51 protein-coding genes, 1 tRNA gene and 1 rRNA gene (1 of these 53 only partly in view) are annotated in these 56,856 nt (G+C 71.3%); 34 read left to right on the forward strand and 19 right to left on the reverse strand.

What is annotated here, in order from left to right:
• The 3 genes from rrf to ACFW48_RS35495 form a co-directional block, all read left to right on the forward strand.
• A 5S ribosomal RNA gene (gene rrf, locus ACFW48_RS35485) occupies positions 1–88 on the forward strand; the annotation flags it as partial.
• A gap of 115 nt (positions 89–203) precedes the next feature.
• On the forward strand, positions 204–866 hold the full coding sequence (locus tag ACFW48_RS35490) for a DegT/DnrJ/EryC1/StrS family aminotransferase (RefSeq protein ID WP_386322412.1): 663 nt from the start codon (positions 204–206) through the stop codon (positions 864–866).
• Positions 867–944: 78 nt separating this feature from the next.
• Positions 945–1,020 (forward strand) — tRNA-Thr (locus tag ACFW48_RS35495).
• A 56-nt stretch (positions 1,021–1,076) separates the two neighbouring features.
• Here the strand turns inward: ACFW48_RS35495 and ACFW48_RS35500 are convergent.
• Positions 1,077–3,827, reverse strand: a complete 2,751-nt coding sequence (locus ACFW48_RS35500) for a SpoIIE family protein phosphatase (RefSeq protein ID WP_386322315.1) — start codon at positions 3,825–3,827, stop codon at positions 1,077–1,079.
• 393 nt (positions 3,828–4,220) lie between these two features.
• Here ACFW48_RS35500 and ACFW48_RS35505 point away from each other — a divergent pair, with 393 nt between their 5' ends.
• The 12 genes from ACFW48_RS35505 to ACFW48_RS35560 all read left to right on the forward strand — a co-directional run bounded on the left by ACFW48_RS35505 (position 4,221) and on the right by ACFW48_RS35560 (position 20,141).
• Positions 4,221–9,695, forward strand: a complete 5,475-nt coding sequence (locus ACFW48_RS35505) for a HAMP domain-containing protein (RefSeq protein ID WP_386322317.1) — start codon at positions 4,221–4,223, stop codon at positions 9,693–9,695.
• A gap of 417 nt (positions 9,696–10,112) precedes the next feature.
• The gene (locus ACFW48_RS35510; RefSeq protein ID WP_386322319.1) at positions 10,113–10,787 is read left to right on the forward strand and encodes a two-component system response regulator; all 675 of its coding nucleotides are present in this window, start codon (positions 10,113–10,115) and stop codon (positions 10,785–10,787) included.
• A gap of 156 nt (positions 10,788–10,943) precedes the next feature.
• A complete protein-coding gene (locus tag ACFW48_RS35515; protein ID WP_386322321.1) occupies positions 10,944–13,703 on the forward strand; it encodes a DNA translocase FtsK in 2,760 nt (919 codons plus the stop codon).
• 262 nt (positions 13,704–13,965) lie between these two features.
• Positions 13,966–14,814: a helix-turn-helix domain-containing protein gene (locus tag ACFW48_RS35520; protein ID WP_345636612.1), complete on the forward strand. Its 849-nt coding sequence runs from the start codon at positions 13,966–13,968 to the stop codon at positions 14,812–14,814.
• Positions 14,815–14,905: 91 nt separating this feature from the next.
• Positions 14,906–16,387, forward strand: coding sequence for a 30S ribosomal protein S12 methylthiotransferase RimO (gene rimO, locus ACFW48_RS35525; RefSeq protein WP_386322323.1), 1,482 nt, complete (start codon positions 14,906–14,908; stop codon positions 16,385–16,387).
• Positions 16,384–17,199 carry a CDP-diacylglycerol--glycerol-3-phosphate 3-phosphatidyltransferase gene (pgsA, locus tag ACFW48_RS35530; RefSeq protein WP_386322325.1) on the forward strand — a complete coding sequence of 272 codons (816 nt, stop codon included), beginning with the start codon at positions 16,384–16,386 and terminating at the stop codon, positions 17,197–17,199. The genes rimO and pgsA overlap by 4 nt, the downstream gene beginning before the upstream one ends.
• On the forward strand, positions 17,196–17,741 hold the full coding sequence (locus ACFW48_RS35535) for a CinA family protein (RefSeq protein ID WP_386322327.1): 546 nt from the start codon (positions 17,196–17,198) through the stop codon (positions 17,739–17,741). The genes pgsA and ACFW48_RS35535 overlap by 4 nt, the downstream gene beginning before the upstream one ends.
• A gap of 109 nt (positions 17,742–17,850) precedes the next feature.
• On the forward strand, positions 17,851–18,231 hold the full coding sequence (locus ACFW48_RS35540) for a helix-turn-helix domain-containing protein (RefSeq protein ID WP_007387871.1): 381 nt from the start codon (positions 17,851–17,853) through the stop codon (positions 18,229–18,231).
• Between the two features lie 206 nt (positions 18,232–18,437).
• Complete coding sequence (locus ACFW48_RS35545) at positions 18,438–18,908, forward strand: Dps family protein (protein ID WP_386322329.1); 471 nt, start codon at positions 18,438–18,440, stop codon at positions 18,906–18,908.
• Between the two features lie 7 nt (positions 18,909–18,915).
• On the forward strand, positions 18,916–19,215 hold the full coding sequence (locus ACFW48_RS35550) for a hypothetical protein (RefSeq protein ID WP_386322331.1): 300 nt from the start codon (positions 18,916–18,918) through the stop codon (positions 19,213–19,215).
• Positions 19,216–19,275: 60 nt separating this feature from the next.
• Positions 19,276–19,656, forward strand: coding sequence for an ArsR/SmtB family transcription factor (locus tag ACFW48_RS35555; protein WP_386322332.1), 381 nt, complete (start codon positions 19,276–19,278; stop codon positions 19,654–19,656).
• Entirely contained in the window at positions 19,656–20,141 is a 486-nt protein-coding gene (locus ACFW48_RS35560) for an SRPBCC domain-containing protein (RefSeq protein ID WP_386322334.1), read from the forward strand. The genes ACFW48_RS35555 and ACFW48_RS35560 overlap by 1 nt, the downstream gene beginning before the upstream one ends.
• Positions 20,142–20,183: 42 nt before the next feature.
• On the opposite strand, the gene ACFW48_RS35565 is transcribed toward ACFW48_RS35560, so the two are convergent.
• Positions 20,184–21,023, reverse strand: coding sequence for an Fpg/Nei family DNA glycosylase (locus ACFW48_RS35565; protein ID WP_386322336.1), 840 nt, complete (start codon positions 21,021–21,023; stop codon positions 20,184–20,186).
• Between the two features lie 18 nt (positions 21,024–21,041).
• Positions 21,042–26,018 carry an ATP-dependent helicase gene (locus ACFW48_RS35570; RefSeq protein WP_386322338.1) on the reverse strand — a complete coding sequence of 1,659 codons (4,977 nt, stop codon included), beginning with the start codon at positions 26,016–26,018 and terminating at the stop codon, positions 21,042–21,044.
• A gap of 96 nt (positions 26,019–26,114) precedes the next feature.
• On the opposite strand from ACFW48_RS35570, the gene ACFW48_RS35575 reads away from it, so the two are divergent.
• Genes ACFW48_RS35575 through ACFW48_RS35585 form a run of 3 tightly spaced genes read left to right on the forward strand, consistent with a single transcriptional unit; the run spans position 26,115 to position 28,029 of the window.
• The gene (locus tag ACFW48_RS35575) at positions 26,115–26,981 is read left to right on the forward strand and encodes an AraC family transcriptional regulator (RefSeq protein WP_386322340.1); all 867 of its coding nucleotides are present in this window, start codon (positions 26,115–26,117) and stop codon (positions 26,979–26,981) included.
• On the forward strand, positions 26,978–27,724 hold the full coding sequence (locus ACFW48_RS35580) for an AzlC family ABC transporter permease (protein ID WP_386322342.1): 747 nt from the start codon (positions 26,978–26,980) through the stop codon (positions 27,722–27,724). Before ACFW48_RS35575 ends, ACFW48_RS35580 begins: the two co-directional genes overlap by 4 nt.
• The gene (locus ACFW48_RS35585; protein WP_386322344.1) at positions 27,721–28,029 is read left to right on the forward strand and encodes an AzlD domain-containing protein; all 309 of its coding nucleotides are present in this window, start codon (positions 27,721–27,723) and stop codon (positions 28,027–28,029) included. Before ACFW48_RS35580 ends, ACFW48_RS35585 begins: the two co-directional genes overlap by 4 nt.
• 15 nt (positions 28,030–28,044) lie before the next feature.
• On the opposite strand, the gene ACFW48_RS35590 is transcribed toward ACFW48_RS35585, so the two are convergent.
• A complete protein-coding gene (locus ACFW48_RS35590) occupies positions 28,045–28,998 on the reverse strand; it encodes a hypothetical protein (protein ID WP_386322346.1) in 954 nt (317 codons plus the stop codon).
• An 80-nt stretch (positions 28,999–29,078) separates the two neighbouring features.
• Between ACFW48_RS35590 and ACFW48_RS35595 the strand changes: the two genes are divergently transcribed.
• A complete protein-coding gene (locus ACFW48_RS35595; RefSeq protein WP_210962767.1) occupies positions 29,079–29,273 on the forward strand; it encodes a DUF3046 domain-containing protein in 195 nt (64 codons plus the stop codon).
• Positions 29,274–29,354: 81 nt separating this feature from the next.
• A complete protein-coding gene (locus ACFW48_RS35600; protein WP_386322348.1) occupies positions 29,355–30,626 on the forward strand; it encodes an AI-2E family transporter in 1,272 nt (423 codons plus the stop codon).
• Between the two features lie 19 nt (positions 30,627–30,645).
• Here ACFW48_RS35600 and ACFW48_RS35605 read toward each other — a convergent pair whose 3' ends face one another.
• A complete protein-coding gene (locus tag ACFW48_RS35605; protein ID WP_386322350.1) occupies positions 30,646–30,804 on the reverse strand; it encodes a hypothetical protein in 159 nt (52 codons plus the stop codon).
• Positions 30,805–30,963: 159 nt separating this feature from the next.
• Positions 30,964–31,164: a DUF2191 domain-containing protein gene (locus ACFW48_RS35610; RefSeq protein ID WP_386322351.1), complete on the reverse strand. Its 201-nt coding sequence runs from the start codon at positions 31,162–31,164 to the stop codon at positions 30,964–30,966.
• A 279-nt stretch (positions 31,165–31,443) separates the two neighbouring features.
• On the opposite strand from ACFW48_RS35610, the gene recA reads away from it, so the two are divergent.
• Together recA and recX are read left to right on the forward strand one after the other, a co-directional pair.
• Complete coding sequence (gene recA / locus ACFW48_RS35615; RefSeq protein WP_375915790.1) at positions 31,444–32,571, forward strand: recombinase RecA; 1,128 nt, start codon at positions 31,444–31,446, stop codon at positions 32,569–32,571.
• Positions 32,572–32,573: 2 nt separating this feature from the next.
• Positions 32,574–33,458, forward strand: coding sequence for a recombination regulator RecX (gene recX / locus ACFW48_RS35620; protein ID WP_386322353.1), 885 nt, complete (start codon positions 32,574–32,576; stop codon positions 33,456–33,458).
• A gap of 440 nt (positions 33,459–33,898) precedes the next feature.
• Here recX and ACFW48_RS35625 read toward each other — a convergent pair whose 3' ends face one another.
• The 8 genes from ACFW48_RS35625 to ACFW48_RS35660 form a co-directional block, all read right to left on the reverse strand.
• Entirely contained in the window at positions 33,899–34,291 is a 393-nt protein-coding gene (locus ACFW48_RS35625) for a rhodanese-like domain-containing protein (RefSeq protein ID WP_386322355.1), read from the reverse strand.
• Entirely contained in the window at positions 34,288–34,848 is a 561-nt protein-coding gene (locus ACFW48_RS35630; protein ID WP_386322357.1) for a cysteine dioxygenase, read from the reverse strand. The genes ACFW48_RS35625 and ACFW48_RS35630 overlap by 4 nt, the downstream gene beginning before the upstream one ends.
• Before the next feature lie 77 nt (positions 34,849–34,925).
• Positions 34,926–35,012, reverse strand: coding sequence for a putative leader peptide (locus tag ACFW48_RS35635; protein ID WP_386322414.1), 87 nt, complete (start codon positions 35,010–35,012; stop codon positions 34,926–34,928).
• A 111-nt stretch (positions 35,013–35,123) separates the two neighbouring features.
• Positions 35,124–36,758, reverse strand: a complete 1,635-nt coding sequence (locus ACFW48_RS35640; protein ID WP_386322359.1) for an FAD-dependent monooxygenase — start codon at positions 36,756–36,758, stop codon at positions 35,124–35,126.
• Between the two features lie 184 nt (positions 36,759–36,942).
• A complete protein-coding gene (locus ACFW48_RS35645; RefSeq protein WP_386322361.1) occupies positions 36,943–37,827 on the reverse strand; it encodes an amino acid ABC transporter permease in 885 nt (294 codons plus the stop codon).
• Positions 37,824–38,492, reverse strand: coding sequence for an amino acid ABC transporter permease (locus ACFW48_RS35650; RefSeq protein ID WP_386322363.1), 669 nt, complete (start codon positions 38,490–38,492; stop codon positions 37,824–37,826). Before ACFW48_RS35650 ends, ACFW48_RS35645 begins: the two co-directional genes overlap by 4 nt.
• Positions 38,493–38,576: 84 nt before the next feature.
• On the reverse strand, positions 38,577–39,413 hold the full coding sequence (locus ACFW48_RS35655) for a glutamate ABC transporter substrate-binding protein (RefSeq protein WP_386322365.1): 837 nt from the start codon (positions 39,411–39,413) through the stop codon (positions 38,577–38,579).
• A 99-nt stretch (positions 39,414–39,512) separates the two neighbouring features.
• On the reverse strand, positions 39,513–40,289 hold the full coding sequence (locus ACFW48_RS35660; RefSeq protein ID WP_310870878.1) for an amino acid ABC transporter ATP-binding protein: 777 nt from the start codon (positions 40,287–40,289) through the stop codon (positions 39,513–39,515).
• A 288-nt stretch (positions 40,290–40,577) separates the two neighbouring features.
• Here ACFW48_RS35660 and ACFW48_RS35665 point away from each other — a divergent pair, with 288 nt between their 5' ends.
• Together ACFW48_RS35665 and ACFW48_RS35670 are read left to right on the forward strand one after the other, a co-directional pair.
• A complete protein-coding gene (locus ACFW48_RS35665; RefSeq protein WP_386322367.1) occupies positions 40,578–41,264 on the forward strand; it encodes a response regulator transcription factor in 687 nt (228 codons plus the stop codon).
• A gap of 9 nt (positions 41,265–41,273) precedes the next feature.
• On the forward strand, positions 41,274–42,728 hold the full coding sequence (locus ACFW48_RS35670) for an ATP-binding protein (RefSeq protein ID WP_386322369.1): 1,455 nt from the start codon (positions 41,274–41,276) through the stop codon (positions 42,726–42,728).
• Here the strand turns inward: ACFW48_RS35670 and ACFW48_RS35675 are convergent.
• A complete protein-coding gene (locus ACFW48_RS35675) occupies positions 42,707–43,702 on the reverse strand; it encodes a TAXI family TRAP transporter solute-binding subunit (protein ID WP_386322371.1) in 996 nt (331 codons plus the stop codon). The two genes, ACFW48_RS35670 and ACFW48_RS35675, sit on opposite strands and share 22 nt — an antisense overlap.
• A gap of 108 nt (positions 43,703–43,810) precedes the next feature.
• Here ACFW48_RS35675 and ACFW48_RS35680 point away from each other — a divergent pair, with 108 nt between their 5' ends.
• Complete coding sequence (locus tag ACFW48_RS35680; RefSeq protein WP_386322373.1) at positions 43,811–44,239, forward strand: MazG nucleotide pyrophosphohydrolase domain-containing protein; 429 nt, start codon at positions 43,811–43,813, stop codon at positions 44,237–44,239.
• A gap of 143 nt (positions 44,240–44,382) precedes the next feature.
• On the opposite strand, the gene ACFW48_RS35685 is transcribed toward ACFW48_RS35680, so the two are convergent.
• Positions 44,383–45,615: a cation:proton antiporter gene (locus ACFW48_RS35685; protein ID WP_386322375.1), complete on the reverse strand. Its 1,233-nt coding sequence runs from the start codon at positions 45,613–45,615 to the stop codon at positions 44,383–44,385.
• Between the two features lie 4 nt (positions 45,616–45,619).
• Positions 45,620–46,105: a cation:proton antiporter regulatory subunit gene (locus ACFW48_RS35690; RefSeq protein ID WP_386322377.1), complete on the reverse strand. Its 486-nt coding sequence runs from the start codon at positions 46,103–46,105 to the stop codon at positions 45,620–45,622.
• A gap of 102 nt (positions 46,106–46,207) precedes the next feature.
• On the opposite strand from ACFW48_RS35690, the gene ACFW48_RS35695 reads away from it, so the two are divergent.
• From ACFW48_RS35695 to ACFW48_RS35710, 4 genes are all read left to right on the forward strand, one after another.
• Entirely contained in the window at positions 46,208–47,266 is a 1,059-nt protein-coding gene (locus tag ACFW48_RS35695) for a sensor histidine kinase (protein WP_386322379.1), read from the forward strand.
• Positions 47,266–47,925: a response regulator gene (locus ACFW48_RS35700; protein ID WP_386322381.1), complete on the forward strand. Its 660-nt coding sequence runs from the start codon at positions 47,266–47,268 to the stop codon at positions 47,923–47,925. The genes ACFW48_RS35695 and ACFW48_RS35700 overlap by 1 nt, the downstream gene beginning before the upstream one ends.
• Before the next feature lie 103 nt (positions 47,926–48,028).
• The gene (miaB, locus tag ACFW48_RS35705; protein WP_386322383.1) at positions 48,029–49,546 is read left to right on the forward strand and encodes a tRNA (N6-isopentenyl adenosine(37)-C2)-methylthiotransferase MiaB; all 1,518 of its coding nucleotides are present in this window, start codon (positions 48,029–48,031) and stop codon (positions 49,544–49,546) included.
• Between the two features lie 49 nt (positions 49,547–49,595).
• Positions 49,596–50,318: a class III extradiol dioxygenase subunit B-like domain-containing protein gene (locus ACFW48_RS35710; RefSeq protein WP_386322385.1), complete on the forward strand. Its 723-nt coding sequence runs from the start codon at positions 49,596–49,598 to the stop codon at positions 50,316–50,318.
• A gap of 119 nt (positions 50,319–50,437) precedes the next feature.
• Here the strand turns inward: ACFW48_RS35710 and ACFW48_RS35715 are convergent, their stop codons facing one another.
• Positions 50,438–50,731, reverse strand: a complete 294-nt coding sequence (locus ACFW48_RS35715) for an antitoxin (RefSeq protein WP_386322387.1) — start codon at positions 50,729–50,731, stop codon at positions 50,438–50,440.
• Positions 50,732–50,755: 24 nt separating this feature from the next.
• A complete protein-coding gene (locus tag ACFW48_RS35720; protein ID WP_386322389.1) occupies positions 50,756–51,040 on the reverse strand; it encodes a hypothetical protein in 285 nt (94 codons plus the stop codon).
• A 183-nt stretch (positions 51,041–51,223) separates the two neighbouring features.
• On the opposite strand from ACFW48_RS35720, the gene miaA reads away from it, so the two are divergent.
• The 5 genes from miaA to ACFW48_RS35745 form a co-directional block, all read left to right on the forward strand.
• Entirely contained in the window at positions 51,224–52,162 is a 939-nt protein-coding gene (miaA, locus tag ACFW48_RS35725; RefSeq protein ID WP_386322391.1) for a tRNA (adenosine(37)-N6)-dimethylallyltransferase MiaA, read from the forward strand.
• Positions 52,163–52,269: 107 nt separating this feature from the next.
• Positions 52,270–52,770: a hypothetical protein gene (locus tag ACFW48_RS35730; RefSeq protein WP_386322416.1), complete on the forward strand. Its 501-nt coding sequence runs from the start codon at positions 52,270–52,272 to the stop codon at positions 52,768–52,770.
• Positions 52,771–52,877: 107 nt separating this feature from the next.
• Positions 52,878–53,747, forward strand: coding sequence for a diaminopimelate epimerase (dapF, locus tag ACFW48_RS35735; protein WP_386322392.1), 870 nt, complete (start codon positions 52,878–52,880; stop codon positions 53,745–53,747).
• A gap of 231 nt (positions 53,748–53,978) precedes the next feature.
• Positions 53,979–56,147, forward strand: a complete 2,169-nt coding sequence (locus tag ACFW48_RS35740; RefSeq protein ID WP_386322394.1) for a RelA/SpoT family protein — start codon at positions 53,979–53,981, stop codon at positions 56,145–56,147.
• A gap of 311 nt (positions 56,148–56,458) precedes the next feature.
• Positions 56,459–56,856, forward strand: partial view of a M1 family metallopeptidase gene (locus ACFW48_RS35745; RefSeq protein ID WP_386322396.1) — the beginning only. Its footprint extends 1,138 nt past the window's final position; 398 of the gene's 1,536 nt are visible here — the first part of the coding sequence; the start codon lies at positions 56,459–56,461; its stop codon lies beyond the right edge, outside the window.

The raw sequence follows: 56,856 nt of genomic DNA on the forward strand, positions 1-56,856 counted from the left end.
CGGTTACATTTCGAACCCGGAAGCTAAGCCTTACAGCGCCGATGGTACTGCAGGGGGGACCCTGTGGGAGAGTAGGACGCCGCCGAACAATCATTCAGAAGGGTTGGACCCCGAACTTCGGTTCCGGGTCCAACCCTTTTTTGTTTTCCGTCACTTGAAGTTCACGTTGCGCTACGACCATCACTCGTATGGGTACCGCAGCAATGCTCAGGGCCGCCGGCGTAGGAGTCGGCGACGAGGTCGTCGTACCTGCCTTCGGGAACGTGGAAGTCGCCGAGGCCGTGGCGCTGGTCGGCGCGTTGCCGGTGTTCGCGGACATAGATCCGGACACGTACTGTCTGGACGCCTCCTCGGTGGAGGCGGCGCTGACAGCCCGTACCGCGGCCGTGGTCGTCGTACACCGGTTCGGGCGGCCGGCGGACATGGGGTCGTTGCACGGAGTCGGGCAGCGGCACGGGCTGCTCGTGCTGGAGCAGGGCGAGTCCGAGATGCCCTACGACGAGATGGCGCAGCGCAGACAGAGGGCCGCTTATCTCGACGGGAAGTTGCGGGGCGTGCGTACCCCGAACTGGGGTGAGGGGCACACGTATCAGCAGTACGTGGTGCGGGTGCCGGGCAATGGGCGACCGGATCGTGACGCGTTCGCCCGGGCCGTGCGGGGGAGGGGAGTCGAGTGCCGGGTGCCGGTGAAGACGCCCGTGCACAGGATGCCCGGATTCCGGCGGTGCGTGTCGTTGCCGGAGACGGAGCGGGCCGCCGACGAGACACTCGCACTGCCGGTCGACGCCTCGTTGACCAAGCGGGACATGCAGCGGATCGTGTCCGCTTGCAATGCCCTGGGAGGGCTGCTGCAGCCGGCTTTCTGAAAGCCGTGGTTGGGAGCACCGGTCTGTTCGGGGTATGATCTATTCCGTTGCCGCGGGGGAAACCTCGCAAAGCGACAGGCCCCTATAGCTCAGTCGGTAGAGCGTCTCCATGGTAAGGAGAAGGTCAACGGTTCGATTCCGTTTGGGGGCTCCATCGCAAAGGCCCCGCCCAATTGGGCGGGGCCTTTCGTATGTCCTGGACCGGCGGGGTCAGTCCGTGTGCGGCTCCGGGACGCGCATCGCGAGAATCGCCATGTCGTCGGACGGGGCGTCCGACGCGAAACGCTCGACCGCGCGCATGATGCGCGCCGCCACCGCGCCGGCCGTCAGGCCCGTGCACGTGGTGAGGACGTCGGCGAGGCCGTCGTCGCCCAGCATGCGCGTGCCCTCGCGGCGTTCGGTCACGCCGTCCGTGACGCAGAGCAGCACGTCGCCCGGGTCGAGGGTGACCGTCTCCTCGTACAGCTCCAGGTCCTCGATGACGCCGAGGAGGGGCTGCGGCTCCGCTGCCGGTTCGACCGTGCCGTCCTGGCGCAGGCGGAGCGGGAGCGGGTGGCCGGCGCAGACCACCTTCAGCTCGGCACTGCCGTCCTCCTGCGGGCGCATCTCGCCGTAGAGGAGGGTGAGGAAGCGGCTGCGGGCGCCCTCGTCGAGGATGGCCGAGTTGAGGCGCTCCAGGACCGCGGGGCCGCTGAGCCCCTCGCGGGCCAGCAGGCGCAGGGCGTGCCGGGCCAGGCCCGTGACGGCCGCCGCGTTCGGGCCCGTACCGCAGACGTCGCCGATGGCGAAGCCGTAGGCGCCGTCGCTGATGGGGAACAGGTCGTAGAAGTCACCGCCCACCTCGTTGCCCTCGCCGGCCGCGCGGTAGATGACCTCGACCTCGACGCCGTCGATCAGCGGGAGTTCGGGCGGCAGGAGGCTGCGCTGGAGGGACTGGCTGATGGCTGTCCGCTCCGAGTAGAGGCGGGCGTTGTCCAGGGCCAGGGCGGCCCGGCGGGACAGGTCCTCGGCCAGTTCCAGGATCTCCTGGCGGAAGTGCTCGTCGGTCGGCTTGCCGAGCGTGAGCATGCCGATGACGCGGTTGCGGGCGACCAGCGGGAGGACCACGGTCTCGCCGCCGACCGCGGAGGCCGTGGCCAGGGTCGGGCCGATTCCGGAGCTCAGCTTGGGTGTCGGGCCGCCGCTGAGACCCAGGTCGCGCATGGAGGTGCGCAGTGCCGCCTGGTGGGCCAGCTCGCCGGGAGCCGTCCAGACACGGGCGCCCGGGGAGGGTACCGGGTCGGGCGGGGCGATCTTCGAGAGCAGGGACTTGATGCCGTCGATGAGTTCCTCGTCCTCGTGCAGGACGTAGGAGAGGTACGGGTCCGAGGCCTGGTCGGCGATCGTGTAGACGGCGCACCAGGTGGCCAGGGTCGGGACCGTCATCTGGGCCATCAGGGCCAGGGTCTGGTCGCGGTCCAGGGTGCCGGCGAGGAGGTCGGAGGCCTCGACGAGGAAGCTGAGGGAGCCGCGGCGCAGGCGTTCCAGCTCGCCCAGGCGGGCCGACTCGACGGCCAGGGCGATGCGGTCGGCGGCGAACTGGAGGCGCAGGGCCTCCTCGTTGGAGTACCGGCCGGCGGATTCCGCCGCGACGCCGAGGGAGCCGGTGAGACGGCCCTCGACCTTGAGGGGGACGGTGACGACCGAGCGCATGCCGGTGCCGTTCAGCAGCGGGACGGCGCCGGGGACCGCGGCGAGGTCGTCGTGCACGGCGGGCATGCGGGCGGAGCCGTAGCGGCCGGGGCCGGCCTCGACGGGGACGCGGGCGAAGCGCTGGCGGGCGGAGGGCAGGCCCGTGGAGGCGCGGACCTCCAATTCGGTCTCGTCGTCGGTCGCCAGGAGCAGGAACGCGGCGTCGGCGTCGAGCATGTCGCGGGCGCGTTCGACGGTGCGCTGGAGGAGTCCGTCGAGGTCGTCCGGGGCGGGGGAGCCGATGAAGACCTCGAAGGGATCGGCACTCTGGCTTTCGGCGGACGACGAGTCGGAGGCCGGCGCGCGCATCGGGGTCTGCAGGACGGCGCGTTCGTTGTCCCGGACGAGGAGGCAGACCGTGGAGGGCTCGCCGCCGGCGTCACGGACGCGGAGGTGGGAGGCGTAGACCGGGGTGACACGGCCGTTCGCCCCCCGCATGCCGTAGCTGCCCTCCCAGCGGGAGAGCTGGAGCGCCTCGGCGATGCCGGTGCTGGTGCCCGGCGTCTGCGGCCAGGCGGCGAGGTCGGTGAGCGGCTTGCCGATGACCTGCTCGGCGGCGTAGCCGAAAAGCTCCTCGGCGTCCTCGTTCCAGGACGTGACGGCGCCGGTGCGGTCGATCTGGACGACGCCGACGCGGACGCGGGCGTCGGCGAGCGGGAGCAGGTCGGCCGGGAGGGAGGGGCCGGCGGCACGGGTGCCGACCGGGCGCTCCGGGAGGTGGAGGTGGAACCAGACGTTCTTCAGCGTGGGTGAGTACTCGACGCCCCAGCGGTCGGCCAGGGCCGCGCACAGCTGGAGGCCGCGGCCGCCCTCGCGGTCGAGGTTGCCCATGTCGGCGGGGGAGCCCTGGAGGGGGACCTCGCGCTCGGGGTAGTGGTCGGCCACCTCGATCCGTACGCCGTCGTCGCTGCGCAGGCACAGGACGTCGGCGGTGGTGCCGGCGTGCACCACGGCGTTGGTCACCAGTTCGCTGGTGAGCACCACTGCGTCGTCGACGATGTCGGCCTGGCCCCAGCCCTGGAGCGTGTCCCGGACGAAGGACCGGGCGCTCGCCACCGATCGTCCGACGGGCTCGAAGCTGGCGGCCGCGCGCGCGGTGATCACAGAACTCCTCGACCCTCTTTCCCCGTGCACGGCCTCATGGCCGACCGGCTCGCGCCGCTGCTGCGGCAGTCCACCCGTCGGCCCGGGATCCGGGGGCTGCTCCCCCGGGATCAGTCCGGTGGTCATGTCCGGCCGCCCCTCCGATGCCCGCTCGTCTCCGTGCCACCGCCCAGGCCGGACGGACCGGCACGGCTGGACAGCCGCATGCAAGGTTACTTACCTTCGCCGTTCCCGCGGATGCCGGTCTGCAGTGTTTCCGCCCAGAGGGTGTGCGGACGATGTGCGAAGCTGCCGAACTGTTATGGCCTGGTTCGGCCGGGGTGAAACACTGGGCAAGCTTCTTATGAAGGTCCGGGCAGGTTGAATGCGCACCGAGTACGGCGGGCAGCAGCCCGGGAAGCGGTCGGACCAGCCGGTCCGGATCGCGTGGCAGCACAGTATGTACGCGGCAGTAACCGGTTCGCCGAGCGGTGGCAGCCGGGCACAGCAGTAACGGTCGACCCCTGCGGGAGGGACACAGTGGAGTCTGGCGCAGCGACGCGGGGCACTAAGGCGCGCGCGAAAGGCGGACAGTCCCTGAGTAACCAGGGCAAAACGCGGGGCGGAAGTACGACCGTGGACACGGCCGCGCTGAATCGGCTGCTGGCGGCCCTGGTCGCCATGCGGGAGGGCAATTTCCGCAAGCGGCTCACGGTGTCCGGCGACGGCGTGATGTCGGAGATCGCGGCGGTCTTCAACGAGGTGGCCGACCGCAATCTCCACCTCACGGGCGAGCTGGCCCGGGTGCGGCGGATGGTCGGGCGTGAGGGAAAACTCACGGAGCGGCTGGAGACGGGAGCCTGCGAGGGCTCCTGGGCGACCGCGATCGACAACTCGAACGCGCTCGTGGACGACCTCGTACGGCCCGTCTCCGAGGTCAGCCGGGTGCTGTCGGCGGTGGCGGACGGTGATCTGTCGCCGCGTATGGAGCTGCGGACGCAGACCGCGGAGGGCGCCGGGCATCCGCTGCGCGGTGAGTTCCTGAAGGTCGGGCGGACCGTGAACAACCTGGTTGACCAGTTGTCGACGTTCACGGACGAGGTCACGCGGGTGGCCAGCGAGGTCGGTACCGAGGGCAAGCTGGGCGGACAGGCCCAGGTGCGCGGTATGTCCGGTTCGTGGAAGGACCTCACGGACTCCGTCAACACGATGGCGTACCGGCTGACCGCGCAGGTGCGGGACATCGCGCTGGTGACGACGGCGGTGGCCAAGGGTGATCTGTCCCGGAAGGTCACGGTTCACGTGGCCGGCGAGATGCTGGAGCTGAAGAACACCGTCAACACGATGGTGGACCAGCTCTCCGCGTTCTCCTCCGAGGTGACGCGCGTCGCCCGGGAGGTGGGCACCGAGGGCGCCCTCGGCGGGCAGGCCCAGGTGCCGGGCGTGGCCGGGGTGTGGAAGGAGCTGACCGACTCTGTCAACACCATGGCCGGGAATCTGACGGCGCAGGTGCGCGAGATCTCCCACGTGACGACGGCGGTCGCCAACGGTGACCTGTCGAAGAAGGTGACGGTGCCGGCCCGCGGTGAGGTCGCGCAGCTCGCCGAGACGATCAACCAGATGACCGAGACGCTGCGGATCTTCGCCGACGAGGTCACGCGCGTCGCCAACGAGACCGGTGGCGAGGGGCAGCTCGGCGGTCAGGCGAACGTGCCGGGGGCGGCGGGGATCTGGAAGGACCTGACCGACTCCGTCAACACCGTCTTCCGGAACCTGACCACCCAGGTGCGCGACATCGCCGCGGTGACGACGGCGGTGGCCAGCGGTGACCTGTCGCAGAAGGTCACCGTGGACGTGGCCGGCGAGATGCTGGAGCTGAAGAACACCGTCAACACCATGGTGGACCAGCTGTCGAGCTTCGGTGCCGAGGTCACGCGGGTGGCCCGTGAGGTCGGTGTCGAGGGCGAGCTGGGCGGTCAGGCGCAGGTGCCGGGGGCGGCGGGGACGTGGAAGGACCTCACGGACTCCGTCAACACCGCGTTCCGGAACCTCACCGGACAGGTGCGCAACATCGCCCAGGTGACGACGGCGGTGGCCAACGGAGACCTGTCGCAGAAGGTCACCGTGGACGTCTCCGGCGAGATGCTCCAGCTGAAGAACACCGTGAACACGATGGTGGACCAGCTGTCGAGCTTCGCCGACCAGGTCACCCGGATGGCCAGGGACGTGGGCACGGAGGGCCGCCTCGGCGGTCAGGCCCGCGTCGACGGGGTGTCGGGGACCTGGAAGGAGCTGACGGACTCCGTCAACTTCATGGCGGGCAATCTGACCTCCCAGGTGCGGCAGATCGCCCAGGTGACCACGGCGGTGGCGCGGGGCGACCTGTCGCAGAAGATCGACGTCGACGCGCGCGGCGAGATCCTGGAGCTGAAGAACACCATCAACACGATGGTCGACCAGCTCTCCGCCTTCGCCGAGCAGGTCACCCGCGTCGCCCGCGAGGTGGGTACGGAGGGCCGCCTCGGCGGTCAGGCCCAGGTGCCCGGCGTCGCCGGTGTGTGGCGCGAACTGACCGACTCGGTGAACGGTATGGCCGGGAACCTGACCGGGCAGGTGCGCAACATCGCGCAGGTCGCGACGGCGGTGGCCCGCGGTGACCTGTCCCAGAAGATCACCGTGGACGCGCGCGGGGAGATCCTGGAGCTGAAGAACACCCTGAACACGATGGTGGACCAGCTGTCGTCGTTCGCCCAGGAGGTCACGCGCGTCGCGCGCGAGGTGGGCACCGAGGGCATCCTCGGCGGCCAGGCGGAGGTACAGGGCGTCTCGGGCACCTGGAAGGACCTCACGCAGTCCGTGAACGGCATGGCCAACAACCTGACCATGCAGGTCCGCAACATCGCCGAGGTGACGACGGCCGTCGCCAAGGGCGACCTGTCGAAGAAGATCACCGTCGACGCCAAGGGCGAGATCCTCGAGCTGGTCACCACCGTCAACACGATGGTGGACCAGCTGTCGTCGTTCGCGGAGCAGGTCACGCGCGTGGCCCGTGAGGTGGGTACGGAGGGCATTCTCGGCGGCCAGGCACACGTGCCCGGTGTCGTGGGCATCTGGAAGGACCTCAGCGACAACGTCAACCTGATGGCGAAGAACCTCACCGTCCAGGTGCGGAACATCTCCCAGGTGGCCGCGGCCGTCGCCAACGGCGACCTGACGCGCACGGTGACGATCGAGGCGCGCGGCGAGGTCGCGCAGCTCGCCGACACCTTCAACACCATGGTGAAGACGCTGAGCTCGTTCGCCGACCAGGTCACCAAGGTGGCTCGCGAGGTGGGCACGGACGGCATCCTCGGCGGCCAGGCGCACGTACCGGGCGTGGCCGGCACCTGGAAGGACCTCACCGAGTCGGTGAACCAGATGGCGTCCAACCTGACCGGCCAGGTCCGCAACATCGCCATGGTCACCACGGCCATCGCCAAGGGCGACCTCACCAAGAAGATCGACATCGACGCGCGCGGCGAGATCCTGGAGCTGAAGACGACCATCAACACGATGGTCGACCAGCTGTCGTCCTTCGCCGAGGAGGTCACCCGCGTGGCCCGTGAGGTGGGCACGGAGGGACAGCTCGGCGGCCAGGCCCGCGTGCGTGACGTCGACGGCACCTGGCGGGACCTGACGGAGTCCGTGAACGAGATGGCCGGGAACCTCACCCGGCAGGTGCGTGCCATCGCGCGCGTGGCGACCGCGGTGACCCGCGGCGACCTCAACCTGAAGATCGACGTGGACGCCTCCGGCGAGATCTCCGAGCTTCAGGACTACATCAACAAGATGATCGCCAACCTGCGCGACACCACGATCGCCAACAAGGAGCAGGACTGGCTCAAGGGCAACCTGGCCCGGATCTCCGCGCTGATGCAGGGCCGCCGGGATCTCCAGGACGTGGCCTCGCTGATCATGAGTGAGCTCACCCCGGTGGTCTCCGCGCAGCACGGCGCGTTCTTCCTCGCCATGCCCCACGTCGAGGGCCAGGAGCAGGCCGGCGCTCACGAGGACCAGTACGAGCTGCGCATGCTCGGGTCGTACGGCTACTCGATGGGCTCCATGCCCACCTCCTTCCGGCCGGGGGAGGCGCTGGTCGGCACGGCTGCCCAGGAGAAGCGCACGATCCTGGTGGAGAACGCGCCGACCGGCTACCTGAAGATCTCCTCCGGGCTCGGGGAGGCCCCGCCCGCGCAGGTGATCGTCCTGCCGGTGCTGTTCGAGGGGCAGGTGCTCGGCGTCATCGAGCTGGCGTCTTTCACCCCGTTCACGCAGATCCAGAAGGACTTCCTCAACCAGATCGCCGAGATGATCGCGACCAGCGTCAACACCATCTCCGTCAACACCAAGACGGAGGTGCTGCTGAGCCAGTCGCAGGAGCTGACCGAGCAACTGCGCGAGCGGTCGGAGGAGTTGGAGCAGCGGCAGAAGGCCCTGCAGTCGTCCAACGCCGAACTGGAGGAGAAGGCCGAACTGCTGGCGCAGCAGAACCGCGACATCGAGGTGAAGAACACCGAGATCGAGGAGGCGCGGCAGGTCCTGGAGGAGCGTGCCGAACAGCTCGCGGTCTCCATGCGCTACAAGAGCGAGTTCCTGGCCAACATGTCGCACGAGCTGCGTACGCCGCTCAACTCGCTGCTGATCCTGGCCAAACTGCTCGCCGACAACGCCGACGCGAACCTGTCCCCGAAGCAGGTCGAGTTCGCCGAGACGATCCACGGTGCCGGTTCCGACCTGCTCCAGCTGATCAACGACATCCTCGACCTGTCGAAGGTGGAGGCGGGCAAGATGGACGTCTCCCCGACGCGCATCGCGCTCGTCCAGCTCGTCGACTACGTGGAGGCCACCTTCCGGCCGCTGACCGCGGAGAAGGGCCTGGACCTGTCGGTGCGGGTGTCGCCGGAGCTGCCCGCCACGCTGCACACCGACGAGCAGCGGCTCCTCCAGGTGCTGCGCAATCTGCTGTCCAACGCCGTGAAGTTCACCGACTCGGGCGCCGTAGAGCTGGTCATCCGGCCGGCCCGGGACGACGTTCCGCAGGCCATCCGGGAGCAGTTGCTGGAAGCCGGTTCGATGACCGACCCGGACGCGGAGCTGATCGCGTTCTCCGTGAGCGACACCGGTATCGGGATCGCGGCCAGCAAGATGCGGGTGATCTTCGAGGCGTTCAAGCAGGCCGACGGCACCACCAGCCGCAAGTACGGCGGTACGGGCCTGGGGCTGTCCATCTCGCGGGAGATCGCGCAGTTGCTGGGCGGTGAGATCCACGCGCAGAGCGAGCCGGGCCGCGGGTCGACGTTCACGCTCTACCTGCCGCTGCACCCGAGTGAGCTGCCCGCCCACGGCTACCAGCAGCCTCTTCCGGCCCTGGAGCCCGGCGGGGCGCTCGCCACTCCGGGCGCCATGCCCGAGCTGCCCGGGACGCAGGCGGAACCGCCGGCCGAGGCGAGGTCGTACCAGGACGCGCAGAACGGTGCCGCGACGCTGTTCCGGCACCGCCGCAGGGCGGTCCCGGAGCCCGAGGACCTGCCCGCGGCGCGGGAGCAGCGGCCGGCCGCCGAACAGGAAGCGGCGCCGCAGTCGAGCCGGGGCATCCGGTTCGGCGGGCAGAAGGTGCTGATCGTCGACGACGACATCCGCAACGTCTTCGCGCTCACCAGCGTCCTGGAGCAGCACGGCCTGTCCGTGCTGTACGCCGAGAACGGACGCGAGGGCATCGAGGTCCTGGAGCAGCACGAGGACGTGGCGGTCGTCCTGATGGACATCATGATGCCCGAGATGGATGGGTATGCCACGACCACGGCGATTCGCCGGATGCCCCAGTTCGCCGGTCTGCCGATCATCGCGCTGACCGCGAAGGCGATGAAGGGCGACCGGGAGAAGGCGATCGAGTCGGGCGCGTCCGACTACGTCACCAAGCCGGTCGACCCCGATCACCTGCTGACGGTGATGCAGCAGTGGATGCGGGAGGGGTGAGGAGTAGGTTCGGACGGGCACCGCACGGTACGTGCGGGCAGCGTGCTCGGGTACATGCGGGCAGCGTGCCCGCGGTACGTACGGGCACCGTCCGCGCGGCACGTCCGGGCGGTGTGCGAACGTGGGGTGTACGCAAGTGGCGGGAACCTTCGGCGTTCACGCGGAGTTGCTGACTCAGTGTGCCCGAAGTCGTGTAGAAGTACGGGATTCGGGGAACCTTCTGGTCCCCCGCTGCGTTTCTGCTACGTGCACAGTGACATCGCGGTGACAGGGTGTGGCGACAGGCGGGGTGCGGCTACGATGACCGGCACAAGGACGGGCGGCGCAAGGGAGTCGTCCCCTGGGGCGGCGCCCGCCGGTGCTGCCCCAAGTCCTGCGGACAGGGGAGGCCCCACGCCGGGGCGAGGAGGGCGGGCCATGGTGCAGAAGGCCAAGATCCTCCTGGTCGATGACCGGCCGGAGAATCTGCTGGCGCTGGAGGCGATCCTCTCGGCGCTCGATCAGACGCTGGTGCGGGCATCGTCCGGGGAGGAAGCGCTCAAAGCACTGCTCACGGACGACTTCGCGGTCATTCTGCTGGACGTCCAGATGCCGGGCATGGACGGTTTCGAAACCGCCGCGCACATCAAGCGACGGGAGCGGACCCGGGACATCCCGATCATCTTCCTCACCGCGATCAACCACGGCCCGCACCACACCTTCCGGGGGTACGCGGCGGGCGCGGTCGACTACATCTCCAAGCCGTTCGACCCGTGGGTGCTGCGCGCGAAGGTCTCCGTCTTCGTCGAGCTGTACATGAAGAACTGCCAGCTGCGCGAACAGGCGGCACTGCTGCGGCTCCAGTTGGAGGGCGGCGGCAAGGCCGCGGCCGGCGAGTCCAAGGAGCCGGCGGGACTGCTCGCCGAGCTGTCGGCGCGGCTGGCGGCCGTGGAGGAGCAGGCCGAGGCGCTCTCCAAACAGCTCGGCGACGAGTCGACGGACGCGGCGGCGGTGGCGACGGCGGCGCATCTGGAACGCAAGCTCACCGGACTGCGGCGTGCGCTGGACGCCCTGGAGCCGGGGGCGTCCGGAGGTCAGGCCGCGGTCAACTGAGGTCCGTTGGCGGGCCGGGCCCGGTGGGCCGGCCCGTGAGGGCATGTCAGTACCTGTACCGGAGGCGTCAGTTCCGGTCTCCTGCGCGGGCGACACGAACGGGTGAAGCGGTGGGCACACGTGTCGACCGCCGTCTCCCCCGGTAACCTCACACCTATGGCCTCACGTCCCTCCGCAGCCAAGAAGCAGCCCGCGAAGAAGGCGGCCGCTCCCGCGAAGGGTCCGGCGAAGAAGGCCGCTGCGAAAAAGGCGCCCGCGAAGAAGGCGCCCGCCAAGAAGTCCGCGGCGAAGAAGCCCGCGCCCAAACCGGCACCCAGCCCCACCGGAGGCGTCTACCGCCTCGTGCGCGCCCTCTGGCTGGGCATCGCGCACGCCGTCGGCGCCGTCTTCCGCGGCATAGGGCAGGGCGCGAAGAACCTCGACCCGGCGCACCGCAAGGACGGCGTCGCGCTGCTGCTGCTCGGCGTCGCGCTGATCGTCGCCGCGGGCACCTGGGCCGACCTCAAGGGCCCCGTCGGCGACCTCGTCGAGATCCTCGTGACCGGCGCCTTCGGCCGGCTGGACCTGCTGGTGCCGATCCTGCTCGGCGCCATCGCCGTGCGCCTGATCCGGCACCCCGAGAAACCCGAGGCCAACGGCCGGATCGTGATCGGTCTGTCCGCACTCGTCGTCGGCGTCCTCGGCCAGGTGCACGTCGCCTGCGGCTCACCGGCCCGCGGCGACGGCATGCAGGCCATAAGGGACGCCGGCGGTCTCATCGGCTGGGGCGCGGCGACCCCGCTGTCGTACACGATGACCGACGTCCTGGCCGTGCCGCTGCTCGTGCTGCTCACCGTCTTCGGGCTGCTGGTCGTCACTGCCACGCCGGTCAACGCCATCCCGCAGCGGCTGCGGCTGCTCGGTGTACGGCTCGGCCTGGTCCGCGACCCGGAGGCGGAGGCCGACGCGTTCGGCGAGGACGACGAGCGCTACGAGGAGCAGTGGCGCGAGGCGCTGCCCGCGAAGCCCGGCAGGCGCGGCAGGGGCCCGGCGTCGGAGCCGTACGACCCCGACGCGGCCGAGGAGGAGGCGCTCACCCGGCGCCGCGGCAGGCCCCGACGGTCCGCCGTGCCGCAGCCCGACATGAACCGGCCGATGGACGCCGTGGACGTCGCCGCCGCGGCCGCCGCCGCACTCGACGGCGCCGTGCTGCACGGAATGCCGCCCTCGCCGCTGGTCGCCGACCTCACGCAGGGCGTGAGCACGGGGGACCGCGAGTCGACGACGCCGACTCCGACGCCCGTGCCGGCCGCGCGGCCGCAGCCGGGGAAGCTCAAGCAGGACAAGGCGCGGAAGGACGATTCCGACAACGGTACGGCGGTGGTCGCCGACCTCACCAAGACGCCGCTGCCCAAGGAGCGGGACCTGCCGCCGCGCGCCGAGCAGCTCCAGCTCTCCGGAGACATCACCTACTCCTTGCCGGCCCTCGACATGCTCACCCGTGGCGGCCCCGGCAAGGCGCGCAGCGCCGCCAACGACGCCATAGTGGCCTCGCTGACCACTGTGTTCACCGAGTTCAAGGTCGACGCCGCCGTCACCGGGTTCACGCGCGGGCCGACGGTCACGCGGTACGAGGTCGAACTCGGGCCCGCCGTGAAGGTCGAGCGGATCACCGCACTGGCCAAGAACATCGCGTACGCCGTCGCCAGCCCGGACGTGCGGATCATCAGCCCGATCCCCGGCAAGTCCGCGGTCGGCATCGAGATCCCCAACACCGACCGGGAGATGGTCAACCTCGGCGACGTACTGCGGCTCGCGGAGTCCGCCGAGGACGACGACCCGATGCTGGTCGCCTTCGGCAAGGACGTGGAGGGCGGCTACGTCATGCACTCCCTGGCGAAGATGCCGCACATACTGGTCGCCGGCGCCACCGGATCCGGCAAGTCGTCCTGCATCAACTGCCTGATCACCTCGATCATGATGCGGGCGACCCCGGAGGACGTCCGGATGATCCTGGTCGACCCCAAGCGCGTCGAGCTGACCGCGTACGAGGGCATCCCGCACCTGATCACGCCGATCATCACCAACCCGAAGCGGGCCGCCGAGGCGCTCCAGTGGGTCGTGCGCGAGATGGACCTGCGCTACGACGACCTCGCGGCCTACGGCTACCGGCACATCGACGACTTCAACCGCGCGGTGCGCGAGGGCAAGGTGAAGCCGCCCGAGGGCAGTGAGCGCGAGCTGCAGCCGTACCCGTACCTGCTGGTGATCGTGGACGAGCTGGCCGACCTGATGATGGTGGCGCCGCGGGACGTCGAGGACGCGATCGTGCGGATCACGCAGCTCGCGCGCGCGGCCGGCATCCACCTGGTACTCGCCACCCAGCGGCCGTCCGTGGATGTCGTCACCGGTCTGATCAAGGCGAACGTGCCCTCCCGGCTGGCCTTCGCCACGTCCTCGCTGGCGGACTCGCGGGTCATCCTCGACCAGCCCGGTGCCGAGAAGCTGATCGGCAAGGGCGACGGCCTCTTCCTGCCGATGGGCGCGAACAAGCCGACCCGTATGCAGGGCGCGTTCGTGACCGAGGAAGAGGTCGCGGTCGTCGTCCAGCACTGCAAGGACCAGATGGCGCCCGTCTTCCGCGAGGACGTCACCGTCGGCACCAAGCAGAAGAAGGAGATCGACGAGGACATCGGCGACGACCTCGACCTGCTGTGCCAGGCGGCCGAGCTGGTCGTCTCCACCCAGTTCGGGTCGACCTCCATGCTGCAGCGCAAGCTGCGCGTCGGCTTCGCCAAGGCCGGGCGCCTGATGGACCTGATGGAGTCGCGGAGCATCGTCGGGCCGAGCGAGGGCTCAAAGGCTCGTGACGTTCTTGTGAAGCCTGACGAGCTGGACGGCGTGCTCGCGCTGATCCGGGGGGAGTCTGAAGGGTAGGGAACGGTACGCGAGGGGTTCCTTCGACGCAGGGTCACGGAGGTCGGTCGGCCGATCGTGACTCACCCGTTAGGGATCATTGAGCAACCGTTTCCCCATGGCGTACGTCAAGTTGAGGGAAATGACAAACAGGTAGTCCACCATCGGGACGCGGGACCATTCCGATGGCGTACAAAGTCCCGTCGCCCGGTTGCCCCACCCGTTTGCAGCCCCCCTAAACTGAACGTCCAGCACAGGCGGCTAACGCTCGAAAGGCGCCCCCGTGTCCAACGGCAACTCCCCTGAAGACGAGCGTCCGATCGAAGACGTTTCTGAAGGCGTTTCTGAGGAAGCCCGCCCCTCCATCGGCCGTGCCCTGCAGCAGGCACGGATCGCCGCCGGCTTGACCGTCGACGACATCACCACCGCCACGCGCGTCCGGATCGCCATCGTGCACGCCATCGAGGCGGACGACTTCACGCCCTGCGGCGGTGACGTCTACGCGCGCGGTCACATCAGGACCCTTGCCAAGGCCGTCCGGCTCGACCCGGCCGAACTGCTCGCGCAGTTCGACGCCGAGCACGGCGGGCGCCCCGCGCCGACACCCGCCGCGCCCCTGTTCGAGGCGGAACGCATCCGTCCCGAGCGGCGCGGACCCAACTGGACCGCCGCCATGGTCGCCGCGATCGTCGCGGTGATCGGCTTCGTCGGCTTCACGTTCGTCAAGGGCGGCGACGACGGTGGCTCCGAGGCGAGCGTCGCCGAGGGCTCCCAGCCGTCGGCCGGCGAGTCCGCCTCGCCGAGCGCCAAGCCGAAGAAGCCCGCCGACCCGAAGCCGGACCCGACCGAGAGTGCCATCGCCGCCGCACCGCGGGACAAGGTGACGGTGAAGGTCAGCGCCACCGACGATCCCAGCTGGCTCTCCGCGAAGGACCACAACGGCCGGCTGCTCTTCGACGGCCTGCTCAAGCAGGGCGACTCCAAGACCTTCCAGGACGACGAGAAGGTCGACCTCGTCCTCGGCAACGCGGGCGCTGTCCAGCTGTACGTCAACGGCAAGAAGATCGACGACTTCGAGCCGGGCTCCGTGCAGCGCCTCACGTACACGAAGGGCGACCCGCAGGCCGGATAGGGGCGCGAAAGGCGCTGACACGGACGGGTTGTCCAAGATCGGGCAACCCCGTCGACGTGGGCTGTCGGCAGGACGAAGTAGTCTTGAGCCCATGCCTGAAAGCCGCACCGTCGCACTCGTCACCCTTGGCTGCGCCCGTAACGAGGTGGACTCGGAGGAGCTCGCAGGCCGTCTGGAGGCGGACGGCTGGAAGCTCGTCGAGGACGCCGAGGAAGCGGACGTCGCCGTCGTGAACACGTGCGGCTTCGTCGAGGCCGCCAAGAAGGACTCCGTCGACGCCCTCCTGGAGGCCAACGACCTCAAGGGTCACGGCAGAACGCAGGCCGTGGTGGCGGTGGGCTGCATGGCCGAGCGGTACGGCAAGGAACTCGCCGAGGCCCTTCCCGAGGCCGACGGAGTCCTCGGCTTCGACGACTACACCGACATCTCCGACCGCCTGCAGACCATCCTGAACGGCGGCATCCACGCCGCCCACACCCCGCGAGACCGGCGCAAGCTGCTCCCCATCAGCCCCGCCGAGCGCCAGGAGGCCGGCGCCTCCGTCGCCCTGCCGGGACACGGCCCGACCGACCTCCCCGAGGGCGTCGCCCCCGCCTCCGGGCCCCGCGCGCCCCTGCGCCGTCGCCTGGACGGTTCCCCGGTCGCCTCCGTGAAGCTGGCCTCCGGCTGCGACCGGCGCTGCTCCTTCTGCGCCATCCCGTCCTTCCGCGGCTCCTTCATCTCCCGCCGCCCGAGCGACGTGCTGAACGAGACGCGGTGGCTGGCCGAGCAGGGCGTCAAGGAGATCATGCTGGTCTCCGAGAACAACACCTCCTACGGCAAGGACCTCGGCGACATCCGCCTGCTCGAGTCGCTGCTCCCGAACCTCGCCGACGTCGACGGCATCGAGCGCGTGCGCGTCAGCTACCTCCAGCCGGCCGAGATGCGGCCCGGCCTCATCGACGTACTGACCTCCACCCCGAAGGTCACGCCCTACTTCGACCTGTCCTTCCAGCACTCCGCGCCGAACGTGCTCCGCGCAATGCGCCGCTTCGGCGACACCGACCGCTTCCTGGAGCTGCTGGACACCATCCGGAGCAAGGCCCCCGAGGCCGGCGTGCGCTCCAACTTCATCGTGGGCTTCCCCGGCGAGACCGCCTCCGACCTCGCCGAACTGGAGCGGTTCCTGAACCACGCGCGGCTCGACGCCATCGGCGTCTTCGGATACTCCGACGAGGAGGGCACCGAGGCGGCGACCTATGGCGACAAGCTGGACGAGGACGTCGTCGCCGAGCGGCTGGCACGTGTATCCCGCCTGGCCGAGGAACTCGTCTCGCAGCGGGCCGAGGAGCGCGTCGGTGCGACCGTGCGCGTGCTCGTCGAGTCCGTGGAGCCCGCCGACGAGGGCGACGGGGTGCGCGGCCGCGCGGAGCACCAGGCGCCGGAGACCGACGGCCAGGTGCTGCTCACGAGCGGCGAAGGCCTGAGCGTCGGTCGTATGGTCGACGCGAAGGTGGTCGGTACGGAGGGTGTCGACCTGGTGGCCGAACCGCTGCTGGGATCGCCCGAGTGGAGTGAGGAGGCCGCCAGATGACCGGAGTCCCGGCGTCCGCGGCGGGCGGCTCCTCCGGTGCGCGCAGAACCGGCCCGCGTGGACCCTCGGGCGCCGCGCAGGGACCGGCGGAGCGTACGTCCCCGAGGGGCGCGGCCGAGCGGGGTGCAACGGAACGGGGTGCGACGGAACAGGGCGCCGCGGAACGGGGTGCGACCGAGGGCGGCGCCGGGCGCGGCGGCAAGATCGCGGCCGCCGCCGTCAACCAGGCCAGCGTCTGGAACGTCGCCAACCTGCTGACGATGCTCCGGCTGCTCCTCGTGCCGGCCTTCGTCGCGCTGATGCTCGGCAACGGCGGGTACGACCCGGCCTGGCGCTCGTTCGCCTGGGCGGCCTTCGCCGTAGCCATGATCACCGACCTCTTCGACGGCCACCTGGCGCGCACCTACAACCTCGTCACCGACTTCGGGAAGATCGCCGACCCCATCGCCGACAAGGCGATCATGGGGGCGGCGCTCATCTGTCTGTCCGCGCTGGGCGACCTGCCGTGGTGGGTGACGGCCGTCATCCTCGGCCGGGAACTCGGGATCACCGTGCTGCGGTTCGTGGTCATCCGGTACGGCGTCATCCCCGCGAGCCGCGGTGGCAAGCTCAAGACCCTCACCCAGGGCATCGCCGTCGGCATGTACGTCCTGGCACTGACGGGACCCCTGGCCACTCTGAGGTTCTGGGTGATGGCGGCGGCGGTCGTCCTGACCGTGGCGACCGGACTGGACTATGTAAAGCAGGCCATTGTGCTGCGCCGTCAGGGAATCGCCGAGCGCAGGGCGGCGTTGAAGGAGACGGAAGCTTGAGTTCCACGGCCGCCGACGTGGTGCGACTACTCACCGTGAAGGGCGAGACCCTCGCGGTCGCCGAGTCACTGACCGGCGGAATGGTGGCTGCCGCGATCACGGCGGTGCCCGGGGCGTCCAAGGCCTTCCGCGGCTCCGTGACCGCCTACGCGACGGAGCTGAAGCGGGAAGTCCTCGGCGTCGACGCCACGGTGCTCGCGGCGCGTGGAGCGGTGGATCCGCAGGTCGCCGCCCAGATGGCGGCAGGGGCGCGCAAGATGTTGGGTGCCGACTGGGGCATCGCGACGACAGGCGTCGCCGGCCCGGACCCGCAGGACGGACAGCCCGTCGGGACGGTCTTCGTGGCCGTCGACGGGCCTTTCGGAGCAGACGACGGTTCCGCCTCTGGCGGAAAAGTGGAGGCGCTGCGGTTGAACGGCGACCGCGCGGAAATTCGTATGGAGAGTGTACGGAGCGTACTCGCACTCCTTTTGAGGGAGCTTGCGGGCGAACAGACCGGGAATGAGCGGGCACAGGATACGGAACGGAACGGGGGGTTTTGATGTTTGCAGCCCTGAGTGAACACGACATCGCTCCCCGCACGGCCGCGGCGCGAGGCGGTACGGTGGGGCGTGAAGGATGCGGTTACACGGTCCGAGGAGGGAGCCACCGATGATTCTGCTCCGTCGCCTGCTGGGTGACGTGCTGCGTCGGCAGCGCCAGCGCCAGGGCCGTACTCTGCGCGAAGTCTCCTCGTCCGCCCGAGTCTCACTCGGCTATCTCTCCGAGGTGGAGCGGGGGCAGAAGGAGGCTTCTTCCGAGCTGCTCTCCGCCATCTGCGACGCGCTGGACGTACGGATGTCCGAGCTCATGCGGGAAGTGAGCGACGAACTCGCCCTCGCCGAGCTGGCCCAGTCCGCTGCGGCCACGCCCAGCGAGACCGTGCCGGCACCGGTGCGCCCGATGCTGGGTTCCGTGTCGGTGACCGGCGTGCCGCCGGAACGGGTGACCATCAAGGCGCCCGCCGAGGCAGTGGACGTCGTCGCCGCCTGAGCGTCGAGAACGTGTGCGTGTGAGGCCCCGGCCGGGGCCTCTCCGGGAGGTCCCGGAGAGGTGCGGTCGGGGTTTTTGCGTGCGCGCGTGAGCCCCCGCGTGGGCGGGTGACGGGCGCCGGTGGCGGGTTCGCCCGGTTTGCCGGTCCCTGGTGGTGCGGTCATGGTGGAGGGACATGGCCGGGGGGCCGACCGACGGAGGCGTGGATGTACGTCGTGAAGAGCCCGTTGTCCGACGCGGACCTGAAGACCGTGTCCGAGGCGCTGCAGGGCGCCCTCGTCGACCTGGTGGACCTGGCGCTGGTGGCGAAGCAGATCCACTGGAACGTGGTCGGTCCGCGCTTCCGTTCCGTACACCTCCAGCTCGACGAACTCGTCGGTACCGCGCGTACGCACTCCGACACCGTGGCGGAGCGGGCCTCGGCGCTCGGGGTCTCCCCGGACGGGCGTGCCGCGACGGTGGCCGTCGGCAGCGGCATCGATGTGACCCCGGAAGGCTGGGTCGACGACACCACCGCGGTACAGACGATCGTGGACGCCTTGGGTGCGGTGATCGGGCGGATGCGGGAGCGGATCGGGGCGACCGGGGACCCGGATCCCGTGAGCCAGGACATCTTCATCCAGATCACGGCCGACCTGGAGAAACAGCACTGGATGTTCCAGGCCGAAAACGGATGACGCGGTTATGACGTCCGCGCGGGCTGCTTGCCGGGCGGCCGCGCTGGGGCTCGGTGCGCTGTGGTGGTGGGCCGTGCTGCGTCTGGCGCTGGAGCCCGGCGCGGGGGTGCTCGAAGGGGCGGTCGCGGTGGGCGGCTGGGGGCTGAGCGTGCTGCCGGTGCACTGTGTGCCCAGGCGCCGGGCCGTGGGGGCTTTGGGTGTGGGGCGGTGGCGACGGGTCCTGCGGAGCGGGGCCGGGGGCGCCTCGGCCTCCTCGCGGTCCCGGTCGGCGGTGGACTCCGGCTCCTCCCGCTCGGACGGGCCGTGAGCGTGGCCGTCGACGTGCAGAGCTTTACAACGGGACGTGACCCGACTAACGTACAACCAAATGGTTGTAGATGGGGTTTCCGAAGTAGCCGAAGAGCACGTGGACCGCTTGTTCCACGCACTGGCCGACACGACGCGCCGCGACATCCTGCGTCGCTGCGTACGGGACGACCTGTCGGTGTCGCGACTGGCCGAGGCCTATCCGATGAGTTTCGCCGCGGTGCAGAAGCACGTCGCGGTACTGGAGCGGGCCGGTCTGGTGGTCAAGCAGCGCCGCGGACGGGAGCAGATCGTGCGCACCGACCCCGACGCCGTGGGCCGGGCCCGGCAGGCACTGGACGAACTGGAGACGGCCTGGCGCGGCCGGGTGGAGCGGATGTCCCATCTGCTCGCCCAGGACACGGAACCCGATGCACACGTCCCGACGGAAGGACAGATCTGATGAGTGTCACCAGCCTGGACAAGGATCTCGACAACCTGACCTTCACCCTCGTCGCCGACTTCACCGCGCCCGTCGAGCGGGTGTGGCAGCTGTGGGCCGACCCGCGGCAGCTGGAGCGCTGGTGGGGCCCGCCGACCTACCCGGCGACGGTCGAGGAGCACGACCTGACCCCCGGCGGAGACGTCACGTACTTCATGACCGGACCGGAGGGAGACAAGCACCGCGGGTGGTGGCGGATCGCCTCGGTCGACGCGCCGACGTCACTGGAGTTCACCGACGGATTCGCCGACGCGGACGGCGTGCCGAGCGCCGACCTGCCGACGACCACGACCCGGGTCACGCTCACCGAGCGCGACGGCGGCACCCGCATGGAGATGCGCTCCGCCTTCGACACCCGGGAGCAGATGGATCAGCTCGCGAAGATGGGCATGGAGGAGGGACTGCGCGAGGCGGTCGGCCAGATGGACGGGCTGCTCGCCGGCTGAGCGCGTTGGTTCAGCTCGTCGGCTCAGTTCGTAGGGCTCGAGTCACTCCGGCCCGCGCCGCGGCCCGGTACCGGTACGGCCGTCCGGGCGCGGCGCAGGACCGGGCTGGCAGGTCGGGCACCAGTACGTGGGGCGCTCCCGGGAGCCGTCGCCCTGGTTCGCCACCCGGACCGACGTGCCGCAGCGCAGACAGGGGCGGGGCGCCCGGCCGTACACGAACAGGTCCCGGCCGCGCAGACCCGTCGTACGACGGACCGGGCGGTCCCGGTTGGCCTCCAGGAGTTTCTTCGCGAGCGCGGGCAGCTGCACGGCGTGTGCGGCGGGCAGGTCCCCGACGGGGAGCCAGGGAGTGACGCCGAGCAGGAAGCAGAGCTCGCACTTGTAGACGTTGCCGACGCCGGCGAGATTGCGCTGGTCGAGCAGGGCCTCACCGAGCGGGCGGGCGGGGTCCGCGCGCAGGTTGGCCAGGGCCTGCTCGGGGTTCCAGTCCGGGCCCAGCAGGTCCGGGCCGAGGTGACCGACGGCGCGCTCCTCGTCGGCGGTGCGGAGGAGTTCCAGCACCGGGAGGCGATAGCCGACAGCCGTGCGGTCGGCCGTGCCGAGGATCACCCGGATCTGGTGGGCCGGGCCGCCGCTCCAGCGCTGACCGGCCGCGAACACCTTCCAGGAGCCGTCCATCCGCAGGTGCGAGTGCACCGTCAGGCCGCCCTCGACCCGGGCGAGCAGGTGCTTGCCGCGCGGAATGACGTCCAGGACCGTACGCCCGGTGAGATCGGCCGTGGCGTAGCGCGGCACACGGAAGTCGCTGCGGGTCAGCACCTTGCCCGCGAGGGCGTCGTGCAGCCGCCGTGCCGCCTGCCAGACCGTGTCTCCTTCGGGCATGGGTCAAGGGTGACAGGCTCAGGCTCTGATGCGCAGGCCGCGCGGAGTGGCGATGAACCCCGCTTCCTCCAGGAGCGGGCCGAAGGGGGACGTGAGGGCCGCCGCACCGTTGACCCGCTCCACCGTGACCGTGCCGAGGGAACCGGCGCGGGCGGCCGAGGCGAGCGCCTCCGCCGCCGCCCGCAGACGGGGATCGTCGGTGGGCAGACCGTCCGTGGCGGAGGGCCAGAGCAGGAGCGTCTTGCCGCCGCGCTCCATGTAGAGCGCCGGTTCACCCTCGACGAGTACCACCAGGGAGCCCGCCTTGCGGCCCGGCTTGTGCGTGGCACCGGCCGGGGGCTCGGGCCAGCCGAGGGCCGCGCCGTAGGCGTTGGCCGGATCGGCGGCGGCCAGGACGACCGCCCGTGGACCGGCGGAGTGGCGGTCGCGACGGCCCGGGAACCCGGTGTCGTACGAACCGCGCGGGCCACCGGAGCCGCCGTGCGCGCCGCCTCCGCGCGGACCGCCTGCGCCAGGTTCGGCGTAGTCGCGGGGGGAGACGTAGTCACCCCGGGAGGGTGAAAGCTGCGGAGGGGCCGCGAAGACGTCGCCGGAGCGGCCCGGGGCGCCGGCGTCCCCGTGATCGACGGGCGGGAAGTCGGCGAAGGGGGAGCCGCCGAAGACCGGGCCACCCGGACTGTCGGCGCCGTCGGGTGGAACGTGGGTCCCGAGGCCGCCGCCGGTGAAGTCCGGACGACCGGGCGGACCCTCGCCTCGCTCCCGGGCGTTCGAGACCGCGCGCAACCGGTCCACGGCACCCTCCATGGCGAACTGCGCCGCGCCCAGCCCCTCCACGACATAGCCGCGCCGGGCCTGTCCGCTCTCCTCGAACGCGGCAAGAACGCGGTACACGGCGGAGAAGCCGCCTTCGACGCCCTCGGCGGCGACGGCGCCGCGGGTCACCACGCCGTGCCGGTCCAGGAGCGTGCGGGCCAGGGCGTGGGCGCGCACCGTGGCATCGGCCTCGCGGACCGGGAGCAGGGACCAGCGGCCCGCGACGGTCGGCGGGCCGGTGCGGGAGGCGGGACGGGCGGCGGCCGTCAGCGAGCCGTAGCGCCCGCGTGGCGCCGCGCGCTTGGCACGGTGGGCCGTGGAGCCCGCGGTGCGGCCGGAGCCCAGCAGAGAGCGCAAGGGGGCGAGTGTGTCGTTCGTCAGGCGTCCGGACCAGGCCAGGTCCCACAGGGCGTCGGCGAGCTGCGGATCGCTGGCCTCCGGGTGGGTGGTGGCGCGGACCTGATCGGCGATCTGCCGGAAGAACAGGCCGTACCCGCCCGAGAGGGTGCTCAGGACGGACTCGTGGAGGGCGGTCGTCTCCAAGGGGTGCGGGGGCGGCAGGAGCAGCGGGGCCGTGTCCGCCAGGTAGAGGGAGACCCAGCCGTCCTTCCCCGGGAGCGAACCCGCTCCCGCCCACACCACCTCACCGGCGGCCGTGAGCTCGTCCAGCATGGCCGGGTGGTAGTTCGCCACGCGGGAGGGCAGGACGAGCTTCTCCAGGGCGGAGGCGGGCACGGAGGCGCCCTGCACCTGCTCGACGGCGCGAACCAGTCCGTCGAGGCCGCGCAGCGCGTGCCCCTTGCCGATGTGCTGCCACTGGGGGAGGAACTGACCGAGCGCGGCCGGCGGCACCGGCTCCAGCTCGTGCCGCAGCGCGGCCAGGGAACGGCGGCGCAGCCTGCGCAGGACGGTCGCGTCGCACCACTCCTGGCCGATGCCGGCCGGATGGAACTCGCCCTGCACGACCCGGCCCGCCGCGGCGAGCCGCTGCAGGGCGCCCTCGGTGACCGCGACACCCAGGCCGAAGCGGGCCGCCGCGGTGACCGACGTGAAGGGGCCGTGGGTGCGGGCGTGGCGGGCGAGGAGGTCGCCGAGGGGGTCCTTGACCGGCTCGGTGAAGGCCTCGGGCACGCCCACGGGCAACGCGGTGCCCAGCGCGTCGCGCAGTCGGCCCGCGTCCTCGATGGCAGCCCAGTGGTCGGCGCCGGCGATGCGCACCCTGATCGCGCGGCGGGCGGCGGCCAGCTCCTGGGCCCACTGCGGCTCGGCGCCCCGCTCGGCCAGCTCGGTGTCCGTGAGTGGACCGAGCAGCCGCAGCAGGTCCGCGACGCCCTCCGGGTCCTTGACGCGGCGGTCCTCGGTGAGCCACTGCAGCTCGCGCTCCAGCTCGGTGAGGACCTCCGCGTCGAGCAGCTCGCGCAGTTCCGCCTGGCCGAGCAGCTCGGCCAGCAGCCGGGAGTCCAGGGAGAGGGCGGCGGCACGGCGCTCGGCGAGCGGCGAGTCGCCCTCGTAGAGGAACTGGGCGACGTATCCGAAGAGCAGGGAGCGGGCGAAGGGGGACGGCTCCGGGGTGGTGACCTCGACCAGGCGCACCTTGCGGGCCTCCAGGTCGCCCATCAGCTCGGCCAGCCCGGGCACGTCGAAGACGTCCTGGAGGCACTCGCGGACCGCCTCCAGGACGATCGGGAACGAGCCGTACTCGCTCGCCACCTCGAGCAGCTGCGCGGCGCGCTGGCGCTGCTGCCACAGCGGGGTGCGCTTGCCGGGGCTGCGCCGCGGCAGCAGCAGCGCGCGGGCGGCGCACTCGCGGAAGCGGGACGCGAACAGGGCCGAGCCGCCCACCTGGTCGGTGACGACCCGGTCGACCTCGCCCTTGTCGAAGACGACGTCGGCCGCGCCGACGGGCGCCTGCTCGGCGTCGTACTCCAGCTCTGGCTTCGACGGTTCCTGGTCGAGCAGATCCAGGCCCATCAGGTCGGCGTCCGGCAGGCGCAGCACGATGCCGTCGTCGGCGTGCATGACCTGCGCGTCCATGCCGTACCGCTCCGACAGGCGGGCGCCGAGCGCGAGTGCCCAAGGGGCGTGGACCTGGGCGCCGAAGGGCGAGTGGACCACGACCCGCCAGTCGCCCAGCTCGTCGCGGAAGCGCTCGACGACGATGGTGCGGTCGTCGGGGACGTGGCCGCAGGCCTCGCGCTGCTCGTCGAGGTAGGACAGGACGTTGTCCGCCGCCCAGGCGTCCAGGCCCGCGGTGACCAGGCGCAGCCGGGCGTCCTCCTTGGTGAGGGAGCCGACCTCGCGCAGGAACGCGCCCAGTGCCCGGCCCAGTTCGAGGGGGCGGCCCAGCTGGTCGCCCTTCCAGAAGGGGAGCCTGCCCGGCACGCCCGGAGCAGGGGAGACCAGGACCCTGTCGCGCGTGATGTCCTCGATGCGCCAGGAGCTGGTGCCGAGCGTGAAGACGTCTCCGACGCGGGATTCGTAGACCATCTCCTCGTCCAGCTCGCCGACCCTGCCGCCGCCCTTTTTCGGATCGGCCCCGGCGAGGAAGACCCCGAAAAGGCCGCGATCGGGGATCGTGCCGCCCGAGGTGACGGCGAGGCGCTGCGCGCCGGGCCGGCCGGTGACCGTGCCGGCGACCCGGTCCCACACCACGCGGGGGCGCAGCTCGGCGAAGGCGTCGGACGGATAGCGGCCCGCGAGCATGTCCAGGACGGCCGTGAAGGCCGACTCGGGGAGCGAGGCGAACGGGGCTGCGCGGCGGACGGTGGCGAGCAGGTCGTCGACCTGCCAGGTGTCCAGCGCGGTCATCGCGACGATCTGCTGGGCCAGGACGTCCAGCGGGTTCGCGGGAACCCGGAGAGCCTCGATGGCGCCGCTGCGCATCCGCTCGGTGACCACGGCCGCCTGGACCAGGTCGCCGCGGTACTTGGGGAAGACCACGCCCGTGGAGACCGCGCCGACCTGGTGCCCCGCGCGGCCGACGCGCTGGAGGCCGGAGGCGACCGAGGGCGGTGACTCGACCTGGACGACCAGGTCGACGGCGCCCATGTCGATACCCAGCTCCAGACTCGAGGTGGCCACCACGGCGGGCAGGCGGCCCGCCTTGAGGTCCTCCTCGACGAGGGCGCGCTGCTCCTTGGAGACCGAGCCGTGGTGGGCGCGGGCGATCACCGCGGGGGCGCCCTGGGCGGCTCCCGAGCCGCCCATGAGTTCGGCGGGGGAGTGGTGCTCGTCCAGGGGCTCACCGGTCGCCCGTTCATACGCGATCTCGTTGAGCCTGTTGCACAGGCGCTCGGCCAGGCGCCGGGAGTTGGCGAAGACGATCGTGGAGCGGTGCGACTGGACGAGGTCGGTGATCCGCTCCTCCACGTGCGGCCAGATCGACGGACGCTCCGCGCCGTCGTTGCCGTCCGCGACCGGGGAACCGCCCAGCTCGCCCAGGTCCTCGACCGGGACGACGACGGAGAGGTCGAACTCCTTGCCCGAGTCCGGCTGGACGATCTCCACCTTGCCGCGCGGTGCGAGGAACCGGGCGACCTCGTCCACCGGACGGACCGTCGCCGACAGGCCGATGCGACGGGCCGGCTTCGGCAGCAGCTCGTCCAGCCGCTCCAGGGTGAGGGCGAGATGGGCGCCGCGCTTGGTGCCGGCGACCGCGTGCACCTCGTCCAGGATCACCGTCTCGATGCCGGTCAGCGCGTCGCGCGTGGCCGACGTCAGCATCAGGAACAGGGACTCCGGGGTGGTGATCAGGATGTCCGGCGGGCGGGTGGACAGGGCACGGCGCTCGGCGGCCGGGGTGTCGCCGGAGCGGATGCCGACCTTGACCTCGGGTTCGGGCAGGCCGAGGCGTACGGATTCCTGGCGGATGCCGGTCAGGGGGCTGCGGAGGTTGCGCTCGACGTCGACGGCCAGGGCCTTGAGCGGGGAGACGTACAGGACTCGGCAGCGCTTCTTGGGGTCGGCGGGCGGGGGTGTCGAGGCCAGCTGGTCCAGGGCGGCGAGGAAGGCGGCCAGCGTCTTGCCGGAGCCGGTGGGAGCGACCACCAGCACGTCCGAGCCCTCGGAGATGGCCTGCCACGCGCCCGCCTGGGCGGCGGTGGGCGCGGAGAAGGCCCCCGTGAACCAACCGCGGGTCGCGGGGGTGAAGCCGTCCAGGGCTCGGTGTGCGGAGCTGACCATGGATCCATCGTGCACCCGAGCACTGACAATCGGCCTGAGCTGGACGGATGCCGGGCGTGACTCCGGCGCCGCGAAGCCGTGACAGAGAATGGGGGCATGGCGACATCGGGCGAGCGGGCACGGCACTGGCGGTACGCGGAGCTGCCCGACGTCGATCTGCTGCGGGCCCAGTACATACGGAAGACCTTCGTACGTCACACCCACGAGCACTTCGTCATCGCCGCCATCGCCGACGGAGTGGAGGTCTTCCACCACGGCGGAAGCGATCAGTACGCCGGAGCGGGAGCACTCGCCCTGGTCAACCCCGACACCCCGCACACGGGGCGGGCCGGAGTGCCGGAGGGATGGCGCTACGGGGCCGTCTATCCGGCGCCCGAACTCGTGGCCGGGATCGCGGCGGAGACGACCACGCTGCGCGGGACGCCCGGGTTCGTCCGGCCGGTGCTCGACGATCCGTACGCCGTCGAGCTGGTGCACCGCGTGCTGCGGGCCGCCGACGAGGGAAACGCGCTCGCCGCCGACACCCTGCTGCGGGTGGCCGTGACCCGGTTGCTGCGGCTGAACGGCGGGCCGCTGCCGCGGCGGGAGGTGCGGACGGCAGGGGCCGGCGTCGCGGCACGCGCGCGTGCCGTGCTGGAGGAACGGATGGCCGACCCGCCGAGTCTGGAAAGGCTCGCCGGGGAACTCGGGAGCAGTCCGTTCGCGCTGCTGCGCGCCTTCCGGGACGCCTACGGAATGCCGCCCCACACCTGGCTGACGGACGCCCGGGTGCGCCGGGCGCGGCGGCTGCTGGAGGCCGGTACGAGGCCGTCCGAGGCCGCCGTCGCCGTGGGGTTCACCGACCAGCCGCATCTGAACCGGCACTTCGCGCGGATCGTGGGCGTGCCGCCCGGCGCCTACCAGCGGGAGCGCAAGAACGTACAAGACGCGCGGCGGCGGCTTCTCCTACCGTCCGAGGCGTGACAGAACAGACAGCTGTTCCCGACACGGGCGTCGTCGAAGACAAGCCGGACGCCGCCGTCGTACGGGACGCCCTCGGGGTCGGAGTCGCCGTCGGACTGTCCGGGTTCGCCTTCGGGGTGACCTCGGCCGGCAGCGGACTGACACTGATGCAGACATGCGCGCTCAGCCTCCTGGTGTTCACCGGGGCGTCCCAGTTCGCGCTCGTGGGGGCGCTCGCCGCCGGCGGCAACCCGCTCACCGCCGCGGCGGGGGCCTTCTTCCTGGGCGTACGCAACGCCTTCTACGGGCTGCGGCTGTCGCAGTTGCTGGCCCTCCCGCGCGCGGTGCGCCCGTTCGCCGCGCAGTGGGTCATCGACGAGACGACGGCCGTGGCCCTCGCACAACCCACACGGCGCAGCGTCCGGATCGGGTTCACCGTCACCGGACTCACCCTGTACCTGCTGTGGAACCTCACCACGCTGCTCGGCGCGCTGGGCGCGGAGGCGATCGGGGACACGGACGCCTGGGGGCTCGACGCCGCCGGCCCCGCGGTCTTCCTGGCGTTGCTCGCGCCGATGCTGAGCACCACCACCGAGCGCGCGGTCGCCGCCCTGGCCGTCCTCCTGGGACTCGGCCTGCTGCCCGTGCTGCCCGCCGGTGTGCCCGTCCTGGTGGCCGCGCTGGCGGCACCGGCCGTCCTGTGGGCGCGGGGTCGTCGCGGAAGCAGCGCTGTCGAGGACTCCGCGCGGGAGGGAGAGCGTTGAGCGTCTGGATCGCGATCGGCGTGACCGCCGTCGGCTGCTACGCCGTCAAGCTCATCGGGCTGCTGGTGCCCGCGGGCGCCTTGGAGCGGCCTCTCGTCCGGCGCCTCGCCGCCCTGCTGCCCGTCGCCCTCCTCGCCGCGCTCACCGCCCAGCAGACCTTCGCCGACGGGCAGGCGCTCGTGCTGGACGCGCGGGCAGCGGGAGTCGCCGCGGCCGCCTTGGCGCTGGTGCTGCGCGCGCCCTTCCTGCTCGCCGTCGCGGCGGCCGTGGTGGTGACCGCGGGCGTACGGGCCATGGGCGGGTGAGCCGGGTCAGTCGGGTCAGTCGACCGTGCGGCCGTACGCGCGGAGCGTACGCAGGGCCTCGAGCGTCACTCCGGGGCGCGCCTCCAAGGCGGGGGCGGGTGCCCACTGGCGCCGGCGCACGGGCCAGCCGCCGTCCTCCTCCTGCTGGGCCGAGAGAGCGTGGAGTGACCGGGCCATCTCGTCTTCCGTGAACCACGCGCGCGCGAGGGAGCGCGGGTGCCTCGCGTAGTCGTGGGGGAAGTGGTGCTCGCCCGGGGCGTAGCCGGGGGAGACCGGGTATGCGGCTAGGTCGTCCGGGTCCAGCACCGCCAGGTGCTGCTCGCGCACCAGGCGGCCCAACCGGTCGGCCGCCGCCTCCGCGCGCGGACGGTCGGGGGCGGCGTCCAGGAAGGCCACGGCGGCCTCGACCTCGTACGGGTGCGAGGTCCCCAGCGACTCGACCGCCTGCCAGCAGAAGTCCGTGGCCCGGAACAGCCAGGCGTGCCATACCTCGTTGCGGTGCAGCAGGCCGACCACCGGACCGGTGGCGAGTAGCTCACCGGGCGGGTCGTCGACGACCGCCATGGAGGGCGCGGTCGGATACCCGCGCTGGCTGGGATGGATCGCCGGCAGGGCACCGTCCGCAGTGGATACGGAGGTCAGATAGCGGCACATCCGCTCCACGCGCTGTCCGCCGCAGCGCCCGACGGCGTCCAGGACGCGCAGGGCGTGCGCGGTGTGCGGCGGCTGGCTGACCGGACCGCGCAGGTCGGGTTCCAGTGCGTGGCCGTACCCGCCGTCCTCGTTGCGGTAGGCGTCCAGCGCGGTCTCCACCGGGCCGGCGTCGCCGCCGCGGAAGTGGTACGCGAAGAGGCGCTGCTCCAGTACGCGCGCGGTGAGCCAGACGAAGTGCTCCGCGCGCGCGAGCGGGGAGTGTGTCGCACGGGTCGGGGGTGTCGAGGGGAGTGGGGAAGCTCCAATTTCGGCCATGGTCAGACCGTATGACGCAAAGTGTTCCCGGCACCTGGTCCCGGCGCAGGGCCCACTCTCAGGGGCGGGATACTGGAGTCATGCGGTTGACGGTCTTCTGGGAGCGGATGACGGATCACTTCGGTCCGGGCTACGCCGACACCTTCGCGCGCGATCACGTGATGGCGGAGCTGGGTGGGCGCACGGTGCACGAGGCGCTGGACGCCGGATGGGACGCCAAGGACGTGTGGCGGGTGGTCTGCACTGTCATGAACGTGCCGCAGGAACAGCGTTGACCGGTCACGAAGATCATCGGGCGGGTCACGAAGATCACCGGACGGGACTCCGCTGTCGGTGGCGTGGGCGAGACTTGGTCCGTGGCACCCTCTGACGAGACCGGGCAGGCGACCCGGCACGCATCCGGGACCGGTACGACGCCGCCCACCGGTCCCCCGCCCGGCGGCTCCGCCGGGCCGGGCGCCCGCATGCCGGGCTGGCTCCCGCGCGCCATGGTGCTGGCCCTGGCGCTCATCGCCGTCTTCCAACTGGGCAGCTGGGCCTTCCACCAGCTCACCGGCCTGTTGATCAACGTCCTCATCGCCTTCTTCCTGGCCCTCGCCATCGAACCCGCGGTGAGCTGGATGGCCGGACGCGGACTGCGCCGCGGGCTGGCCACCTTCCTCGTCTTCATCGCCGTGCTGATCGCCGCCGCGGGGTTCGTCACGCTGCTCGGCTCGATGCTCGCGGGCCAGATCGTCAAGATGGTCGAGGACTTCCCGGACTACCTCGACTCCGTCATCAACTGGGTCAACGGCCACTTCCACACCGAGCTGAGACGGGTGGACATCCAGGAGGGCCTGCTCCGCTCCGACTGGCTGCGCAACTACGTGCAGAACAGCGCCACCGGCGTCCTGGACGTGTCGGCCCAGGTCCTCGGTGGCCTCTTCCAGATGCTGACGGTCCTGCTGTTCTCGTTCTACTTCGCCGCCGACGGCCCCCGGCTGCGGCGCGCGCTCTGCTCCGTCCTGCCGCCCACCCGGCAGGCCGAAGTCCTGCGCGCGTGGGAGATCGCCGTGGACAAGACCGGCGGCTACCTGTACTCGCGCGGTCTGATGGCGCTGGTCTCCGGCATAGCGCACTACATCCTGCTGGAGTTCCTGGAGGTGCCCTACGCCCCCGCGCTCGCCGTGTGGGTGGGCCTGGTGTCGCAGTTCATCCCCACCATCGGCACCTATCTCGCGGGCGCCCTGCCCATGCTGATCGCCTTCACGGTCAACCCCTGGTACGCGCTGTGGGTACTGATCTTCGTGGTGATCTACCAGCAGTTCGAGAACTACGTACTGCAGCCCAAGCTGACGTCCAAGACCGTGGACATCCACCCGGCGGTCGCCTTCGGCTCGGTCGTCGCGGGCGCCGCCCTGCTCGGCGCCGTCGGCGCGCTGATCGCCATCCCGGCGGTCGCCACGCTGCAGGCGTTCCTCGGGGCGTACGTCAAGCGCTACGACGTCACGGACGATCCGCGCGTCCACGGACGCCGGAACCGCCGGTCGGGGCCCGGGGCACCCACGCGGCTGCGAAAACTGTGGGCCCGGCGACCGGAGCCGGGCGGCCCCGGGACGGAGGGGGCCGGAGAGGGCGGCTCCTCCTGATGAGAGGGGCCGCGTTCACTTACGTGAGGCCGGCCCACACGCCCGCGCCGCCGGCGGCGGCCGCGTAGCAGACCACCCCCACGACCATCGTGGCGCCCGAGGCCAGTGCGACGAGCAGCAGCGCGAACCCGGCCACCGCGAACACCACCCGGTGCACGAGGCCGGAGAGGATCAGCACTGCCAGGAGCCTCGCCGGAACCCGTCCGTGCCGTCGTCGTCCCGCCGGAGGCGCCCGCCGTACGCCAGGGGGGGGCAGCCGGGCTGCCGGTCCGGGACGACGGCCGGTCCGGGACGGCTGCCGTCCCGGACGGCGGCCAGGAAAATCAGCCCTGCGGGATCAGCCCTGCGGTTCCTGCGGCTTTGCGTCGACCTCCCGCAGGTTCTGGTCCTTGAACTCGGTGCGGGTCTCCGTGCGGTGGCCGCGGGCGATGTAGTCCCGCACCACCGCCTCGACGGCGTCCTGCGGCGAGCCGATGCCGGCCAGAACCATCGCTTCCACCACCAGTTCTGCGTCGAGACTGATGCTGACCTTGGCCATGGTGTCCCCCTCCTCCACGTCGCATCCGCACTCTAGCCACCCGACCGCCGACCCGGCAGACGTACGCTCGGAGGTGCCGCGTGGTGCGCTTGACACCAAAATCGAACATCCATTCTTATGGAGGCTCTGGCGAGGCTCGTGACGGGTGATTCGACTGGGTTTGGGTGGAGAAGTGCCCGAGTTATCCACAGGCCGGACCCGCATCAGGGTGGATTGTCAGTGGCAGGCATTAGCGTCTTTGACGTGAAGCGATCGAATCAAGCAAACCGGGTGGAACCCATGGCAGGAACCGACCGCGAGAAGGCCCTGGATGCCGCGCTCGCACAGATTGAACGGCAGTTCGGCAAGGGCGCGGTCATGCGCATGGGTGACCGGTCGAAGGAGCCCATCGAGGTCATCCCGACCGGGTCGACCGCGCTCGACGTGGCCCTCGGCGTCGGCGGCCTGCCGCGCGGCCGCGTCATCGAGGTCTACGGCCCCGAGTCCTCGGGCAAGACGACCCTGACCCTGCACGCGGTGGCGAACGCGCAGAAGGCCGGTGGCCAGGTCGCGTTCGTGGACGCGGAGCACGCCCTCGACCCCGAGTACGCGCAGAAGCTCGGCGTCGACATCGACAACCTGATCCTGTCCCAGCCGGACAACGGTGAGCAGGCCCTGGAGATCGTGGACATGCTGGTCCGCTCCGGTGCCCTCGACCTCATCGTCATCGACTCCGTCGCAGCGCTCGTGCCGCGCGCGGAGATCGAGGGCGAGATGGGTGACAGTCATGTCGGTCTGCAGGCCCGCCTGATGAGCCAGGCCCTGCGGAAGATCACCAGTGCGCTCAACCAGTCCAAGACCACCGCGATCTTCATCAACCAGCTCCGCGAGAAGATCGGCGTGATGTTCGGCTCCCCCGAGACCACGACCGGTGGCCGGGCGTTGAAGTTCTACGCCTCGGTGCGACTCGACATCCGGCGCATCGAGACGCTGAAGGACGGCACCGACGCGGTCGGTAACCGCACCCGCGTCAAGGTCGTCAAGAACAAGGTCGCGCCGCCCTTCAAGCAGGCCGAGTTCGACATCCTCTACGGCCAGGGCATCAGCCGCGAGGGCGGCCTGATCGACATGGGCGTGGAGCACGGCTTCGTCCGCAAGGCCGGTGCCTGGTACACGTACGAGGGCGACCAGCTCGGCCAGGGCAAGGAGAACGCGCGCAACTTCCTGAAGGACAACCCCGACCTGGCCAACGAGATCGAGAAGAAGATCAAGGAGAAGCTGGGCGTCGGCGTACGTCCCGAGGAGCCGGCCACCGAGCCGGGCGCGGACGCCGCCGCCTCCGCCGCCCCGGCCGACGCCGCACCGGCGGTGCCCGCCCCCGCGACCGCCAAGGCCACCAAGTCCAAGGCCGCGGCAGCCAAGAGCTGACCGTGACACGACGAACCGACTGGGCCGAGTACGCGTATCCGGACAACGCCTCGCGGGAGCGCGAGCGGGGGAGACCGGGTGACGACGGCTCCGTCGGCATGGACGGCGGCGGGTACGGGGCGGCTGCGGTCCCGTACGAGACGGACCTGTCCGACGTCGCGGACGGCACGGCCGACCCCTTCGCGCCGTACGGCGCCGAGGGCCCGTACGACGCCGGCACTCCCGGTGACAGCGGGGTACGCCACGGTGACGGCGGCACGCGTGGCAGAGCTCGACGGGGCCGTGGGACGGGCAGTGGGCGCGGGCGGCGTCGCGAGCGTGCGGAGTCGCCCGCCGAGGACGGAGGTGCCACTTCCTCGTCGAGGGCCGAGAAGGGGGAGCCTCCGCGGGACCCGGTCGAGCAGGCACGGGCGATCTGCCTGCGCCTGCTCACCGGGACCCCGCGCACGCGCAAGCAACTCGCCGACGCCCTGCGTAAGCGGGAGATCCCCGACGAGGCCGCCGAGGAGGTGCTGTCCAGGTTCGAGGAGGTCGGCCTGATCAACGACAGCGCCTTCGCGGAAGCCTGGGTGGAGTCCCGGCACCACGGCCGCGGGCTGGCCCGGCGCGCCCTCGCCAGGGAGCTGCGGACCAAGGGTGTCGACGCCACGCTCATCGACGAGGCGGTCTCGCAGCTGGACTCCGAGCAGGAGGAGGAGACCGCGCGCGAACTGGTCGCCCGCAAGCTGCGCGCCACCCGCGGCCTCGACCGCGACAAGAGGCTGCGCCGCCTCGCGGGCATGCTGGCGCGCAAGGGCTACCCCGAGGGCATGGCACTGCGGGTGGTCCGCCAGGCCTTGGAGGAGGAGGGCGAGGACACGGAGTTCCTCGGCGACGAGGGGTTCTGACCCGCGTCGCGCAGGCCGGACGACATCCTGGGGGCGGTGGTCGTCCGAACTGACGGCCGTCGGGCGGCTGGACGCCCAGTGGGTCACCGACGACGCGGCGGGCCGGGACGTACAGTCGGCGTCGTCGCGGGCGCGCCGGGCGCCGACTCCGACCTGCTCGTCGGAGGTTTCAGCGACGCCCTGCCGGCCAACGCCGAGTGGTCGCCGATCAGCCCGGCACGTTCGATCCCGCCAACGCCGGAAGACCAACGCCGGAAGACCAACGCCGGAAGACCAACGCCGGAAGACCAACGCCGGAAGTCCAAGGCCGGAAGGAGCACCGACAGCTTGGCCCGAGCCCACTCCGACCTGGACTACGCCTTCGTCGTCAACGAGAAGAGGGACTGCGCCGCACGCAAGGCCCTCGACACGGCTGGAGCCGACCAGGTGGGGTGTGCGGGCTATGAAACGGCCACCGGCAGTCCCGCCGCCCGCCAAGCCTGGAATCCGCCGATCAGATCGGTGGCCCGGTGCAGGCCCAGGCGGTGCAGGGAATCCGCCGCCAGGCTGGAGGCGTAGCCCTCGTTGCACACCACGACGACGCGCAGGTCATGGCCCGTGACCTCGGGGAGACGGTGGCTGCCCTGCGGATCCAGGCGCCACTCCAGTTCGTTGCGCTCGATCACCATCGCGCCGGGGATCACGCCGTCCCGCTCGCGCAGGGCGGCGTAACGGATGTCCACCAGCAGCGCCCTGCCGGCCCCGGCGGCGTCGTACGCCGCGAGCGGCGCGATCCGGCGGTAACCGCTGCGTACGCGCTCCAGCAGAGCGTCGATTCTCGTCGGCTCGCTCACTGCCAGTCCTCCGGGCGCTCGACCTGCTCCAGGCGCAGGGTCTGCCCGCTGCGGCTGTAGCGGCGGATCCGTGGCAGGGGCGGGTAGTAGGCGTGCACGGAGACCGCGTGCCGGTCGGGTGACTCGTTGAGCACCTCGTGCACATGGTGCCGGCCGAATGCGCGTCCCTTGCCCGTCGGCAGTCGGCGTTTCCGGTCCACCCCGTCGGTGAGTTCCAGGGTCTTCCAGCCGTCGGTGGGCAGGCGGGCGGCGAGCGCCTTCTCCGTGAGTTCACCCGCGGCGGTCACGAAGGCGCCCACGGACTCGGCGTGGTCGTGCCAGCCGGTGCCCATGCCGGGCGGCCAGCCGATCAGCCAGGCCTCGCTGCCGCCCGGTCCGGCCAACCGGACCCAGGTGCGGCCCTCCGGGTCGAGCGGGAGGGAGGCGATCAGTCCGGCGTCGGCGGCCGTACGGCGAACGAAGTCGAGGAGCTCGGCCTGAGTGGGAGGGGCCGTGGCCCCGGAGGCAAGAGCGGCGGACGAAGCAGGGGAGACAGAGGCAGGGGAGGAGACAGACACGGGTACCGTCCTGGGAGTTTCGCGAAGGAGCGCGCGGCGGCACGCAGAAGTGGCGCGCGCAGAGAAGAGCTGCGAATTCAGCAGGACGGGTGACACACGCAGCCCGCATAGCGGATGAGGTCCATGTGGACCCTCCGCCACAGGCGTACACAGGTGTCGGTCACGGTCCGGAGTAGACCACGACGGTGTGGACCGGTCAACTCACCGTCGCCATATGGACAGCGCCCGGCGATGGCCGACGGCCACGAGCCGCCGGCGCACCCCCGGACGGCCGGTCAGCGGGACCCGGCCGCAGCCCCCGCTCCCGCCCCCGCCTCTTCCTCCGTGGGCTCCGTGGCCGTGGTCGGCGCCCCTCCCACCGCCGTCTCCGCCGCCGCGTACAGGTCGGCCGGGCGCACCCCGTTCAGCGCCGTGACGAGGTGACCGTCGGGCCGCACCAGCAGCACTGTGTGGGCCGCGGCGCCCGGGTAGCTCTCGGCGACGAGCAGCTCGGCGTGATGCGGCAGCGCCGTCACCGCCGCCGCCAGTCGGGGCATGATGCCGGCGGTCACCCAGTGCTTGCGGTCCCACACACCCGTACCCGGCGCGATCAGCACCACCAGCAGCGCCCCGCGCCCGAGCCGGTCGCGCAGCCGTACGAACGTGCCGTCCTCCGCCGTGACCACCACATCGCTGACGGGCGCACCGGGCGGTGTGCCGACGGACACCTCCCCGGCGAGGTCCTGGGGCGCGAGCGGCGAGTCGGCGTACGTGCCCGGCGCACCCAGAGTCCCGCGCCGCAGGTGGCCGTCCGCGAGCAGCGCGTCGTTGCCGCGGGTCGAGCCGGGGACGTAGGACCGCAGGCCTCCGCCACCGCGCAGCAGCGGCAGCACCTGGTCGGCGGCGCGCAGCCGTGCGGCGATCGCCGTGCGCCGCTCCTCCTGGTAGCTGTCGAGCAGCGCCTCACGCGGTCCGTGATGCCAGGCCAGGGCCAGTTTCCAGGCGAGGTTGTCGGCGTCCAGCAGCCCCTCATCGAGCCCCTGTGTGCCCAGCGCGCCCAGCAAGTGGGCGGCGTCCCCGGCGAGGAGTACGCGGCCCACCCGCCAGCGGCGGGCCAGCCGGTGGTGGACCGTGTGGACTCCGGTGTCGAGGAGTTCGTACGACGTGGGCGACCCGCCGGCCCAGCCGGTGAGGGTCTCGCGGACCCGGGTGACCAGCAGCTCGGGCGTGACCAGATCCTTGCCGGGAGGCAGCAGCCAGTCCAGGCGCCACACGCCGTCCGGCAGGGGGCGGCCGACGATCTCGCCGGCCGACGGGCCGGACGTACGCCACGGAGGCATCCGGTGGAGCAACGCCTCGTCGGTCCACGGGAGTTCCGTGCGCAGTGAGGCGACGGCGTATCGTTCCACCGCCGTACGGCCGGGGAAGCGGATGTCCTGGAGCTTGCGGACGGTCGAGCGGGGGCCGTCGCAGCCCACCAGGTAACTGCCGCGCCACCAGGTGCCACCGGGGCCGCGGGTGTGGGCCGTGACGCCCGAGGCCTCCTGCTCAATGCCGTCCAGGCGGCTGTCCACCGCGACCTTGACGAGCGACTCGTGGGCGAGTGCCGTGCGCAGGACGTCGGTCAGTTCGTGCTGGGCGATGTGCAGCGGCGCCGGGTCGGTGTCGCCGAAGACGACCTCGCGCGTCACCTGCTTGCGCCGCATCGACCGCCATCCGGCCCAACGGAAACCCAGCCCCGTCAGCGGTGTGCCGGTCAGCCGCTCGACGAGGGTGACGGCGTCCTCGCCCAGGACGACGGTCCGCGCGGGACGCGGTTCGTCCTTGCCCGGCCCTTCGTCGAGAACGACGCAGGGCACCTCCTGCCGCGCCAGCGCCAGGGCGAGCGTGAGCCCTACGGGCCCCGCTCCGGTGATGATCACCGGGTCCACGGCGCGACGCCCCCTGCCCGTGACGGTGTCCCGGGGGACGTGGGTGAACAGGACATTGGAGCAGGGTGCACGGTCACAGAACGTATGCAACCTATTGCCGCTGCTTGCGTCAAGTGACGGAGGCAGTGGCGATCATGCCACTGCCTCCGTGATGGTCATATGAGGTGACCGAGTGTCAGTTGTGTCAGGCGGCGCCGGTTCCGGTCCCGGCTGCCTCGGTGTCGTCCGCCTTGAGTACCGCACCGGTCGACTTCTTGGCCCGCCGCAGCCGGCGTTCCAGCCAGCTCGCGAAGCTGGTGAGGGAGAAGTTGAGTGCGATGAAGAGGACGGCCACGACGGTGAAGCTGGCGATGATGTTGGCGCCGTAGTACGCGCTCATCGTGTTGGCGGCGGCGAGCAGATCCGGGAAGGTCAGGACCGCGCCGCCGAGAGCCGTGTCCTTGAGGATCACGACAAGCTGGCTGACGATGGCCGGAAGCATCGTGGTGACCGCCTGCGGCAGCAGAATCAGCCGCATCGACTGGCCCTTGCGCAATCCGATCGCCATCGCGCCTTCGGACTGGCTCTTGGGCAGTGCGAGGATGCCGGCCCGCACGATCTCTGCGAGGACGGCGGCGTTGTACAGGACCAGACCCGTCACGACCGCGTACAGTGGACGGTCGTCCGAGCTGACACCGGTGTACTCGGCGAACAGCGCGTTGCCGAAGATCATGAGGACCAGCACGGGGATGGACCGGAAGAACTCCACCACGATGCCGACCGGGACCCGCACCCACGCGTGGTCCGACAACCGGGCGATGCCCAGTACGGCACCGAGCGGCAAGGCGATGACCATCGCGAGAGCCGCTGCCTTGAGGGTGTTCTGCAAACCCGGCCAGATGTAGGTCGACCAGGGCTCACCGCTGGTGAAGAACATCTCCCACTTGGCCCAGTCGAGCTGGCCCTTGTCGTCGAGGGCCTTGTACACCCACCACACCAGGGCCGCGAGGGCAACCACGAAGACGGCCGTGAACAGGACGTTGCGTCGCTTGGCGCGTGGCCCCTGGGCGTCGTAGAGAACGGAGCTCATCGCTTCACCGCCACCTTCTTGCCCACCCAGCCCAGAATCAGGCCGGTCGGCAGCGTCAGAACCACGAAACCGAAGGCGATGACCGCGGAGATCAGCAGCAATTGCGCCTCGTTCTCGATCATGTCCTTCATCAGTGCCGCCGCTTCGGCGACGCCGATGGCTGCGGCGACCGTGGTGTTCTTGATGAGCGCGATCAGTACGTTGGCCAGGGGGGCGACCGATGATCGGAACGCCTGCGGGAGCACCACGAGCCGGAGTACCTGGCTGAAGCTCAGACCAATGGCCCGGGCCGCCTCCGCCTGGCCGACCGGCACGGTGTTGATGCCGGAGCGCAGCGCCTCGCACACGAAGGACGAGGTGTAGAGGACCAGGGAGAGAACGGCGAGCCGGAAGTTGATCGTCTCGAAATCGCCCTCGGCACCGAGAGTGACGCCAAGGGTCTGACTCAGGCCCAGCGACGAGAACAGAATGATGACCGTCAGCGGAATGTTCCGCACGACGTTCACGTACGCGGTCCCGAAGCCACGCATCAATGGCACCGGGCTGACGCGCATGGCGGCCAGCAGAGTGCCCCAGATCAGAGAGCCGACGGCCGAGAGCACAGCGAGCTGCACTGTCGTCCAGAAGGCTCCCAACAGGTCGTAATCCTGAAGAAAGTCGAACACGATCTCCCGCGCTTCCGCGTGTAGGGATGCCCGCCCCGGTGCGCCGCCCCTTCCGGAGGGCGGCGCACCCTGTCAGGCCCGGCTTCAGCTCTTGACGTCGCCGATCTTCGGCGCGGGCTCGTTCTTGTAGTTGGCCGGACCGAAGTTGTCCTTCACGGCCGTCTCCCAGGCGCCGTCGGAGACCATGGCCTCGAGCGCGTCGTTGATCTTGGCCTTGAGGTCGCTGCCCTTCTTGACGCCGATGCCGTAGTTCTCGTTGGTCATCTTGAAGCCGCCGAGCTTGAACTTGCCCTTGAACTGCGACTGGGCGGCGTAACCGGCGAGGATCGAGTCGTCCGTGGTGAGCGCGTCGATGGCGCCGGTCTGCAGACCGTTCAGGCAGGCCGAGTACGTCGGGTAGTTCTGCAGCTGCGCCTTGGGCGCCAGCTTCTCCTTGACATTCTGGGCCGAGGTCGAGCCGGTGACCGAGCAGAGCTTCGCGTCGTTCAGGTCCTCGGGCGACTTGATCTTGTTGTCGTCGGCGCGGATCAGCACGTCCTGGTGGGCCAGCAGGTACGGGCCGGCGAAGTCGACCTTTTCCGAGCGCTCCGGCGTGATCGAGTACGTGGCGGCGATGAAGTCGACGTCACCGCGCTGCAGCATGGTCTCGCGGTCGGCGCTCTTCGACTCCTTCCACTCGATCTGGTCCTCGGTGTAGCCGAGCTTCTTGGCGACGTACGTGGCGACGTCGACGTCGAAGCCCTCGTAGCCGTCGGGCGTCTTCTGGCCGAGGCCCGGCTGGTCGAACTTGATGCCGATGGCGATCTTCTTGTCGTCACCACCCGAGGAGCCGCTGTCTCCGTCGTCGGAGCCGCACGCGGTGGCGGTCAGGGCGAGGGCGAACACGGTGGCCGAGGCGGCGGTGACCTTGCGGAGCTTCATGGTGAACATCCTTTGGCTGTGATCAGACGATCAGACGATCAGATGCGAGAGGCGAGCCGGCTGGAGCGCGGGCGACACGGACGTCGGACCCGCACCGTGTCAGTGGTGCAGGATCTTCGACAGGAAGTCCTTGGCGCGGTCGCTGCGCGGATTGCTGAAGAACTGGTCCGGCGTGGCCTCTTCGACGATGCGGCCGTCCGCCATGAACACCACGCGGTTGGCCGCCGACCGGGCGAAGCCCATCTCGTGCGTGACGACGACCATGGTCATGCCGTCACGGGCGAGCTGCTTCATGACCTCCAGCACCTCGTTGATCATCTCGGGGTCGAGAGCCGACGTCGGCTCGTCGAAGAGCATGACCTTCGGGTCCATGGCCAGCGCCCGCGCGATGGCGACGCGCTGCTGCTGACCGCCGGAGAGCTGCGCGGGGTACTTGTCCGCCTGGGCGCTCACGCCGACGCGGTCGAGCAGGGCGCGGGCCTTCTCCTCGGCCTTCTTGGCGTCGACCTTGCGGACCTTGACCTGGCCCAGGGTGACGTTCTCGAGCACGGTCTTGTGCGCGAAGAGATTGAAGGACTGGAAAACCATGCCGACGTCGGCCCGCAGCCTGGCGAGTTCCTTGCCCTCCGCGGGCAGGGGCTTGCCGTCGATCGCGATCGATCCTGAGTCGATGGTCTCCAGGCGGTTGATGGTGCGGCACAGGGTGGACTTACCGGACCCGGAAGGTCCGATGACCACGACAACCTCGCCGCGGGTGATCGTCAGGTCGATGTCCTGGAGCACGTGCAACGCGCCGAAGTGCTTGTTGACACTCTTCAGGACGACCAGTTCGCCGGTCGCGGCCACATCTTCCTTGGCCACCGATACTTCGGTCATCGCTCTCGGGCTCCGTCCTCCTCGGTTTCGGAGGACAGTAGTAACGCCAATCGACCTGCGTCTCTACATCTGAGGGGAATCTGAGCATCACGATCCGGTAGCAATCGGATACGAGTCGTAGCACTTGTGAGCAGGGCGCATATCGGCCGGATAACTTCGAGCGGCCGCAACCGGAAGCCTCTTGACGCCGTCCCCCTCCATCGGCGTCACTGCACAAGGCGCACGCGCGTGTGCACGCGTCTTTCTACCCACGCCAAGCGTACGGCCGATGAACCGAAGGGAGCCCGGATGAGACTGCTGCTCGTCGAGGACGACAACCACGTGGCCGCCGCCCTGTCCGCGATCCTGGCACGGCACGGCTTCGACGTCACCCACGCGCGCAGCGGCGAGGAGGCTCTCCAGGCGCTCGTCCCCGAGGTCGACTGCTTCGGCGTCGTCCTGCTCGACCTGGGGTTGCCCGACCAGGACGGCTACGAGGTCTGCGGCAAGATCCGCAAGCGCACCAGCACCCCTGTCATCATGGTCACCGCCCGCTCCGACGTCCGCTCCCGCATCCACGGCCTCAACCTCGGCGCCGACGACTACGTGGTCAAGCCGTACGACACCGGTGAGCTGCTCGCCCGGATCCACGCCGTCAGCCGGCGCACCGCCCAGGAGGACACCACCGGGAGCACCGAGACCGTGGTGCGGCTCGGAGCGGTGCGTATCGAGCTGCCGACACGCCAGGTCAGCGTGGACGGTTCGGTTGTCCAACTCACCCGCAAGGAGTTCGACCTCCTCGCCCTGCTCGCACAGCGCCCCGGAGTGGTCTTCCGCCGGGAGCAGATCATCAGCGAGGTCTGGCGCACCAGCTGGGAGGGGACCGGGCGCACGCTGGAGGTGCACGTCGCCTCGCTGCGCGCCAAGCTGCGCATGCCGGCACTCATCGAGACCGTCCGCGGCGTCGGCTACCGCCTCGTCGCCCCCAACGGATAGCGGGGCCGGGTGAGCACACGCCTGCTCCCGCTGCTCATCGTCCTGATGGCGGCCGTACTGCTCGCGCTCGGCGTTCCGCTCGGCGTCAGCGTCGCCCGCGCGGAGCAGCAGAAGGTCGTCATCGACCGCATAGACGACACGGCACGCTTCGCCGCGCTCGCCCAGTTCGTCACCGAGGACGTGCCGGGCGGCTCGCGCCGGACGACCACGGACGAGCGCCTGGAGACGCTGCAGACCGAGCTCATCAGCTACTACGAGGTCTACGGCATCAAGGCCGGCGTCTTCTACCGCAACCACATCCCGATGGCCAACGCGCCGACGACCTGGTTCCTCCCCCAGACCGGCGAGGTGCGCGACTCCTTCGACGAGGCGCTGCTCAGCCGCCGCAGTCACGACCCGCCGCAGGTGTGGCCCTGGGAGGACGGCCGGCTCGTGGTCGCCTCGCCGGTCATCCGGGACGGGGACGTGGTCGCGGTCGTGGTCACCGACTCGCCCACCGACTCGATGCGGTCGCGCACCTTGCGCGGCTGGCTGATCATCGGCGCCGGTGAGATCGCCGCGATGCTGCTCGCCGTCGGCGCCGCGCTCCGGCTGACCGGCTGGGTGCTCAGGCCGGTACGCGTCCTGGACGCCACGACCCACGACATCGCCACCGGGCGGCTCAAGTCCCGGGTCGCGCCGGCCGGGGGGCCGCCGGAGCTCAGGCGTCTGGCCGGGTCGTTCAACGAGATGGCGGACCACGTGGAGGACGTGCTGGAACAGCAGCGTGCCTTCGTCGCCGACGCCTCGCACCAGCTGCGCAACCCCCTCGCGGCGCTGCTGCTGCGGATCGAGCTGCTCGCCCTGGAACTGCCCGAGGACAACGAGGAGATCGCCTCCGTCCAGACCGAGGGAAAACGACTGGCCCGGGTCCTGGACGACTTGCTCGACCTGGCGCTGGCCGAGCACAGCCAGGCGGACCTGAAGCTCACCGACATCGGCGCGCTGGCCGCCGAGCGGGTGGCGGCCTGGTCACCGACGGCCGGGGCCAAGGGTGTGCGGCTGGTGGGGGACTGCCCGCCGACCACGGGCTGGGCCGACCCGGTGACGCTGTCCAGCGCCCTGGACGCGGTCATCGACAACGCGGTGAAGTTCACGCCGACCGACGAGACCGTCCGGGTCGCGGTCGCCTCCGTCGGGGACGCCACCACCGTCGTCGTCACCGACAACGGTCCCGGGCTGACCGACGAGGAGCTCGCGCGCGTGGGCGACCGTTTCTGGCGCAGCGGCCGGCACCAGAACATCAAGGGCTCCGGCCTCGGCCTGTCCATCTGCCGGGCGCTGCTCGCGGCGGGCGACGGCTCGATCCACTTCGGCCACCACGAGCCGCACGGCCTCGAGGTGACGGTCACGGTGCCGCGGTCCGGGCCGGGGGCAGGCGCAACCAAGGAGCCGGAGCGGCCCTACGGCTTCACCGACCGGTAGTAGCGCCGGGCACCCTCGTGCAGCTCCAGCGGGTCGGTGTAGATCGCGGTACGCAGGTCCACCAGCTGCGCGGAGTGGACGGTCGCCCCGATGCCGTCGCGGCTGTCGAGTACCGTCCTGGTCAGCCACTCCGTGAGCCGCGGATCCATGTCCGCGCGGGTCACCAGCAGGTTGGACACCGCCATCGTGGGCACCACGGCACCGTTCTGCACGGTGGGGTACGCCGACTCCGGCATGTTGGTGGTGCGGTAGTAGCGGGTCGCGCCGCCTGACTCGTGCAGCTTGCCGACGAGGTCCTCGCCGATCGGCACGAACCGGAAGGCGGAGGTCTCCGCGATCTGCTTGAGCCCGTCCGTCGGCACGCCGCCCGACCAGAAGAACGCGTCGAGCTCGTCGCCCAGCCGCCCCGGGCCGGTGTCGATCCCGTCCGCACGCGGCGTGATGTCCCTCTCCGGATCGATGCCCACGGCCTTCAGCAGCCGGGTGGCGATCAGCCGTACGCCCGAGTTCGGCAGCCCGATGGCCACCCGCTTGCCGCGCAGGTCGGCGACGGACTGGATGTCCGAGCCACTCGGCACCACGAGCTGCACGTAGTCGTCGTAGAGGCGGGTGACACCGCGCAGCCCCTCGGAGCCGGGACGGCCGGCGATCTTGTACGTTTCCACGGCGTCGGCCGCGGCGATCGTGAAGTCGGCCTCCCCGGACGCCACCCGCTCGACGTTCTCCTGCGAGCCCGCGCTGGTCATCAGCCGTACCTTCAGGTCCGGCATGTCCTTGCGCAGCTCGGTGCGCAGCAGTTCGCCGTACTTCTGGTAGACGCCCGCACGTGTGCCCGTGCTGAACGTGATCGCCCCGCTCGGCGGTTCCTCGCCCAGCGGCAGCAGCCACCACAGCAGCAGCCCGAGGGCGACGGCACCGGCGACCGAGCCCTGGACGGCGCGGCGTCTGCCGATACGGGAGAGCAGCGAGGACATGTGCGCGATCCTGCCAGCCCGCAACCCGGCTGACCAGGGCGGAGCTCACACGGCGACCGTGCGGGAGCGCGGCGCCGACTGTCAGTGGCGCTCGTTAAAGTCGTCCGCATGAACTCCTCGCCCGCCGACCTGGTCCGCGCCTTCCACCTCGCCTTCGGGCTGGACGCCCGCAGCACTCCGACCGAGGTCTCCTCCGACCTGGCCGCCCACAGAGGCGAGTTGCTCGCCGAGGAGGCCGCCGAGGTCGCCGAGGTGTCGGTGACGGGCCCGCTCGACCGGCTCGCGCACGAACTGGCGGACGTGGTCTACGTCGCCTACGGCACGGCGCTCGTCCACGGCATCGACCTCGACGAAGTGATCGCCGAGATCCACCGCTCCAACATGACCAAGCTGGGCCCCGACGGCCGGGTCAGCCGCAGAGCCGACGGCAAGGTCCTCAAGGGCGACCACTACGAGGCGCCGGACGTGCCGGGCGTACTGCGCCGGCAGGGATGGACGCCGCGGACGGTGGAGGCACTGGAGACGCCGGGCGCCTGATGCGGGCGCGGGGCGCGGTGGCCTTCCGTGTTCCTGCCGCTGCGGCTGCCGCTGCCGCTGCCGCTGCCGCCGACGTACGACACGACGACCCCGGCACCTGCGTACCGGGGTCGTGTCGGGGTCGTACCGAGGCCGTCGCGGGGTCAGTCGCCCACCGACGCCTCCGCCCCCGCCGTCTGCGGCGTCCCGTCGGGGACGCCGCCGGGGCGGTCGGGGTTGTCCCGGCGACGGAACAGACGGGACGCCAGCGGCTCGGTGAAGCGGGCGGTGAGGGGGCCGAGGACGACCAGGATGAGGACGTAGGCCGTGGCCAGCGGGCCCAGGGACGGTTCGATACCGGCCGAGACCGCGAGGCCCGCGATGACGATCGAGAACTCGCCGCGCGCCACCAGCGCACCGCCCGCGCGCCAGCGGCCCTTGACGGAGATCCCGGACCGCCGGGCGGCCCAGTACCCGGTGGCGATCTTCGTCACGGCGGTGAGCAGAGCCAGTGTGAGAGCGGGCAGCAGGACCGGCGGAATGCTGGCCGGATCGGTGTGCAGCCCGAAGAAGACGAAGAAGACCGCGGCGAACAGGTCCCGCAGCGGGCTCAGCAGTGTGTGCGCGCCCTCCGCGACCTCTCCGGACAGCGCGATGCCCACGAGGAACGCGCCCACGGCGGCCGACACCTGGAGCTGCTGCGCGACGCCCGCGACCAGGATCGTCAGGCCCAGCACCACCAGCAGCAGCTTCTCCGGGTCGTCGCTGGAGACGAACCGCGAGATCACCCGGCCGTAACGCAGCGCCACGAACAGCACCGCGCCCGCCGCGGCCAGCGCGATCGCCAGCGTGATGCTCCCTGTCATCAGCCCGGCACCGGCCACCAGAGCGGTGACGATCGGCAGGTACACCGCCATCGCCAGGTCCTCCAGGACCAGCACGCTGAGGATCACCGGGGTCTCGCGGTTGCCGACGCGGCCGAGGTCTCCGAGCACCTTGGCGATGACACCGGACGACGAGATCCACGTCACTCCGGCCAGTACGACGGCCGCCACCGGACTCCAGCCCAGCAGCAGTGCGGCCACCGCGCCCGGTACGGCGTTGAGCGCGCAGTCGACGAGGCCGGCCGGATAGTGGGATTTCAGGTTGGTGACCAGGTCGCTGGCCGTGTATTCCAGGCCCAGCATCAGCAGCAGGAGGATGACGCCGATCTCGGCGCCGGCGGCGACGAACTCCTCGCTCGCCCCCAGCGGCAGCAGGCCGCCTTCGCCGAACGCCAGCCCGGCCAACAGGTACAGCGGGATCGGGGAGAGGCGGTATCGGCCGGCGAACCGGCCGAGCAGCCCGAGCCCCAGAATGATGGAACCGAACTCGATCAGCAGAACCGCGGAGTGCACCGGCTCACTCCTGCCCGAGTATCGCCGCGGCCGTGTCGACGCCCTCGCGGGTGCCGATGACGATCAAGGTGTCACCACCCACCAGCCGGAAGTCCGGCGCGGGCGACGGAATGGCCTCGGCCCGCCGCAGCACCGCGACGATGGACGCGCCGGTCTCGGTCCGCATGCACGTCTCGCCGAGCTGGCGGCCGTTCCACCGGGACGTCGCGGACACCTCGATCCGCTCGGCGACCAGCCCGAGGTCAGTGGTGTAGAGCAGGCTCGGGCTGTGGTGGGAGGGCTTCAGCGCGTCGATCAGCGCACCCGCCTCCGCACCGGCCAGCCGAAGCGAGTGGGCGCAGGAATCAGGGTCGTCGGCCCGGTACATGTTCACCGTGCGGGTGCCGTCGCGGTGTGCCACCACCGACAGATGGCGGTGTTCGCGAGTCACCAGGTCGTACTGGACCCCGATACCCGGCAGCGGCGTCGCCCTCAGGCGTGGAGCTGACACGAGCTTTCCCCTCATTTGTCTTGCTTCCCTTGCCGCGCTTCCGGCACGTGAGTGACATGCTCGCGGCCTCGCCATGCTGTCATCCGCACGTACGGTGGCGATATGGGTGTCGTGACGGATATACGCGGCCGGTCGCGGGCGGCGAAGCTGGCCGCGGCGGTGTCGTGCGCGAGGGCCGGGAGGAGCGGGAAGAGGACCGTGTCGCTGTTCTGGCGGATCTTCTCGCTCAACGCCGCGGGTCTGGTCGTCGCCACAGCACTGCTGCTGGGACCGGTCACCGTGTCGACGCCCGTCCTGCCCGGGGAAGCGCTGGTCCTGCTGGCGGGCCTCGCGGCGCTGCTGGCCGGCAACGCGGTCGTCCTGCGCATAGGACTCGCCCCGCTGCACCGGCTCGGCCGGGCCATGGCCACCGCCGACCTGCTGGTGCCAGGGGCCCGCCCGACGGTCGCCGGACCGGCCGAGGCGGCACAGCTGATCGCGACGTACAACACGATGCTGGACCGGCTCCAGGCCGAACGCGCCGCCGGCGCCGGCCGTGCCCTGCACGCCCAGGAACGCGAACGCCACCGCATCGCCCGCGAGCTCCACGACGAGGTCGGCCAGACCCTCACGGCCGTCCTCCTCCAGCTCAAGCGCGTCGCCGACCGGGTGCCCGGCGAACTGCGTGAGGAAGTGTCGCTCGCCCAGGAGGCCACCCGGGCCGGCCTCGACGAGATCCGCCGCATCGCCCGTCGCCTGCGCCCCGGTGTCCTGGACGAGCTCGGCCTCGCCAGCGCCCTGCGCTCGCTCGCCGCCGAGTTCACGCACCACGGGCTGACCGTCCACCATCACGTCCCCGGCGACCTGCCCCCGCTCGCCCCGGAGGCGGAACTCGTGATCTACCGGGTCGCCCAGGAGGGCCTGACCAACACCGCCCGCCATGCCGCCGCCGACCGCGTGGAGCTGAGCCTCCGCCCGCTGCCCGACGGCGTCGAACTGCTCGTACGCGACAACGGCACCGGTCTCGGCGCGGCCTCCGAAGGCGCCGGCATCCGCGGCATGCGTGAACGGGCCCTGCTGATAGGAGCCGAGATCCACTTCGAACCCGCCCCCGTACGGGGCACCGACGTACGCCTTCGCGTCCCCGCCCCGCCGGGGGACCGACCCGGAGACCGCCCCTGATGTCCGCCCGGCCCCCGATCCGCGTCCTGCTCGCCGACGACCACACCCTCGTACGCCGCGGAGTGCGCCTCATCCTGGACGGCGAACCCGACCTGACCGTCGTCGCCGAGGCCGGTGACGGGGCCGAGGCGGTCGCGGTGGCGCGGGCCACCGACGTGGACCTGGCCGTCCTGGACGTCGCCATGCCCCGCATGACCGGCCTCCAGGCGGCCCGCGAACTCTCCCGCCGCCTGCCCGAGCTGCGCATCCTCATCCTGACCATGTACGACAACGAGCAGTACTTCTTCGAGGCCCTCAAGGCCGGTGCCTGCGGCTACGTCCTCAAGTCCGTCGCCGACCGCGACCTGGTCGAGGCATGCAGGGCGGCCGTACGCGACGAGCCGTTCATCTACCCGGGCGCCGAACGGGCCCTGGTCCGCTCCTACCTGGACCGCCTGCACAGCGGCGGTGGCCTGCCCGAGCGGCCCATCACCGAACGCGAGGAGGAGATCCTCAAGCTCGTCGCCGAGGGCCACACCTCCAAGGAGATCGGCGAGCTGCTGTTCATCAGCGCCAAGACCGTCGAACGCCACCGTGCCAACCTCCTCCAGAAGCTGGGCGTCCGCGACCGCCTGGAGCTCACCCGGTACGCGATCCGCGCGGGCCTCATCGAGCCCTGACCACTAGGGCCTGTCGCCGGCTCCGACCAGCCCTGACCAGCACCGACCCCGGTTGTCCACAGGCGGCCCGGGCCATCGCCGCCGACCGCCTACCCTTATTGCCATGAGCAGCATCGACCGGAGCCAGTCAGTGGGCGGCACGCGCACCTATGAAGTACGCACCTACGGGTGCCAGATGAACGTCCACGACTCCGAGCGATTGTCCGGGCTGCTGGAGGACGCGGGCTACGTCCGCGCCCCCGAGAGTGCCGACGGCGACGCGGACGTCGTCGTCTTCAACACCTGCGCCGTGCGGGAGAACGCCGACAACAAGCTGTACGGCAACCTCGGCCACCTCGCCCCGAAGAAGGCGAGCCGCCCCGGGATGCAGATCGCGGTCGGCGGCTGCCTGGCGCAGAAGGACCGCGACACGATCGTGAAGCGGGCGCCCTGGGTGGACGTCGTCTTCGGCACGCACAACATCGGCAAGCTGCCGGTGCTGCTGGAGCGCGCCCGAGTGCAGGAGGAGGCGCAGGTCGAGATCGCCGAGTCCCTGGAGGCGTTCCCGTCCACGCTGCCGACCCGGCGCGAGAGCGCCTACGCGGCCTGGGTCTCCATCTCCGTCGGCTGCAACAACACCTGCACCTTCTGCATCGTCCCGGCGCTGCGCGGCAAGGAGAAGGACCGGCGTCCCGGCGACATCCTCGCCGAAGTCGAGGCCCTGGTCGCCGAGGGCGTCTCCGAGATCACCCTCCTCGGGCAGAACGTCAACGCCTACGGCTCCGACATCGGCGACCGCGAGGCCTTCAGCAAGCTGCTGCGTGCCTGCGGCAACATCGACGGCCTGGAGCGCGTCCGCTTCACCTCCCCGCACCCGCGCGACTTCACCGACGACGTGATCGCCGCCATGGCCGAGACACCGAACGCGATGCCGCAGCTGCACATGCCGCTCCAGTCCGGCTCCGACCCCGTCCTGAAGGCCATGCGCCGCTCCTACCGCCAGGAGCGCTACCTGGGCATCATCGAGAAGGTGCGCGCCGCCATCCCGCACGCGGCGATCACCACCGACATCATCGTGGGCTTCCCCGGCGAGACCGAGGAGGACTTCGAGCAGACCCTGCACGTGGTGCGCGAGGCCCGGTTCGCCCAGGCCTTCACCTTCCAGTACTCCAAGCGGCCCGGCACCCCGGCCGCGGAGATGGACGACCAGATCCCCAAGGCGGTCGTCCAGGAGCGCTACGAGCGTCTCGTCGCCCTCCAGGAGGAGATCTCCTGGGAGGAGAACAAGAAGCAGGTCGGCCGCACCCTGGAGCTGATGGTCGCCGAGGGCGAGGGCCGCAAGGACGGCGCCACCCACCGCCTCTCCGGCCGCGCCCCCGACAACCGCCTGGTGCACTTCACCAAGCCCGACCAGGAGGTCCGCCCGGGCGACGTGGTGACGGTCGAGATCACCTACGCCGCTCCGCACCACCTCCTCGCAGAGGGCGAGGTGCTCGGTGTGCGCCGCACGCGCGCGGGCGACGCCTGGGAGAAGCGCAACGCGGCCGAGCAGGCCAAGCCCGTGGGCGTGATGCTGGGCCTGCCGAAGATCGGCGTTCCCGAGCCCCAGCCCGCCGTGGCGAGCGGCTGCGGCTGCGACTGACCGCAGGGCGTACGACGGCGGACGGCGGTACGGGGCTACGCTGCCGATCATGCTTGTCGCCGCCGCTGTCTGTCCCTGTCCGCCGCTCCTCGTGCCGGAGGTGGCCGCGGGCGCCGCACCCGAGCTGGACGCCGCGCGTGCCGCCTGCACGGACGCGCTGGGTGTGCTCGCCGCGGCCCGGCCCGACCGGCTCGTGGTGGTGGGGCCCGCCGACGGCACCGGACCCGAGGTCTATCCGCAGGGCACGCCGGGCTCGTTCCGCGGATTCGGCGTGGATCTGGACGTGCGCCTGGGCCCGGACCTCGGTACGGAGCCGGAGCGAACCGGTCGTGAGCTGCCGTACGGGTTCGCCGTGGGCGCATGGCTGCTCGGACGGACCGGGTGGGCCGACGCCCCCGTCGAGGGCATCGGTGTGGGGGAGGCCCTCCCCGCCGATCGCTGCGCGGCGCTGGGCCGGGACGTCGCCGCGCGGGCCGGTCGGATCGCGCTGCTGGTGCTGGGCGACGCCAGCGCGTGCCGCACGCTCAAGGCCCCCGGGTACCTCGACGAGCGGGCGGCGCCCTTCGACGCGGAGGTGGGGCGCGCGCTGGGAGCGGCGGACGTGACCGCCCTCGCGGCGCTGGACGCCGCGCTGGCCCGCGAGCTGAAGGTGTCCGGCCGGGCGCCCTGGCAGGTCCTCGCGGGCGCGGCCGAGGACACGGCTCTCGCCGGCGCGCTGCTGTACGAGGACGCGCCGTACGGGGTGGGGTACGTCGCGGCCATCTGGTCGTAGGAGGCCGGCCGCGGGACATCCGCCACGCACGAGCCGGCGGACGGCCCGGAGCTGATCCGCTCGTGACCGTCCGCCGATGTGCCGGTGCCCCGCCCCGCTACCGGGGCGTGGGGCGTGGGTCAGGAAGCCGGAGGCGGCCCGGCCGGCGGGGTACCGCCCGGGGTGGTGCCCGGTGTGTTCCCGTCTCCGTCCATGCCGTCGGCGTCCTTGTGGGCGAGGCGGTCCATGGCGCCCTTCGCCTTGCCCGTGCCCGTCTGGATCCGGTCGCTGTACTTGCCCTTGGTCCTCTCGTCGACGGTCTTCGCCACCTTGTCGAGACCGCGATCGATCTTGTCCCCGTGCTGCTGCGCGAGGTCGGAGACCTTGCCCTTCGCCGGTCCCAGTTTGGCCTTCAAGTTGTCCAGCAGACCCATGGTTCGCCTTCCCTCACGGGGCAGTCAGGTGCGGGCGCCCTTGTCGGCCTCGTTGTCGACGGCCTCCCCGGCGGACTGCTGCTTGGGGATGCCGACGCTCTCCGAGTCGGCGGACTCGTCGGCCTCAGCGGCCTCGTCGGCCTCCGCGGGCTGTGCCGTGTTCCGGGGTCCGGCTTCGGTCGATTCCACGGTCTCTGCCGCGTTCGCCTCCGCCGCACGCTCGGGCTCCGGGGTATCGGCCGACGTCGCGGCGGCCGGCGCCTCCTCCGTGGTCTTCGACCTCCGAAAAAGCCGTGCAAAAACGCCCATATCAACTCCATACGTTACTCGTGCGGGCGAAATCCCGCGGCATCCGGTGCGTCCGTTTGCGTGGCCGGGGCCATGGCCCCGGTGGTCCGGGGCGCGGGAACCTCGCAACGGGCAACGATCCCGGCCCCGCGCCGTCACGTAACTCGTTCGAGGGCCGGGCGAGAGGTTTGCGAGACTGGTGCGGTGAGCAGCGCACCCCCCGCCCCCCGCGTCATCGCCGTAGTCGGACCCACCGCGGCCGGAAAGTCCGATCTGGGCGTCTTCCTGGCCCGGCGGCTCGGCGGTGAGGTCGTCAACGCCGACTCCATGCAGCTCTACCGTGGGATGGACATCGGCACCGCCAAGCTGACGCCCGAGGAACGCGGTGGCGTCCCGCACCACCTGCTCGACATCTGGGACGTGGCGGTCACCGCATCCGTCGCCGAGTACCAGCGGCTCGCGCGGGAGCGGATCGACGCGCTGCTCGCCGAGGGGCGCTGGCCGGTACTCGTCGGCGGCTCCGGCCTCTACGTCCGCGGGGCCGTCGACAACCTGGAGTTCCCCGGCACCGACCCCGAGGTCAGAGCCCGGCTGGAGGAGGAGCTCGCAGTGCGGGGCCCGGGGGCGCTGCACGCCCGTCTGGCCGCCGCCGACCCGGAAGCCGGGCGGGCCATCCTGCCCAGCAACGGCCGTCGGATCGTGCGCGCCCTGGAAGTGATCGAGATCACCGGAAGGCCCTTCACCGCCAACCTCCCCGGCCACGACTCCGTCTACGACACCGTGCAGATCGGCGTCGACGTGGCGCGCCCCGAGCTGGACGAGCGCATCGCCCACCGCGTCGACCGGATGTGGGAGGCGGGTCTGGTCGAGGAGGTGCGCGCACTCGAGGCGCAGGGGCTGCGCGAGGGGCGTACGGCGTCGCGCGCGCTCGGCTACCAGCAGGTGCTCGCGGCGCTCGCCGGCGAGTGCACGCTGGACGAGGCGCGGGCCGAGACCGTCCGTGCCACCAAACGCTTCGCGCGCCGTCAGGATTCGTGGTTCAGGCGCGATCCGCGGGTGCACTGGTTGAGTGGGGCTGTGGCGGATCGCACGGAACTTCCGCGGCTCGCCCTGTCGTTGGTCGAACGACCGGTTACAGCCTGATCACGTGATGGCATCGGGACGCCCCGGCCGTCATCCGGGCCTTCGGCGGCGTGCCATCATCGAGCTTCGATCGACCGAGTGAGTCCTAGTTGGGAGGGCGCGTGGCGATGGAGGCCGGCCCTCGTGACACCGCACCAAGCACCGAGCACGGCGCCGCCGACCACGGCGGACCGGAGCCGGACGGAGCCGGTCTGAGCCCCGACGGCCCCGACGAGACCCCGGAGGGCGTGGCGGCCGACGGCCCCGAGCCCGACGGGATGTACGGGGACGAGGTCGAGGTCGAGCTGCGTCCGCAGCGACGGCTGCGCATCTGGCAGCTCGCGCCCATCGTGTGCCTGGCCGTGGTCGGTTCCCTGATGTTCGCCTTCCCGCTCGCCTTCGACTTCGGCGACAGCGGCGCGGTGATCGCGATGCTGGGGCTGCTGATCTGCTCCTGCGCGGCCGGCTGGGGCATGATGGCCGCCCGCCGGGTCGGCTACACCTGGCCGGGTCTGCCGCAGCGCGGATCGGGGCGCCGTGCCGACTGGCGGATGATCCTCGTGTACGCCCTGGCGGTCGCGGCCGTCGTCGTCCTCGCCGTGTGGCGGGTGGCCCGCCTGCGGGGCTGACAGGAGCCCACCGGCGCGGGGCCCGCGTGCGCGTGCCCGCGTCCGAGCACGTCCGCCCCTCGTTCACGCCTCGTCGTCCTGTCGTACCGACCCCGTACGATCGAGGAATGAGCACGCGGATCGCCTTCCTCAAGGGTCACGGCACCGAGAACGACTTCGTGATCGTCCCGGACCCGGAGAACGCCATCGACCTGCCCCCAGCGGCCGTCGCCGCCCTGTGCGACCGCCGCGCGGGCATCGGCGGCGACGGACTGCTGCACGTGGTGCGGTCCGCGGCGCACCCCGAGGCCAAGGACATGGCCGCCGAGGCGGAGTGGTTCATGGACTACCGCAACGGCGACGGATCGGTCGCGGAGATGTGCGGCAACGGAGTGCGGGTCTTCGCGCGCTGCCTCCAGCGCGCCGGGCACGCCGCCGAGGGCGATCTGACCATCGCCACGCGCGGAGGCGTGAAGCGCGTTCACCTCGCGAAGAACGGCGACGTGACCGTAGGCATGGGCCGCGCGCTGCTCCCCGAGGGCGACGTCGTGGTGAGCGTCGACGGGCGCAGCTGGCCCGCGCGGAACGTGAACATGGGCAACCCGCACGCGGTCGCCTTCGTCGCCGACCTCGCCCACGCGGGCGACCTGTACTCCCCGCCGCTCCACGAGCCCGCCACCGCCTACCCGGACGGCGTCAACGTCGAGTTCGTAGTCGATCGCGGCCCCCGTCACGTCGCGATGCGCGTGCACGAGCGCGGCTCCGGGGAGACCCGTTCCTGCGGCACGGGCGCGTGCGCCGTCGCCGTCGCCACCGCCCGCAGGGACGGCGCCGACCCGGCGGTCACCGGCACCCCGGCGACCTACACGGTCGACGTGCCCGGCGGCACCCTGGTGATCACCGAGCGCCCCGACGGCGAGATCGAGATGACGGGCCCCGCCGTGATCGTCGCCACGGGAGAATTCGACTCCGCATGGCTGGAAGGGGTACTCGCCTGAACCACGACCCGGTGAACCACAGCCCGGTCCATGACACTCAGTGCGAAAACGTAAACCCTCGGACCATCGCTCGAATGGGTGATCCGTTTCACGCTCGGCGAGAGGCGGTCAGCCGCACGTGATGGGCTCGATAGCATCAAGCACCGGCCCGGACGGGGGACCAACACCATCCCCTGAGCCGTGTCCGCCCTGGGATACCCCGTCCGCCGGTCCGTGCAGCCGGAGGTGCCCATGAATGCGGAGGCCGTGAATCCAGCGAGCCCAGGCCCTGTGACGCCCGCGGTCAACGGCGCCGTCGCGCCGGCCGCGCCCCGCAGGAAGGCCCGCCCCCGGATCGACCTGCGCCGCCTGGGCCGCGCCGCACTGCTCGGCTCCGCCGCCCGCGGCCGGCTGCCCGACGCCATCGGCCACGTCGTCGAGGCACACCGCGCCCACCACCCCGACGCCGACCTCGATCCGCTGCGCCGCGCCTACGTGCTGGCCGAGTCCTCGCACCGCGGCCAGACGCGCAAGAGCGGCGAGCCGTACATCACCCACCCCCTCGCCGTGACCCTGATCCTCGCCGAGCTCGGCGCGGAGACCACCACGCTGACCGCCTCCCTCCTCCACGACACCGTCGAGGACACCGAGGTGACCCTCGACCAGGTCGGTGAGCAGTTCGGCGCCGAGGTCCGCTACCTCGTCGACGGCGTCACCAAGCTGGAGAAGGTCGACTACGGCGCCGCCGCCGAGCCCGAGACCTTCCGCAAGATGCTCCTCGCCACCGGCAACGACGTCCGCGTGATGTCGATCAAACTCGCCGACCGGCTCCACAACATGCGCACCCTCGGTGTCATGCGCAAGGAGAAGCAGGAGCGCATCGCCAAGGTGACCCGGGACGTGCTCATCCCGCTCGCCGAGCGGCTCGGCGTACAGGCGCTCAAGTCCGAGCTGGAGGACCTCGTCTTCGCGGTCATGCATCCCGAGGAGTACGCGCGCACGCGGGAGTTGGTCGACGAGAACGCCGCCCGCGCGGACGATCCGCTCACCGCGGTCGCCGACGAGGTGCGCAAGGTGCTGCGCGAGGCCGACATCACCGCCGAAGTCCTCATCCGGCCCCGCCACTTCGTCTCCGTGCACCGTGTCTCCCGCAAGCGCGGCCCGCTCGGCGGCGCGGACTTCGGCCGCCTCCTGGTGCTCGTGCAGGAGGACGCCGACTGCTACGCCGTCCTCGGTGAACTGCACACCTGCATGACGCCGGTCGTATCGGAGTTCAAGGACTTCATCGCCGTACCCAAGTTCAACCTGTACCAGTCTTTGCACACCGCGGTGGCCCGCGCGCAGGACGGCCAGGTCGTCGAGGTCCTCATCCGCACCCACCAGATGCACAAGGTCGCCGAGGCGGGTGTCGTCGCGCTCGGCAATCCCTACGCCCCGCCGTCGGAGGAGCAGACCGCGGGCGACGGCGAGCGCGCAGACCCGACCCGGCCCGGCTGGCTCTCCCGGCTGCTCGACTGGCAGCGGGGCGCCCCCGACCCCGACACCTTCTGGTCCACCCTCCGCGCGGACCTCGCCCAGGACCGCGAGATCACCGTCTTCCGGCCCGACGGCGGCACCCTCGGTCTGCCCGAGGGCGCGAGCTGCGTGGACGCCGCGTACGCCCAGTACGGCGAGGACGCGCACGCGTGCATGGGCGCCCGGGTGAACGGCCGCCTGGCGACCATGAGCACGGTGCTGCGGGACGGCGACACCGTGCAACTCCTGATGGGCCAGGACCCCGCCTCCGAGCCCTCCAGGGAGTGGCTGGAGCACGCCCACACGCCTGCCGCGCGGATCGCCATCCAGCGTCGGCTCGCGGCCCACCCCGCGCGGCCGCCCGCCGAAGCGGAGGAGTCGTCCCGCGGCCCCGCCGTCGGCGACGCACCCGTCTCGCGTCCGGCGTCCGACGGACCGGCCGCCCGTCCCGCCTCCGCCGACGTCCTCGTCGACCCGCCGGGTGCGACCGTACGGCTGGCCGGCTGCTGCACCCCCGTACCGCCCGACGAGATCACCGGCTTCGCGGTGCGCGGGGGAGTGGTGACCGTGCACCGCGCGGAGTGCGCGGTGGTGGCGCGAATGAAGAGCGCGGGACGCGCGGAGGTCGGCGTGCGCTGGGGGGCGAGCACGCAGTGCAGGGTCACGCTGCTCGCCGAATCGTTCGGTCGCCCGCACCTCCTGGCCGATCTCACGGAGGCCATGGCAGTCGAAGGCGCCGAGATCGTCTCCGCGACCGTCGAACCCCCCGACCGGCAGCGGGTCCGCCACACCTACACCGTCCTGCTCCCGGACGCCGCCCGGCTGCCCGCCCTCATGCGCGCGATGCGCGACGTGGCCGGGGTGTACGACGTGAGCAGAGCGCAGCCGCAGACCACGGGAGTCTGAGCCGTATCCGGACGGGTCGTGTCGGGGCAGGTCGTACCCGGGTGGATCGCGTCCGGGGCGGGCTACCCGGGTCCGGTCGTACCCGGGTGGGTCGTACCCGGGCGGATCGCGTCCGGGCGGGGCGTACCCGGGTCCGGTCGTGTGCGGGCGGGTCGTACCCCGGCGGGTCGTACCCGGGTCCGGTGGTACCCGGGCGGGTCGCGTCCGGGCCGGTCGTGTCGGGCGGGCGTCGGCCGCCGGGACGTACCCGTTCGGGTGTTCCGGGCGCGCGCCGTCGCCGCAGCGCACACACGCGCTGATAGCCGTGGGGGATGCTGCACACCCCTCACACCCCTCACACCCCGACTCCGCGGCCCCGCGCGTGGTCCCGCCGCCGGTTCCGGGCCGCGGCGCTGCTCGCCTCGGCCGTCTCCGTCTGCCTGGTCGCCGCGAGCGCCCCGCCGACCCCCCTGGGCATCGGCGACCGCCTCTTCCCGCACCTGGGCAACCCCGGCTACGACGTGACGGCCTACGACCTGTCCTTCACCTACTCCGGCAGCAACAGCGAGCCGCTGAAGGCCGTCACCACCATCGACGCCCGGACGACGGCCGACCTGGACCGGGTCAACCTCGACTTCTCCCACGGCAAGGTCGACTCCGTCGAGGTCGACGGCGAGCCTGCCGGCTTCGCCACGGCCGGCGAGGACCTCGTCGTCACGCCGGAGGACGC

Source organism: Streptomyces sp. NPDC058812 (assembly GCF_042744565.1).
Lineage (GTDB): Bacteria > Actinomycetota > Actinomycetes > Streptomycetales > Streptomycetaceae > Streptomyces > Streptomyces thinghirensis.

Excerpts from the sequence above, each read along its gene's own strand:
- ACFW48_RS35490 (WP_386322412.1), top strand. The coding sequence starts at position 204 with ATGCTCAGGGCCGCCGGCGTAGGAGTCGGCGACGAGGTCGTCGTACCT.
- ACFW48_RS35500 (WP_386322315.1), bottom strand. The coding sequence starts at position 3,827 with ATGACCACCGGACTGATCCCGGGGGAGCAGCCCCCGGATCCCGGGCCG.
- ACFW48_RS35510 (WP_386322319.1), top strand. The coding sequence starts at position 10,113 with ATGGTGCAGAAGGCCAAGATCCTCCTGGTCGATGACCGGCCGGAGAAT.
- ACFW48_RS35515 (WP_386322321.1), top strand. The coding sequence starts at position 10,944 with ATGGCCTCACGTCCCTCCGCAGCCAAGAAGCAGCCCGCGAAGAAGGCG.
- rimO (WP_386322323.1), top strand. The coding sequence starts at position 14,906 with ATGCCTGAAAGCCGCACCGTCGCACTCGTCACCCTTGGCTGCGCCCGT.
- pgsA (WP_386322325.1), top strand. The coding sequence starts at position 16,384 with ATGACCGGAGTCCCGGCGTCCGCGGCGGGCGGCTCCTCCGGTGCGCGC.
- ACFW48_RS35540 (WP_007387871.1), top strand. The coding sequence starts at position 17,851 with ATGATTCTGCTCCGTCGCCTGCTGGGTGACGTGCTGCGTCGGCAGCGC.
- ACFW48_RS35545 (WP_386322329.1), top strand. The coding sequence starts at position 18,438 with ATGTACGTCGTGAAGAGCCCGTTGTCCGACGCGGACCTGAAGACCGTG.
- ACFW48_RS35550 (WP_386322331.1), top strand. The coding sequence starts at position 18,916 with ATGACGTCCGCGCGGGCTGCTTGCCGGGCGGCCGCGCTGGGGCTCGGT.
- ACFW48_RS35555 (WP_386322332.1), top strand. The coding sequence starts at position 19,276 with ATGGTTGTAGATGGGGTTTCCGAAGTAGCCGAAGAGCACGTGGACCGC.
- ACFW48_RS35560 (WP_386322334.1), top strand. The coding sequence starts at position 19,656 with ATGAGTGTCACCAGCCTGGACAAGGATCTCGACAACCTGACCTTCACC.
- ACFW48_RS35565 (WP_386322336.1), bottom strand. The coding sequence starts at position 21,023 with ATGCCCGAAGGAGACACGGTCTGGCAGGCGGCACGGCGGCTGCACGAC.
- ACFW48_RS35570 (WP_386322338.1), bottom strand. The coding sequence starts at position 26,018 with ATGGTCAGCTCCGCACACCGAGCCCTGGACGGCTTCACCCCCGCGACC.
- ACFW48_RS35575 (WP_386322340.1), top strand. The coding sequence starts at position 26,115 with ATGGCGACATCGGGCGAGCGGGCACGGCACTGGCGGTACGCGGAGCTG.
- ACFW48_RS35590 (WP_386322346.1), bottom strand. The coding sequence starts at position 28,998 with ATGGCCGAAATTGGAGCTTCCCCACTCCCCTCGACACCCCCGACCCGT.
- ACFW48_RS35595 (WP_210962767.1), top strand. The coding sequence starts at position 29,079 with ATGCGGTTGACGGTCTTCTGGGAGCGGATGACGGATCACTTCGGTCCG.
- ACFW48_RS35610 (WP_386322351.1), bottom strand. The coding sequence starts at position 31,164 with ATGGCCAAGGTCAGCATCAGTCTCGACGCAGAACTGGTGGTGGAAGCG.
- recA (WP_375915790.1), top strand. The coding sequence starts at position 31,444 with ATGGCAGGAACCGACCGCGAGAAGGCCCTGGATGCCGCGCTCGCACAG.
- ACFW48_RS35645 (WP_386322361.1), bottom strand. The coding sequence starts at position 37,827 with ATGAGCTCCGTTCTCTACGACGCCCAGGGGCCACGCGCCAAGCGACGC.
- ACFW48_RS35655 (WP_386322365.1), bottom strand. The coding sequence starts at position 39,413 with ATGAAGCTCCGCAAGGTCACCGCCGCCTCGGCCACCGTGTTCGCCCTC.
- ACFW48_RS35660 (WP_310870878.1), bottom strand. The coding sequence starts at position 40,289 with ATGACCGAAGTATCGGTGGCCAAGGAAGATGTGGCCGCGACCGGCGAA.
- ACFW48_RS35665 (WP_386322367.1), top strand. The coding sequence starts at position 40,578 with ATGAGACTGCTGCTCGTCGAGGACGACAACCACGTGGCCGCCGCCCTG.
- ACFW48_RS35675 (WP_386322371.1), bottom strand. The coding sequence starts at position 43,702 with ATGTCCTCGCTGCTCTCCCGTATCGGCAGACGCCGCGCCGTCCAGGGC.
- ACFW48_RS35680 (WP_386322373.1), top strand. The coding sequence starts at position 43,811 with ATGAACTCCTCGCCCGCCGACCTGGTCCGCGCCTTCCACCTCGCCTTC.
- ACFW48_RS35695 (WP_386322379.1), top strand. The coding sequence starts at position 46,208 with ATGGGTGTCGTGACGGATATACGCGGCCGGTCGCGGGCGGCGAAGCTG.
- ACFW48_RS35700 (WP_386322381.1), top strand. The coding sequence starts at position 47,266 with ATGTCCGCCCGGCCCCCGATCCGCGTCCTGCTCGCCGACGACCACACC.
- miaB (WP_386322383.1), top strand. The coding sequence starts at position 48,029 with ATGAGCAGCATCGACCGGAGCCAGTCAGTGGGCGGCACGCGCACCTAT.
- ACFW48_RS35710 (WP_386322385.1), top strand. The coding sequence starts at position 49,596 with ATGCTTGTCGCCGCCGCTGTCTGTCCCTGTCCGCCGCTCCTCGTGCCG.
- ACFW48_RS35715 (WP_386322387.1), bottom strand. The coding sequence starts at position 50,731 with ATGGGTCTGCTGGACAACTTGAAGGCCAAACTGGGACCGGCGAAGGGC.
- ACFW48_RS35720 (WP_386322389.1), bottom strand. The coding sequence starts at position 51,040 with ATGGGCGTTTTTGCACGGCTTTTTCGGAGGTCGAAGACCACGGAGGAG.
- ACFW48_RS35730 (WP_386322416.1), top strand. The coding sequence starts at position 52,270 with ATGGAGGCCGGCCCTCGTGACACCGCACCAAGCACCGAGCACGGCGCC.
- dapF (WP_386322392.1), top strand. The coding sequence starts at position 52,878 with ATGAGCACGCGGATCGCCTTCCTCAAGGGTCACGGCACCGAGAACGAC.
- ACFW48_RS35740 (WP_386322394.1), top strand. The coding sequence starts at position 53,979 with ATGAATGCGGAGGCCGTGAATCCAGCGAGCCCAGGCCCTGTGACGCCC.